At 48.1% G+C, this 56663-nt stretch carries 55 protein-coding genes and 1 tRNA gene (1 of these 56 running past the window's edge); 33 read left to right on the plus strand and 23 right to left on the minus strand.

Features of this window, described 5'->3' with window-relative positions; genetic code table 11:
• A partial coding sequence (locus FVR03_RS01915; protein ID WP_255474023.1) for a pyruvate kinase occupies nucleotides 1–1119 on the minus strand: 1119 nt, incomplete at its 3' end.
• A gap of 487 nt (nucleotides 1120–1606) precedes the next feature.
• On the opposite strand from FVR03_RS01915, the gene FVR03_RS01920 reads away from it, so the two are divergent.
• The 8 genes from FVR03_RS01920 (at nucleotide 1607) to FVR03_RS01955 (ending at nucleotide 11481) form a co-directional block, all read left to right on the plus strand.
• A complete protein-coding gene (locus tag FVR03_RS01920) occupies nucleotides 1607–2230 on the plus strand; it encodes a DUF1684 domain-containing protein (RefSeq protein ID WP_147920075.1) in 624 nt (207 codons plus the stop codon).
• A 200-nt stretch (nucleotides 2231–2430) separates the two neighbouring features.
• Nucleotides 2431–4839 (plus strand): phenylalanine--tRNA ligase subunit beta, encoded by a 2409-nt coding sequence (gene pheT / locus FVR03_RS01925; protein WP_147920076.1) that lies wholly within the window; start codon nucleotides 2431–2433, stop codon nucleotides 4837–4839.
• A gap of 212 nt (nucleotides 4840–5051) precedes the next feature.
• A complete protein-coding gene (locus FVR03_RS01930; protein ID WP_147920077.1) occupies nucleotides 5052–5348 on the plus strand; it encodes a hypothetical protein in 297 nt (98 codons plus the stop codon).
• 103 nt (nucleotides 5349–5451) lie between these two features.
• The gene (locus FVR03_RS01935; protein WP_147920078.1) at nucleotides 5452–5736 is read left to right on the plus strand and encodes a cell division protein ZapA; all 285 of its coding nucleotides are present in this window, start codon (nucleotides 5452–5454) and stop codon (nucleotides 5734–5736) included.
• A gap of 179 nt (nucleotides 5737–5915) precedes the next feature.
• On the plus strand, nucleotides 5916–7514 hold the full coding sequence (rny, locus tag FVR03_RS01940; RefSeq protein ID WP_147920079.1) for a ribonuclease Y: 1599 nt from the start codon (nucleotides 5916–5918) through the stop codon (nucleotides 7512–7514).
• A gap of 255 nt (nucleotides 7515–7769) precedes the next feature.
• Nucleotides 7770–8516 carry a DUF72 domain-containing protein gene (locus tag FVR03_RS01945; RefSeq protein WP_147920080.1) on the plus strand — a complete coding sequence of 249 codons (747 nt, stop codon included), beginning with the start codon at nucleotides 7770–7772 and terminating at the stop codon, nucleotides 8514–8516.
• Nucleotides 8517–8997: 481 nt separating this feature from the next.
• Nucleotides 8998–10086: a glutamate 5-kinase gene (gene proB / locus FVR03_RS01950; protein WP_147920081.1), complete on the plus strand. Its 1089-nt coding sequence runs from the start codon at nucleotides 8998–9000 to the stop codon at nucleotides 10084–10086.
• Nucleotides 10087–10230: 144 nt separating this feature from the next.
• Complete coding sequence (locus FVR03_RS01955) at nucleotides 10231–11481, plus strand: glutamate-5-semialdehyde dehydrogenase (RefSeq protein WP_147920082.1); 1251 nt, start codon at nucleotides 10231–10233, stop codon at nucleotides 11479–11481.
• A gap of 124 nt (nucleotides 11482–11605) precedes the next feature.
• Here the strand turns inward: FVR03_RS01955 and FVR03_RS01960 are convergent, their stop codons facing one another.
• From FVR03_RS01960 to FVR03_RS01970, 3 genes are all read right to left on the minus strand, one after another.
• Nucleotides 11606–12199: a carboxymuconolactone decarboxylase family protein gene (locus FVR03_RS01960; RefSeq protein ID WP_147920083.1), complete on the minus strand. Its 594-nt coding sequence runs from the start codon at nucleotides 12197–12199 to the stop codon at nucleotides 11606–11608.
• A 106-nt stretch (nucleotides 12200–12305) separates the two neighbouring features.
• Nucleotides 12306–12863 carry a peroxiredoxin gene (locus FVR03_RS01965; RefSeq protein WP_147920084.1) on the minus strand — a complete coding sequence of 186 codons (558 nt, stop codon included), beginning with the start codon at nucleotides 12861–12863 and terminating at the stop codon, nucleotides 12306–12308.
• 134 nt (nucleotides 12864–12997) lie between these two features.
• Nucleotides 12998–13471 (minus strand): Dps family protein, encoded by a 474-nt coding sequence (locus FVR03_RS01970; protein WP_147920085.1) that lies wholly within the window; start codon nucleotides 13469–13471, stop codon nucleotides 12998–13000.
• Nucleotides 13472–13762: 291 nt separating this feature from the next.
• Here FVR03_RS01970 and FVR03_RS01975 point away from each other — a divergent pair, with 291 nt between their 5' ends.
• Both FVR03_RS01975 and FVR03_RS01980 read left to right on the plus strand, forming a co-directional pair.
• The gene (locus FVR03_RS01975) at nucleotides 13763–14707 is read left to right on the plus strand and encodes a hydrogen peroxide-inducible genes activator (protein ID WP_147920086.1); all 945 of its coding nucleotides are present in this window, start codon (nucleotides 13763–13765) and stop codon (nucleotides 14705–14707) included.
• A 256-nt stretch (nucleotides 14708–14963) separates the two neighbouring features.
• Nucleotides 14964–15230 carry a hypothetical protein gene (locus FVR03_RS01980; protein WP_255474024.1) on the plus strand — a complete coding sequence of 89 codons (267 nt, stop codon included), beginning with the start codon at nucleotides 14964–14966 and terminating at the stop codon, nucleotides 15228–15230.
• A gap of 39 nt (nucleotides 15231–15269) precedes the next feature.
• Here the strand turns inward: FVR03_RS01980 and FVR03_RS01985 are convergent, their stop codons facing one another.
• The 4 genes from FVR03_RS01985 to FVR03_RS02000 all read right to left on the minus strand — a co-directional run bounded on the left by FVR03_RS01985 (nucleotide 15270) and on the right by FVR03_RS02000 (nucleotide 18071).
• Nucleotides 15270–15863 carry a hypothetical protein gene (locus tag FVR03_RS01985; RefSeq protein ID WP_147920087.1) on the minus strand — a complete coding sequence of 198 codons (594 nt, stop codon included), beginning with the start codon at nucleotides 15861–15863 and terminating at the stop codon, nucleotides 15270–15272.
• A 108-nt stretch (nucleotides 15864–15971) separates the two neighbouring features.
• Nucleotides 15972–16487, minus strand: a complete 516-nt coding sequence (locus FVR03_RS01990; protein WP_147920088.1) for a hypothetical protein — start codon at nucleotides 16485–16487, stop codon at nucleotides 15972–15974.
• Between the two features lie 194 nt (nucleotides 16488–16681).
• Nucleotides 16682–16981, minus strand: coding sequence for a hypothetical protein (locus FVR03_RS01995; RefSeq protein WP_147920089.1), 300 nt, complete (start codon nucleotides 16979–16981; stop codon nucleotides 16682–16684).
• A gap of 79 nt (nucleotides 16982–17060) precedes the next feature.
• The gene (locus tag FVR03_RS02000; RefSeq protein ID WP_147920090.1) at nucleotides 17061–18071 is read right to left on the minus strand and encodes an acyl-CoA reductase; all 1011 of its coding nucleotides are present in this window, start codon (nucleotides 18069–18071) and stop codon (nucleotides 17061–17063) included.
• A 112-nt stretch (nucleotides 18072–18183) separates the two neighbouring features.
• Between FVR03_RS02000 and FVR03_RS02005 the strand changes: the two genes are divergently transcribed.
• Nucleotides 18184–18537: a 4Fe-4S binding protein gene (locus tag FVR03_RS02005; protein ID WP_147920091.1), complete on the plus strand. Its 354-nt coding sequence runs from the start codon at nucleotides 18184–18186 to the stop codon at nucleotides 18535–18537.
• Nucleotides 18538–19027: 490 nt separating this feature from the next.
• Nucleotides 19028–21652, plus strand: a complete 2625-nt coding sequence (locus FVR03_RS02010) for a valine--tRNA ligase (protein WP_147920092.1) — start codon at nucleotides 19028–19030, stop codon at nucleotides 21650–21652.
• A 328-nt stretch (nucleotides 21653–21980) separates the two neighbouring features.
• Here the strand turns inward: FVR03_RS02010 and FVR03_RS02015 are convergent, their stop codons facing one another.
• The 8 genes from FVR03_RS02015 to thpR all read right to left on the minus strand — a co-directional run bounded on the left by FVR03_RS02015 (nucleotide 21981) and on the right by thpR (nucleotide 29161).
• The gene (locus FVR03_RS02015; protein ID WP_255474025.1) at nucleotides 21981–22334 is read right to left on the minus strand and encodes an MmcQ/YjbR family DNA-binding protein; all 354 of its coding nucleotides are present in this window, start codon (nucleotides 22332–22334) and stop codon (nucleotides 21981–21983) included.
• A gap of 6 nt (nucleotides 22335–22340) precedes the next feature.
• Nucleotides 22341–23336, minus strand: coding sequence for a 2-hydroxyacid dehydrogenase (locus FVR03_RS02020; protein ID WP_147920093.1), 996 nt, complete (start codon nucleotides 23334–23336; stop codon nucleotides 22341–22343).
• Between the two features lie 115 nt (nucleotides 23337–23451).
• On the minus strand, nucleotides 23452–24933 hold the full coding sequence (locus tag FVR03_RS02025) for a sodium:solute symporter (RefSeq protein WP_147920094.1): 1482 nt from the start codon (nucleotides 24931–24933) through the stop codon (nucleotides 23452–23454).
• Nucleotides 24934–25006: 73 nt separating this feature from the next.
• A complete protein-coding gene (locus tag FVR03_RS02030; protein WP_147920095.1) occupies nucleotides 25007–26026 on the minus strand; it encodes an MBL fold metallo-hydrolase in 1020 nt (339 codons plus the stop codon).
• 149 nt (nucleotides 26027–26175) lie between these two features.
• A complete protein-coding gene (locus FVR03_RS02035; protein ID WP_187270007.1) occupies nucleotides 26176–26832 on the minus strand; it encodes a hypothetical protein in 657 nt (218 codons plus the stop codon).
• 367 nt (nucleotides 26833–27199) lie between these two features.
• Nucleotides 27200–27907 (minus strand): class I SAM-dependent methyltransferase, encoded by a 708-nt coding sequence (locus FVR03_RS02040; RefSeq protein WP_255474026.1) that lies wholly within the window; start codon nucleotides 27905–27907, stop codon nucleotides 27200–27202.
• A gap of 145 nt (nucleotides 27908–28052) precedes the next feature.
• Nucleotides 28053–28544 (minus strand): CinA family protein, encoded by a 492-nt coding sequence (locus FVR03_RS02045; RefSeq protein ID WP_147920097.1) that lies wholly within the window; start codon nucleotides 28542–28544, stop codon nucleotides 28053–28055.
• 71 nt (nucleotides 28545–28615) lie between these two features.
• A complete protein-coding gene (gene thpR, locus FVR03_RS02050) occupies nucleotides 28616–29161 on the minus strand; it encodes an RNA 2',3'-cyclic phosphodiesterase (RefSeq protein ID WP_147920098.1) in 546 nt (181 codons plus the stop codon).
• A 111-nt stretch (nucleotides 29162–29272) separates the two neighbouring features.
• On the opposite strand from thpR, the gene FVR03_RS02055 reads away from it, so the two are divergent.
• The 3 genes from FVR03_RS02055 to FVR03_RS02065 all read left to right on the plus strand — a co-directional run bounded on the left by FVR03_RS02055 (nucleotide 29273) and on the right by FVR03_RS02065 (nucleotide 31181).
• A complete protein-coding gene (locus tag FVR03_RS02055) occupies nucleotides 29273–29977 on the plus strand; it encodes a phosphatase PAP2 family protein (protein WP_147920099.1) in 705 nt (234 codons plus the stop codon).
• A gap of 112 nt (nucleotides 29978–30089) precedes the next feature.
• A tRNA-Leu gene (locus FVR03_RS02060) sits at nucleotides 30090–30171 on the plus strand.
• Nucleotides 30172–30605: 434 nt separating this feature from the next.
• A complete protein-coding gene (locus FVR03_RS02065; protein ID WP_147920100.1) occupies nucleotides 30606–31181 on the plus strand; it encodes a histidine phosphatase family protein in 576 nt (191 codons plus the stop codon).
• A gap of 420 nt (nucleotides 31182–31601) precedes the next feature.
• Here FVR03_RS02065 and tilS read toward each other — a convergent pair whose 3' ends face one another.
• Nucleotides 31602–32927 carry a tRNA lysidine(34) synthetase TilS gene (gene tilS / locus FVR03_RS02070; RefSeq protein ID WP_147920101.1) on the minus strand — a complete coding sequence of 442 codons (1326 nt, stop codon included), beginning with the start codon at nucleotides 32925–32927 and terminating at the stop codon, nucleotides 31602–31604.
• 206 nt (nucleotides 32928–33133) lie between these two features.
• Between tilS and FVR03_RS02075 the strand changes: the two genes are divergently transcribed.
• The 9 genes from FVR03_RS02075 to FVR03_RS02110 all read left to right on the plus strand — a co-directional run bounded on the left by FVR03_RS02075 (nucleotide 33134) and on the right by FVR03_RS02110 (nucleotide 41307).
• A complete protein-coding gene (locus FVR03_RS02075; RefSeq protein WP_147920102.1) occupies nucleotides 33134–34852 on the plus strand; it encodes an OstA-like protein in 1719 nt (572 codons plus the stop codon).
• Between the two features lie 236 nt (nucleotides 34853–35088).
• A complete protein-coding gene (locus FVR03_RS02080) occupies nucleotides 35089–35919 on the plus strand; it encodes an outer membrane protein assembly factor BamD (protein ID WP_147920103.1) in 831 nt (276 codons plus the stop codon).
• A gap of 12 nt (nucleotides 35920–35931) precedes the next feature.
• Nucleotides 35932–36258: a DNA-directed RNA polymerase subunit omega gene (locus tag FVR03_RS02085; protein ID WP_147920104.1), complete on the plus strand. Its 327-nt coding sequence runs from the start codon at nucleotides 35932–35934 to the stop codon at nucleotides 36256–36258.
• 10 nt (nucleotides 36259–36268) lie between these two features.
• Complete coding sequence (locus FVR03_RS25140; RefSeq protein WP_369410440.1) at nucleotides 36269–36829, plus strand: flavoprotein; 561 nt, start codon at nucleotides 36269–36271, stop codon at nucleotides 36827–36829.
• Nucleotides 36813–37472, plus strand: coding sequence for a bifunctional phosphopantothenoylcysteine decarboxylase/phosphopantothenate--cysteine ligase CoaBC (coaBC, locus tag FVR03_RS25145; protein WP_369410441.1), 660 nt, complete (start codon nucleotides 36813–36815; stop codon nucleotides 37470–37472). Before FVR03_RS25140 ends, coaBC begins: the two co-directional genes overlap by 17 nt.
• Complete coding sequence (porD, locus tag FVR03_RS02095) at nucleotides 37465–38370, plus strand: type IX secretion system protein PorD (protein ID WP_147920105.1); 906 nt, start codon at nucleotides 37465–37467, stop codon at nucleotides 38368–38370. The genes coaBC and porD overlap by 8 nt, the downstream gene beginning before the upstream one ends.
• Before the next feature lie 71 nt (nucleotides 38371–38441).
• Complete coding sequence (locus tag FVR03_RS02100; protein ID WP_147920106.1) at nucleotides 38442–38672, plus strand: hypothetical protein; 231 nt, start codon at nucleotides 38442–38444, stop codon at nucleotides 38670–38672.
• Between the two features lie 3 nt (nucleotides 38673–38675).
• Nucleotides 38676–40355: a DNA repair protein RecN gene (recN, locus tag FVR03_RS02105; RefSeq protein ID WP_147920107.1), complete on the plus strand. Its 1680-nt coding sequence runs from the start codon at nucleotides 38676–38678 to the stop codon at nucleotides 40353–40355.
• A gap of 139 nt (nucleotides 40356–40494) precedes the next feature.
• Nucleotides 40495–41307 (plus strand): enoyl-ACP reductase FabI, encoded by an 813-nt coding sequence (locus FVR03_RS02110; protein WP_147920108.1) that lies wholly within the window; start codon nucleotides 40495–40497, stop codon nucleotides 41305–41307.
• A 441-nt stretch (nucleotides 41308–41748) separates the two neighbouring features.
• On the opposite strand, the gene FVR03_RS02115 is transcribed toward FVR03_RS02110, so the two are convergent.
• Nucleotides 41749–41973 (minus strand): Kazal-type serine protease inhibitor family protein, encoded by a 225-nt coding sequence (locus tag FVR03_RS02115; RefSeq protein WP_147920109.1) that lies wholly within the window; start codon nucleotides 41971–41973, stop codon nucleotides 41749–41751.
• 243 nt (nucleotides 41974–42216) lie between these two features.
• Between FVR03_RS02115 and FVR03_RS25150 the strand changes: the two genes are divergently transcribed.
• The 3 genes from FVR03_RS25150 to FVR03_RS02130 all read left to right on the plus strand — a co-directional run bounded on the left by FVR03_RS25150 (nucleotide 42217) and on the right by FVR03_RS02130 (nucleotide 43904).
• A complete protein-coding gene (locus tag FVR03_RS25150; RefSeq protein ID WP_147920110.1) occupies nucleotides 42217–42606 on the plus strand; it encodes a CsbD family protein in 390 nt (129 codons plus the stop codon).
• Nucleotides 42607–42771: 165 nt separating this feature from the next.
• Nucleotides 42772–43155, plus strand: a complete 384-nt coding sequence (locus FVR03_RS02125; protein ID WP_147920111.1) for a YtxH domain-containing protein — start codon at nucleotides 42772–42774, stop codon at nucleotides 43153–43155.
• 293 nt (nucleotides 43156–43448) lie between these two features.
• Nucleotides 43449–43904, plus strand: a complete 456-nt coding sequence (locus FVR03_RS02130; protein WP_222707161.1) for a YtxH domain-containing protein — start codon at nucleotides 43449–43451, stop codon at nucleotides 43902–43904.
• 74 nt (nucleotides 43905–43978) lie between these two features.
• Here FVR03_RS02130 and lysS read toward each other — a convergent pair whose 3' ends face one another.
• Together lysS and FVR03_RS02140 are read right to left on the minus strand one after the other, a co-directional pair.
• Nucleotides 43979–45505, minus strand: coding sequence for a lysine--tRNA ligase (gene lysS / locus FVR03_RS02135; RefSeq protein WP_147920112.1), 1527 nt, complete (start codon nucleotides 45503–45505; stop codon nucleotides 43979–43981).
• 327 nt (nucleotides 45506–45832) lie between these two features.
• The gene (locus FVR03_RS02140) at nucleotides 45833–46219 is read right to left on the minus strand and encodes a DUF6334 family protein (RefSeq protein WP_147920113.1); all 387 of its coding nucleotides are present in this window, start codon (nucleotides 46217–46219) and stop codon (nucleotides 45833–45835) included.
• Nucleotides 46220–46540: 321 nt separating this feature from the next.
• Between FVR03_RS02140 and FVR03_RS02145 the strand changes: the two genes are divergently transcribed.
• Nucleotides 46541–47563: an AraC family transcriptional regulator gene (locus tag FVR03_RS02145; RefSeq protein ID WP_147920114.1), complete on the plus strand. Its 1023-nt coding sequence runs from the start codon at nucleotides 46541–46543 to the stop codon at nucleotides 47561–47563.
• 298 nt (nucleotides 47564–47861) lie between these two features.
• On the plus strand, nucleotides 47862–48326 hold the full coding sequence (locus FVR03_RS02150) for a COG2426 family protein (protein ID WP_147920115.1): 465 nt from the start codon (nucleotides 47862–47864) through the stop codon (nucleotides 48324–48326).
• 79 nt (nucleotides 48327–48405) lie between these two features.
• Here FVR03_RS02150 and FVR03_RS02155 read toward each other — a convergent pair whose 3' ends face one another.
• Both FVR03_RS02155 and FVR03_RS02160 read right to left on the minus strand, forming a co-directional pair.
• Nucleotides 48406–49371 (minus strand): NAD(P)H-binding protein, encoded by a 966-nt coding sequence (locus tag FVR03_RS02155; protein WP_147920116.1) that lies wholly within the window; start codon nucleotides 49369–49371, stop codon nucleotides 48406–48408.
• A gap of 408 nt (nucleotides 49372–49779) precedes the next feature.
• Nucleotides 49780–51729, minus strand: a complete 1950-nt coding sequence (locus FVR03_RS02160; protein ID WP_147920117.1) for a peptidylprolyl isomerase — start codon at nucleotides 51727–51729, stop codon at nucleotides 49780–49782.
• A 278-nt stretch (nucleotides 51730–52007) separates the two neighbouring features.
• Here FVR03_RS02160 and FVR03_RS02165 point away from each other — a divergent pair, with 278 nt between their 5' ends.
• Entirely contained in the window at nucleotides 52008–52484 is a 477-nt protein-coding gene (locus FVR03_RS02165) for a hypothetical protein (protein WP_147920118.1), read from the plus strand.
• A gap of 24 nt (nucleotides 52485–52508) precedes the next feature.
• On the plus strand, nucleotides 52509–53009 hold the full coding sequence (locus FVR03_RS02170; RefSeq protein ID WP_147920119.1) for a hypothetical protein: 501 nt from the start codon (nucleotides 52509–52511) through the stop codon (nucleotides 53007–53009).
• Between the two features lie 377 nt (nucleotides 53010–53386).
• Here the strand turns inward: FVR03_RS02170 and FVR03_RS02175 are convergent, their stop codons facing one another.
• Nucleotides 53387–54412 carry a hypothetical protein gene (locus FVR03_RS02175; RefSeq protein WP_147920120.1) on the minus strand — a complete coding sequence of 342 codons (1026 nt, stop codon included), beginning with the start codon at nucleotides 54410–54412 and terminating at the stop codon, nucleotides 53387–53389.
• Between the two features lie 243 nt (nucleotides 54413–54655).
• Here FVR03_RS02175 and FVR03_RS02180 point away from each other — a divergent pair, with 243 nt between their 5' ends.
• Both FVR03_RS02180 and FVR03_RS02185 read left to right on the plus strand, forming a co-directional pair.
• Complete coding sequence (locus FVR03_RS02180; RefSeq protein WP_147920121.1) at nucleotides 54656–55813, plus strand: trans-sulfuration enzyme family protein; 1158 nt, start codon at nucleotides 54656–54658, stop codon at nucleotides 55811–55813.
• A gap of 150 nt (nucleotides 55814–55963) precedes the next feature.
• On the plus strand, nucleotides 55964–56663 hold the 5' portion of the coding sequence (locus FVR03_RS02185) for a T9SS type A sorting domain-containing protein (RefSeq protein ID WP_147920122.1). The gene runs 380 nt beyond the window's last position; 700 of the gene's 1080 nt are visible here — the first part of the coding sequence; its start codon is at nucleotides 55964–55966; the stop codon falls past the right edge of the window.

Genomic DNA, 56663 nt, shown 5'->3' on the forward strand with positions numbered 1-56663 from the left:
TGGCTTCGCTTGTGTAAATACCTCGGGCAAGGTACAGGGTATATGGGCCGGTTTTACAACTCGCCCGCTGGCATCGAACTGCGCCGGTTCGCCCGGGAGCTGGTCTTTCGTAAGTTCCAGAAAATCATCTTTCAATAATACAATGGGCAACTCAATAACCGGTAGGTCTCCTACGGTAGTTTCCTTTTCTGTTACGGCCTCGTTATTTAAACTGAGTTTAGTGCCTGCAGCTACATAAGAGGTTTTAAAAAGATGCGCCAGCACACCGTTTTTCTCTTTTTTGGTAACCGTGAGGGTGCGTTTACGACTTCGGGTGTCTTTGAACCTGATCTCGTCGCCTTCCTGCAGTTGCTCCAGCCATGCCATAGCTACGGTCAGTTTGGCATCTGCAGTAGGCGGAGGCGGTGCATCGGCTGGTGCCAGCCATACGGTGGCAGGCGAACTGATCTTGCCCTGCAGGTCCTGTACAGGCTGTATAACAACCAGCTTAGGCCCAGGCTGCAGCGGGCCGGTGCGCAGCTTAGGACCCATCAGGTCCATCAGTATTTTGCAAGAGGTGCCTTGCTCTTTTTCTGCTTTCCGGATGTTGGCAATCATGCTGGCCCAAGTTGAGGCATCGTCGTGGGCACAGTTAATGCGGGCGCAATTCATGCCGGCTTTCAGGAGCCGGCTTACCAACTGGTCATTTTCAGCAAACTCGCTTGAGAACGTCACCATAATGCGGGTATGCCGCTGCGCAGGTTTTGGGCCAAGCAGGTTGTGTGTGTGCTGCTCCGAGAGCACCCGGTTTTCCTGAAAAGCTACCGGAGTGTGCCATTCCGTTTTTTCACGATCCAGCAGGTAAGAGAGCTGGTTGTGTACTGCCTGCAGACTGGCCAGCACATGCCCCTCGGCTCGCCCCAGCGACGAAAGCCCGATTTCAGCCAGGTTTTCCTGCAACTCCCGGATATCGTGCTGGCGCAGGGCCAGGTAGTGCAGCAGGTTACGCGCACTCTTCCGGAAAGCCTCATGTGTTTGCTCGGTGGTAGAAGTAAACTTATGCTCCAGTTGCATCGCATCTGTCTGCAGCGCCTCGAGCTGGTGCAACATGTCTAAAAATTTTTCCTTATCTGGGTGCATGGAACTCAGGTTGAGTTTCTGGATAAAAAGTAATGCAGACAGCAGCCGACTTTAAAAAAATAGGCTGAAGATGCATACGTGATTTTACGTATAGTCTGCAAAACCAATCAACCCTGTCTTTTATTTTATAATGTCTCAGCTGGCAGCGCTTTTGTCAGTATTTATAGAACCAACCTCATGTGCCTCCTCCCCACATTACCGCTTACCCTTGACACTAAATAGCCCAATAATGCTTTGGAAGGCTGTTTCTATTAGAATAATTAATTTAATAAGCTGATGTACCAAATATTATAGTTGAAGATTTAGAGATTTAAGAATAGTAGAAAGTATGACTGAGAAGATATGTGGATGATAGAATAGAATTACCCTTACCAGAGAGTGCTGTCCCTGACCTATCAAAACTCACCCGGAAGTTTGTGTTTTCATTGCCAAAGCATTCACACTCGCCAAAAATTTCCGAACTTTGCGATTGTAACAATTTCAAGGCATGCAACGACCATTCAGGCTGGTAATACTGGCAGGCATCTTACTGGTGCTGTTTTACTTTGTAAAAGAATCGTTCTTCAACGAAGATAATTACCTAAAGCCCCTGCTGAAGGAGCGCGAAGACAAGGACCTGACCTTCAGGAGCCGCGACAACAGCCCCTTCGAAAGCGAAGACCGCCAGAAGTTCCGGAACCTGGTGTATTACGAGCCCAACACCGACTACCGCGTAAAAGCCGATGTGGAGCAGCTCGAAAAGAAAGATACCCTGCACATGCCCCTGACCAACGGCAACACCGAGGCTTACCTGCGTTACGCCATCGCCCGGTTTGAGCTGGAAGGACAGCCACAGCAGCTCACGCTCTATAAGAAAGTAGCAAAAGGAGATGCCGAAGAAACGTTCTTCGTTCCCTTCACCGACAAAACCAACGGCTTCGACACTTACGGCGGCGGCCGCTACCTGGATATACCTTTTAAGGAAGACGCCAAAACCGTGATGCTCGACTTTAACCGCGCCTACAGCCCCTTCTGCGCCTACAACCCCGAATACGTATGCCCCGTGCCTCCAAGCGACAATCACCTCCCCATAGCCATTCCGGCTGGGGAGAAGGCGTATGAGCATAAATAGATGTTAGAAGCAAGATTTTAGATGATAGACAAGAGAAATATACCTATTGATTATGGAGTCTCTTTGGTTCTTCTACTGATCAAAACTTAGTGTCCGGAAAAATCTATAATCTAACATCTAGAATCTAGCATCTAAAAAAGTGTTAATTTTGAAAAACAGTGGCTGCTGAGGCTGCGCATCCAACATCAATAGAGAACAACATGCTGATTTCATTAGACTGGCTAAAACAACTTATACAAATAAATAAACCGGCAGCCGAAGTGGGTGAACTACTTACAGGCGCAGGGCTGGAAGTGGAAAGCATTCATACGTTTGAGGCAGTACAGGGCGGGCTGGCAGGCATTGTGATAGGAGAAGTGCTCACCTGCGAGCGCCACCCCGATGCCGACCGCCTGAGCATTACCACCGTAGATATTGGCGCAGAAGCTCCTGCCAATATTGTGTGCGGCGCGCCTAACGTGGCAGCTGGTCAGAAAGTAGTGGTGGCTACCGTAAACAGCATGCTTTACCCTTCTGGTGGGGAGCCATTTAAAATAAAGAAATCGAAGATACGGGGAGCAGCTTCAGAAGGCATGATCTGTGCCGAAGACGAAATCGGGCTGGGGACTTCACATGCCGGTATTATGGTGCTCGATACCGATTTGCCAAACGGCACACCGGCCGCCGGGTACTTCGGGTTGAGTTCTGATGAAGTGTTTGAAATTGGCTTAACGCCAAACCGTGCTGATGCTGCCTCGCATTACGGTGTGGCCCGCGACCTGCAGGCGCTGCTAAAAGTGCCGGCCCAATTGCCTGATGTTAGTGCTTTTGCTGTTGCCAATACTTCACGTTCTATTGCCGTGGAAGTTGAGAACGTAGAAGCCTGTCCGCGGTATGCCGGGGTAACAGTAAGCGGCCTGAAAGTAGGTCCATCGCCGGAGTGGCTGCAGAAGCGGCTGCGCGCCATTGGCTTATCGCCGATAAACAACGTGGTGGACGTAACTAACTTTGTACTGCATGAGCTGGGTCAGCCACTGCACGCCTTCGATGCCGACAAAATTACGGGTGATAAGATTGTGGTAAAGAACCTGGCAGAAGGCAGCACCTTTGTGACGCTGGACGGCGTGGAACGAAAGCTGAAAGCTGCAGACCTGATGATCTGCAACGCAGCGGAGCCAATGGCTATTGGTGGTGTGTTCGGTGGAAAAGAATCAGGTGTATCAGAAGAAACAACCTCCATCTTCATTGAAAGTGCCTACTTCTCGCCAGACACTGTGCGTCGCACCGGCCAGACCCACAGCCTGAAAACGGATGCTTCTTTCCGGTTCGAGCGTGGCACTGATCCGAACATGGTGCTCTACGCCCTGAAGCGGGCGGCCCTGCTGGTGCAGGAAGTAGCAGGAGGAGAGGTGGCATCAGAGATAGTAGACGTGTACCCGAACCCGATCGACAACACTAATCTCAGCCTGAGCATAGACCGCACGCATCGTTTAATTGGTAAAGAAATAGGCGCGGAGCGAATCAGGGAGATCATCACGGATTTAGGAATAGAAGTTACAGCCGAAACCGAAACACACCTGGAGCTGTCGGTGCCGCCGTTTAAGGTGGACGTGAAACGGGAGGCCGATGTGGTGGAGGAAGTGCTGCGCATCTACGGTTTCAATAACATCGAGGTAAGCGAACATATGTCAGCTTCTTTCCTGGCCAGTTTCCCGAAGCCTAACCCAGAAGAGATCACACAGACTATTCTGAATTACATTGCCGATAATGGTTTCCGTGAGATCATTACTAACTCCATTACGAACTCCCGCTACTACAACGAGGCGGAGCAGGAGAGCCTGGTGCTGGTGCTGAACTACAACAGTGAGGACCTGGATGCGCTGCGCCAGACGCTGGTGTACTCTGGCCTGGAGGTGCTGCGCCGCAACATCAACCGCCGCCAGAAAGACCTGAAAATGTTTGAGCTTGGTAAAACCTACGAGCTGGCAGAGGGCAAGCACAAGGAGAGCACCAAACTGGTTCTGTTCATGACCGGCAACAGCAGCGCCGAAAGCTGGAAGCAACCAACTGCGAAAGTAGCGTTCCACGACCTGGCGGGGCTGGTGCAGAACGTGCTCACCAAGTTGAATGCAGGTAACTTTACAGTACAGCCGCTGCCGGAGAACAGGCTTATGCGCCAGGGCATTGCCTACACCAAAAACGACACGGTTATAGCCCAGATCGGACTATTGGAAACCAGCGTAACGAAGCAGGTAGAAGTAAAAGAGCAGGTGTGGTATGCAGAGCTGAACTGGGATTACCTCCTGAAGAAGTACCGCAGCAACCTGGTAGCCGAAGAGCTGCCGAAGTTCCCGGAAGTGCGCCGCGACCTGTCGCTGGTGCTCGACAAGCAGGTAACCTTTGACCAGGTGAAGCAGATTGCCTTGCGTACTGAGCGAAAGCTGCTTCAGGACGTAAACGTGTTCGACGTGTACGAGGGAGACAAAATTGAGGCAGGCAAAAAAGCCTACGCCATCAGCTTCACCCTCCTCGACAAGCAGCAAACGCTCACCGACAAAGTAATAGACAGCACCATGAACCGCCTGATGCAGCAACTGGAGAAACAGCTGGGAGCATTTATCAGAAAATAAGAAGTTACAGAAGTACGAGCTGGTGCGAGCTTGCAGCTCGTACCGCTACTTTTGCTTAGAAATACTTTTGTGTGCTAAAAAGATTTAAATAACTGTAGTGCAAGCTCCAAGTTGGCACCAGCAAATTAAAAATATACGCAGCAAAAGCCGTTCTACCTGCAGCAGACAAAACTATTGCAAGAATTAAGAGAAATAACATTACCTTTTGAGCTATGGCAAAGGATAAACAACTGCAACAACTCCAGTCTATTGAAGACAAATTACGCAAGCTTTTAGCAAAGCATGCGGATGCGCAGCAGCGCCTGGCTAAGGCGCAGGAAGAGGTGAAGTTCCTGGAAGCATTGGTGGAAGAAAGGGATCAGGAAATAAAAAATTTTAAAAATCAGGAGAATATTGTTAAAATTGTAGAAACAATGGCAGGTAACACTGCAAACACGACAGAGTTAAAGCTGAAGTTAAACGAGTATATCAGAGAAATAGATAAGTGTATCGCTTACTTACAGGATTAGCCCAGTGAACGTGCAGGAGCAAAATAACCCTAATTAGTGCAAGCAACTCTACGAACAACAGGCAAACTTAATAAACCAGAACCATTAACATAAAACGCACCGGATGGCAGAATTAGCAATTAAGATTCGCATCGCTGAACGCGAGTATCCGATGCGGGTAAAAGAAGAAGAAGAGGAAAGGCTTCGGGTGGTTGGTAAGCTTTTAAACGAGCGCTTACGCTTTTTTAAAGAACAATTTGGCATACAAGACAAGCAGGACTTGCTGGCCATGGTGGCTTTCGAAACCATGGTAGACAAGCTGAAGCTGGAAGAGGAGAAAGACAGTCATCTCTCCGAAGTGGGCCAAAAATTAAATACTCTGGATGATCTTTTATCATCAGCTAAATAATACAGTTCTTACCCTTTTACGCATTTAAATTTTGTGCTTGAGCCACCCATTTACTAAAAGGTGGAGATACTTTTTATAAAAGCAGGCAGATTTTTAGGGGCAAAACTAGATAAAGGGCTGTAACGATGTCCTGTGGCAGGTACTGCTATATGTTTTTATCACCATAAAAGCTTATAGATATGCCCGATATTATTTACATTTTACTAACAGCCCTTGTAGCGCTCCCGGTGGGCATCTACATAGGCAGAAACCTGCTTCAGAAAGTCTATAAAGACCAGGAAGAAGCTGCCCGCTTGAAGGCTCAGAACATTGTTCGCGAGGCAGAAATTAATGCCGAAAGTGTTAAGAAAGACCGTATTCTGGAGGCTAAAGAGAAATTCCTGCGCCTGAAGTCTGAGTTCGAGGAAGAATCGAACAAGAAGAAAAACATCATTATCCAGAACGAGAACAAGGTAAAGCAACGTGAGCAGCTTGTAACCAAGCAGCTGGAGCAGATTAAACGCCGCGAAACCGAACTCGACAAAGAGAAAGAGGGACTGGCAGCACAGCAGGAAAAAGACAAAGAAACCCTTCAGGCACAGCTGGAGCAGCTTCGTAAGCGCAAAGAAGAAGTAGAGCAGCAGCACGAAGAGATTGTAGGCCAACTGGAGCGTATTGCTGGTCTTACTGCCTCTGAGGCACGTGAGCAGCTGGTAGAAGCCCTGAAAAGCGAAGCCCAGACCAAAGCCTCTTCTTACGTGAAAGACATTGTAGCCCAGGCCAAACTCACCGCTACAAAAGAAGCCAAGAAAATCGTTATCGAAACCATTCAGCGTACTGCTGCGGAACATGCCATCGAAAACTGCGTGTCGGTGTTCAACATCGAGAGCGACGACATCAAAGGCAAGATTATTGGTCGTGAAGGCCGTAACATCCGCGCCCTCGAAGCTGCCACTGGTGTAGAGATCATTGTAGACGATACCCCTGAAGCCATTATCATTTCCGGTTTCGACCCGGTTCGCCGTGAGGTGGCCCGCTTGTCGCTGCACCGTTTAGTAGCCGACGGACGTATACACCCGGCCCGTATAGAGGAGGTGGTAACCAAAACCCGCAAGAACATCGACGAAGAGATTATCGAGATTGGTGAGCGTACTGCCATCGATCTGGGTATTCATGGGCTTCATCCTGAGCTGATTAAGATGGTGGGCCGTATGCGCTTCCGTTCGTCTTACGGTCAGAACCTGCTGCAGCACTCGCGTGAGGTGGCAAACCTTTGCGCTACTATGGCCGCAGAACTTGGCCTGAACGTGAAACACGCCAAACGCGCCGGTCTGCTACACGATATTGGCAAGGTAACCCCAGATGAGCCGGAGTTGCCACACGCTATCATCGGTATGGAGCTGGCGAAGAAATACAAAGAACATCCTGATGTTTGCAATGCCATAGGTGCTCACCACGATGAAGTAGAAATGACGGCCATGGTGTCGCCACTGGTACAGGCCTGCGATGCTATTTCAGGCTCCAGACCAGGTGCCCGTCGTGAGATCATGGAATCGTACATCAAGCGTCTGAAAGAGTTGGAGGAAGCCGCTGTGTCTTTTGATGGTGTGAACCAGTGCTACGCCATCCAAGCCGGCCGTGAGCTACGCGTGATGGTTGATTCTGACAATGTATCGGATGAGAAGGCAGCACAGATTTCGTATGACATCTCGCAGAAAATAGAGAAAGAAATGCAGTACCCGGGTCAGATAAAGATTACAGTAATCAGAGAGATGCGGGCAATCAGTTATGCAAAATAAGTAATTGGTTTAATTAAGGTTAAAGCGCCTGCTGCAGCATTGTAGCAGGCGCTTTTGTTTTACAGGTACTGCGTGTATGACCTCGCAGCGTGCGCAGCTCCTGCGAGTGTCTTTTTTAGTCACTGCCGCGAGCTTTCAGCTCGTACTGCATTAGCAAGAGAGGAAATTAGAACACACGAGCTACAAGCTCACGCGAGCGTGAAAAGAACAGGAGTAAAACAACCTGAAGCTGGCTACAAAGTATATGCTTGAACTATGACAGACATACCTAACTTACATATTGGCACCTCCGGCTGGAGTTACCGCTGGCAGGAAGTGCTGTACCCGCCGGAGCTGAAGTCGGCAGAGTACCTGCGGCATTATGCCACGCGTTTTAATGCCACAGAAATCAACAGCAGTTTCTACCACTTCACCATGGCCAGAACCATTGAGAAGTGGCTATCGGAAACGCCGGCGAACTTTAAGTTTGCGCCAAAGCTGAACCAGGAGATAACGCACAAAAGAAAATTTCAGGAAGTAGAGGAGCCGCTTCAGAAGTTCATGGCACGGTACCAGGCCATGGGGGAGCGGCTCGGGCCGGTGCTGGTACAGATTGCGGGCAGCTTTCGCTACGACAGGCTGGTGGCAGAAACCTTTTACCGAACGCTGCGGGAGCTTTACCCTACCCAAACCTTTGCGCTGGAGGCGCGGCATGTGTCTTGGTTTACCGAAGAGTCGGTGGAGCTGCTGCGCGAGTATAACATCACCACGGTTATAGCCAGTGCCGGCAAACGGTTTCCGGGTACGGAGATCACGACAACAGAAACGGCTTACCTGCGCCTGCACGGCGACGAAAAGCTCTACGCCTCCGCTTACTCCGACGAGAAACTGGAACGTTACGCTTATATGGTGAAGGACTGGCTGGAGGATGGCAAAGAAGTGTGGGTATTTTTCAACAACACCATTACCGGAAACGCTGTAACAGACGCTGATAAATTACGAGACCTCGTTCTGGATTTGTAGACTATCAAAACTATAACGCGAGCGTCCTCGCTCCTGACTGCTATTCCGTGGCCTCTGGCCGCTTTGAGCTATAATTTGGCCAGAGGCCTCAAAATAAAATCATGAGGCAGGACGCTCGCGTTATAGATTGATTGTTAAATTATTCAAATGAAAATACCCTCCAAAGGGCTTTTTGCCATTTTTCAGTCAAGGGTCGTTTCTTGATGTAAGAGCTTATAGTTTTTATAGTCAGTCTTTGGATAAATATTCACCTTCTTCTCCAGAAGTCTAGACATCATCAAACTTTCAAACAATCTAACCATTTAACCAACCAGCAATTATTCAAATGAAAATGCCCTTTCAAAGGGTTTGCGCAAAAAAAGCGTCCAGGGTAATATACTCTGATAGTTGGGTCCTTTTTTACATAGATAAATTTTAATTTTATACTTTTGGGTCTTACTCCAGAGAGCAGTGGCTCAGGAGGTAAGCAGCAAACACAGCAATGGCATTAGCATACAACAGGATCGTTATAAAAATTGGCTCGAACGTGCTCACGCAGGCAGATGGCATGCCCGATGTGGCACGCATGGAGCACCTGGTCGATCAGATAACGGAGATTAAGAAACAAGGCAAGGAAGTAATTTTAGTTTCGTCGGGGGCAGTGGCCTCTGGCAGGAGCCTGGTGAAAATTTCGGAGAAAACAGATGCTGTGGGGAGCCGGCAGCTGCTGGCGGCCGTGGGGCAGGTAAAGCTCATCAACACCTACTCCCAACTCTTCGGCAGGCACGACCTGATTTGCGCGCAGGTGCTAGTGACCAAAGAGGATTTCCGGGACCGGCTGCATTACCTGAACATGAAAAACTGTTTCCAGATGCAGCTGCAGCACAACATTATTCCGGTGGTGAACGAGAACGACGTAATCTCGGTGACAGAGCTAATGTTCACCGACAACGATGAACTGGCTGGTCTGATCGCCTCCATGCTCAATGCGGATGCGCTGATTATTCTCTCGAACGTAGATGGCATTTTCAATGGCGACCCCAAAGACAGCAATTCCGAAGTAATCCAGGAAATTGGCCATACCACCACCGGCTTCTCCGCTTTTGTAACGACTCAAAAATCGCAATTTGGGCGTGGCGGCATGATTACCAAGTGCCATATGGCGCACAAGGTGGCGCAGCTGGGCATAGCCGTGCACATTGCCAATGGCAAAACAACCAACATTCTGCAGCGGGTGCTAGAGGAAGATGTGGTAAACACCCGGTTCATTCCGAAAAAAACAGCTTCCGGAAAAAAGAAATGGCTGGCTCATTCCGGCAGCTACGCCAACGGCGTGGTGCAGGTAAACGAAGGAGCCTGTGCAGCACTAACTTCAGCTAAAGCTACGAGCTTGCTGCCTGTTGGTGTTACCGCTATTTCCGGCACTTTTCAGAAGGGCGATATTATCAAGATCATCAGCGAGTCTGAAAAGCACATCGGCCTTGGCATAGCCGAATACAGTTCCGACAAAGCTCAGGAACTGGTGGGGCAGAAGAACCAGAAAGAACTGGTGCATTACGATTACCTGTATTTAAACCCGGACATCAATTAAGAAACATACTTGGAAAGATGTGCTAAGGGATCAGCAACTTCTTCATGAAAAATTATTAGAAATGTTTTTATAATAGCCTTTAAGCTTATTTTTCAACATTTCTAATTTTGAATTTCTAATTTCTAATTTGACGCAGTCCTACCCATGGATATAACATACCTATTTGAGCAGACCCGGAAAGCCAGCAGACAGCTCGTGTCGTTGCAGGCCGAAGAGGTAAACGCCATTTTAAGAGCAGTAGCCGAAGCAGCTGTGGCAAAAACGCCTATGTTGATTTCGGAAAACGAGAAAGACCTGGCTCGCATGAGCCATGACGATCCGAAATACGACCGCCTGAAGCTGACAGAGAAGCGGATACAGGATATCGCTAACGACATGCTGAACGTAGCTAAGCTGACTTCGCCACTGGGGGAGGTATTGCTGCAGAAAGAGCTGCCAAACGGTCTGCAGATTTCTAAGCTTCGGGTGCCGCTGGGAGTGATTGGTGTTATTTACGAAGCCCGGCCGAATGTAACCTTCGACGTGTTTTCGCTTTGCCTCAAAACCGGGAACGCCTGCATTCTGAAGGGCGGCAGCGATGCGTCTTTCTCGAACCAGGCTATTATCTCCATCATTCAGGAGGTGCTGCAAGAGCATGAAGTAGATCCGAATGTAGCCACGCTTTTACCACCAGACAGAGCTGCCACAGAAGCGCTGCTGCAAGCGGTTGGGTTTGTAGATGTGCTGATTCCACGTGGAAGCCAGGCGTTGATTGAATATGTGCGCCAAAACGCGAAGGTGCCTGTAATAGAAACAGGGGCAGGTATTGTACACACCTACTTCGACGAAACCGCTGACCTGGAGAAAGGCAAAGCCATTGTAAGCAACGCCAAAACCCGCCGCGTAAGTGTCTGCAACGCCCTCGACTGCCTGGTGCTGCACCAGGACCGCCTGCAGGACTTGCCGGAACTCGCAGCGCCTTTGGCAGCTGCAGGCGTAGAGGTTTTTGCGGATGAAGCAGCCTTTGCCGCCCTTAAAGGACATTACCCACAGCAGCTGTTGCAATCTGCTGCTGCCGAACATTTCGGTACGGAGTTTCTGGCCATGCGCCTATCCATTAAAACAGTGCAGAACCTGGAGCAGGCGCTGGAGCATATTGCCACCTACAGCTCCCGCCACTCCGAAGCCATTATCTCAGAAAGTGCCGAACACATAGAGCAGTTTCTGAACACCGTAGATGCGGCTGCCGTGTATGCCAACGCCTCTACTGCCTTTACCGACGGCGCTCAATTTGGCCTCGGCGCTGAAATCGGTATCAGTACCCAGAAGCTGCACGCCCGCGGCCCTATGGGGCTGGAGGAGCTGACAAGCTATAAATGGGTAGTGCGCGGAACCGGGCAGACTAGGCCTGCTTAGACTGAATAACCTCTCATGCTTGACCTCGCAGGTCTTGAAGACGCTGCGAGGTCTGAAGCGGAACCTTAAAATAAAAAAGGCCAGCAGAAACTGCTGGCCTTTTCCCAATCATCATATATCTACTTTAGTTTACTACTTTACTTAAGCCTGTTACTACGGCCGCTACACGAATCGCATCGAAGATGCGGGCTTCGGTGGCTCCGAGTTTAAGTACTGAGGCTTCGTGAGCAGCAACGCAGCGCTCACAGCCGTTGATGGCCGAAATGGCCAGGCTTACCAGTTCAAAGAACTCTTTGCCCAGCACAGGATTCCTCATAATATTCATCTTCACGCGGGCAGGCAGTTGCTCGTACACGTCTTTATGCGCGAAGTGGCGGAAACGGTACAGGATGTTGTTTGTTGCCAGCAAGGAGGCGCAGGCAATAGCCTCTGCTGTCTCGGCCTGTGTCGCTTCGTTTTCCAAAGCTTTTGCTTCAAAAGAGGCGACTAAGGTGTCGTTTTCTTCGTTGGCAGCTGCTGCTAAGGCCAGTAAATAAGCTTCTTTTTTAGAAAGCGTTTCGCCGGCAAGGGCAGTTTTCAGGTTCACGCGCAGGTCGCGCAGGTACCTCGACTCGGCGTTGGTCAGTTTGTTCAGGCTCTGAGACGCATAATTTTCATCGAGACCCAAATCTTTCAATAAATCTATTTTAGTTTCCTCTGTTACAGTTAACACGGACATGTGATTTCAGTTTTTTGGTGGAAAAAACTCAGACAGCAGGAGCAGCTGTATTAAAATGGCTGCTCCCAAAACTGCCTAAGGTACTGTATATATAGAAAGTGGGGTGTTAACCTACCAACGTTTCTTCGCCTTTTTGCCAGTTGCAAGGGCAAAGCTCATCGGTCTGAAGCGCATCGAGTACACGAAGTACTTCGGCCACGTTGCGGCCTACGTTCAGGTCGTTAACACTAACCCAACGGATGATTCCTTGTGGGTCTACAATGTAGGTTACACGGTATGCTACTTTTTCTTCGGCTTCTAAAATACCCAGTTCTTCGGCCAACGATTTAGAAGTATCGGCCAGCATCGGGAAGCGGAGGCCACGTAGGTCTTCGTGGTCGCGGCGCCAGGCAGCGTGCACAAACTCAGAGTCGGTAGAGGCTCCCACCAAAACGGCATCTCTATCGCGGAACTCGTCGTAGTTTTTATTGAACTCAGCTATTTCGGTAGGGCATACAAACGTAAAGTCTTTTGGCCACCAGAACATCACCATCCACTGCTCACGCTTAATGTGGTCTTCGTTCGTGATGTCGGCAAACTCCTTGCCTTTTTCGATCGATACAACGGCTTGTTTCTTGAAAGTTGGGAAAGTGGCTCCTACGGATAATATTCTGTTTTGAGACATGTTTTATATTGTTGATTGTTAGTTGTTTATTGTTAAATGGTTTGATTGCTTAATTGTTGAATGGTTAATCGCGGAATATCTTTCCTAGTAGATAATTCACTCAGTTACTCATTCAAAATTCATAATTTGAAGCCTTAGCTCAGGAAAGCCTTCAGCATCCAGAGTGTTTTCTCGTTTTCGTTAATGTCTTCGCTGATCAGGCTTACAGTACCTTCATCGCCGGTTTCAGCGGCCAGACTGAGGACTTCGCGCTCCAGGCCTAAAAGCACCGTTAGGTTTTCGTGGGTGGCTGTTACAGCGGCCATACCATCGCTGATATGGCTGGTTTCCTGAATACTCGAAATGCGGATGTAGTCCGACAACGTATGCAGTGGCTGCTGGCCAATGGTTAGAATTCGTTCAGCGATAGCATCTATCTTGGTTAAGGCGTTGTTGTAAAGCTCCTCGAACTTATCGTGCAGCTGAAAGAAATAAACTCCTTTAATGTTCCAATGAAAGCCGCGCAGGTTCTGGTAATACAGGTGGTAATTTGCCAAAAGTACATTTAGCTGCTCAGCTATCTGCTTGCTGTCTTCTTTCTGTAAACCTATCTGATTGAGTTTGTTCATAATTTATTTTAGGTGGATGTTAGGGTTTGTTGTTGATACAAATGTCGTGGTAATATCATGATCAGTCAAATTGATTGTTTTTATGTTGTTATAGTTTAAATTTATAATGTATCTTTAGGTGCTGCTAAAGACCTTTGTAACCAAAAGGAGTCGCTAAACGACTTTGTTTTTTATTTTGATACTTCTGCCTCACTTGGAACCCTGGAGGCAAAATCATGGAAAAGGCTTTGGAAGGCCATTTTCATTACAATAATTGGTTATTCACCTACAACCCAAAAACAGAAACAGCACATGACCATTGTACAACTCGAATACTTACTGGCTGTTGATACTTTCCGGCACTTTTCTACAGCTGCCGAAAACTGCTTTGTAACGCAGCCTACGCTGAGCATGCAGCTCCAGAAGCTGGAAGAGGAGCTGGGGGTGTTGCTCTTCGACAGGAGCCGGGTGCCGGTGCGGCCAACCGAAATAGGTAAAGAGATAATTGCGCAGGCGCGCGTGGTGGTGGCTGAGTCTAAAAAGATTCAGGAGATTGTGCAGAACCAGAAACAGGAGCTAAGCGGTGTGCTGCGTGTAGGCGTAATCCCGACGCTGGCGCCTTACCTGATCCCGCTGTTCATCACGAACTTTATGGAGAAATACCCGCAGGTGCAGATGGTGGTGCAGGAGCTGCTTACGAACGAAATTATTGAGAAGCTGAACCACGAGCACCTGGATGTAGGGCTGCTGGTAACGCCTCTCGAAGACAAAACTATACGGGAACTGCCGCTCTTTTACGAGGCTTTTGTGGCCTATGTAAACAAAAAACACTTGTTTGCAGATCAGCAAACCATAGACCCGGCGGAGCTGGACCTGGAGGATTTGTGGGTGCTGAACGAAGGCCACTGTTTCCGGAGCCAGGTGCTCAACATTTGTAACCGAGGCGGCAAAGCCATTGGCTCCAACGCCGGCCACTTAGACTATAAAAGCGGCTCCCTCGAAACGCTGAAACGCATTGTGGAGTCGCAGCACGGACTCACACTTTTGCCGGAGCTATCGGTGCTGGATATGCCGGAGGAGAAGCGGAAGTTGGTTCGGCTGTTCCAGGAGCCGCAGCCGCTACGGGAGGTGAGCCTGGTGGTGCACCGCAGTTTCCTGAAGAAGCGGTTGGTGGAGGCGCTGAAAGCAGAAATTATGGCGGCAGTACCGCCAGAGATCCGCAACCGTAAAAAGCAGCAGGTGGTAGGGGTAAAATAATGTTCGAATGTTGAATGAGTGGGTGAGTGAATTTTAAATTATTCTAATGATTTTGGCCTTCAAAAGAATTTTAAGCCTAAAAGGTTTAAGGGTCGCCGCAGGAGGACTGTAGCAATCATTCATCTCCAAATCTCTACATTCCTATATCTTCAAATCTTCAAATTCCCAAACCAACAAGTATACCATTTAGCAACCAACCATCAACCATTCCACTGGAGCTGCCGTATCTTCTAACCTATAACCTAAACATAAAGCTATGGGAATTACATCAGAGGCAGAAAATATAGAGAATACCGCCAACTGCATAATGGATGCTTTTAATACAATGGGTGTTGAGGCAGGTGATGTTTTGGCTTACCCAGACCTTTATCCGTATCTGCAGGAGCACTACCCTAGGTACAAAGACGTTCAGAAAGAGGCAGAGCAGCACCTGGCAAAAGAAGGGTTCGTAAACCCGGCGCCGGAGGGCTTAATGCTGACTCAAGTTGGGTATAAAGCCATTCAAGCAAAAAATGGAGAGTAAGTACTCTCCATTTTTTGTTTTCTGACGAAGCCATGGCATTTACTCTGGTAGTTGGGTCACCAACTGGTCTATTTCTGCTATAAAGGCTGGTAAGGCAGCACTTAGTCCTTCTTTCTGTTTGCTGTACACCATCTCTACCTGTCGGATGTCCATGCGGTACAAAATAAGTCCCTGGTCTGCTTCTGTTATGTACAAGAGCCTGTCGGGTGCCGAGGTTGTGGCTACCACATAGGTTCTGAAGCGGAATGTGTTTTTCAGGTGTTGCTGTGTAGGCGGTTTATTATCGAGGTAGCGTACGGCAACAGTAGTGTCGAGTGCTAGGGTACTTTCGATCTGGTAAAGTGCTTTTAAATCTCCTTCCTGAAAATTCCATTTCTTTATTTGGTGCCTGCCGCTGGAGTTGGTGCTGTATTGAGCTGAACCTAGGTCTACGCTGGCTACTACCTGGAACAGTTGCAGGTCGCTCTCGATGGTGCGTAGCGAAGGAGAACTGGAGGTGTTGTCGCTGATAAAGTATTGACCACCCTGCAGCAGCTGGTAATCTTTTGCAATGTCTTGTTGCAGCAGGAGAGTAGCTGGTTCAGGCGTAAAAAACGAAATTAGCAGCGGTAACAGGATATGGAGCACTGGCATACAATTCTTTTTTGTGTCTGCTTTATCTACTCAAAACCTGTGCCTTAGTTTTATTTTTAACTTAAATAACCCCAGAACCAGCCTCAGCAACCTTAAAAATCAACAAGCTTACAGCCTGCTGTTGTCTACAACGCGCCAGCTAATGTTGCCATCGGTTACCTCGTAGCGCAGCACCATGTAGCCGCCATCATGACCATCTTCGTAATAGGCCAGGGCATAACGGTCGTTTAAGATCCGGCTGTCGCGTATTTTCATCGTGCCTCCCATAGTACCATCTGCCGGAATGAGCTGCCGTTGTTTACGGTTCAGGTCGTTCATCAGGTCGCTTTCTGGTGCGCGAAGGCCTTTTCCTTTCAGGCGCTTCACATCACTTTCGCTGAGTGCACCTAACTGATCTACAAAATTTACGCCGCCGGGAGGCACTATTCCCATGGTATCGGGCGGTAGCGAAAGTGACTCCAGCGAGTCTGCAGCTTCCTGCGTTTGGTCAAGTTCCTGATGGGTCTCGGCTAATTTATTGTCTGCAATGGCCAGGCGGCTCTCGGCATCATTTTTTTTCCAATAGAAATAAAGTGCCAGAAATAAGAATATGGCAGCTAAAATCCAGGCGATGGTGGTTTTCATAAAGTAGTTTTCGGGGTTGGGTTGAGTTTTTAACGGTGGGCAGCAAAAAGAGATGGTGTTAATTTTTTGTTAAATAGGTTTTAATTTCAACTAATAAGCAGCAGGCAAGTGCAATAGCAGCAGAAATGCATTTGCCAGGCATTTTTGCCCAATTACCCAGATTGGCTACCTGCTACTAAAACACAGCAGCCTGACTAAAAGAATTCGATACCTAAAATTGCAGAAGTCGGAATGGCACAGCCTGCTTTAAAAGAGATAAATTTGTCGTCTACGGCCCAAACGGTTGTGTCTACTCTTTTAACTTCGCCATCTGCGGTTTTAAATGTTATCTCCACTTTGCCATGGTAAGCGTTCCCTAGCGAAGAGGCACGGTTCAGGTCCCACATTCTTCTTTTTTTGGCTTCCTTGTCTGTGAGCACATCCTGCTGGCCGAAACGGTAAGTTGGTATCTGTTCCTTCTCGACCAGCGGTATTAAGTTGACCAGTGTTTGCATATAATTTTAAGTTTAGTAACATAAGATTATACGCAGATATGTGTGAATAAATAATACTAATATGCACTAATTTAGCCTTTTACAGTTTTTGTAGAAAGTCCAGCGTGTCTATGCCATCAGCATAATCCCAGGGCATGGGGCACTGCGCCTCGCCAAACGGAATGCTGCCTTCCAGCCAGCCGTGGGCTGCCACAATACATTGCGTTTTGTCTTTTACGGCCGCCAGCTTCTGCCGCAGGTCTGCCAGGGAGGTAAAGGTTTCGTAGAACAGCACCGAAATAGGAGATACCAGCTGATCGCTCTCCCTTACCAGCATAAAACCGTTATCGAAATGGGGTACCCGGTTCACCAGCAGAATTGATTTGTTGTAGTCGTAGTTGTTCTGGTATTTGTGGTGATTCAGCAGCTTTTCACGGTCGGTGTTTGCCTCGAAAAACTTGTCGAAGGTGTAGCCTTCGGGCACAAATACTTTGGATACGTTGCGGCAGCCCAGTCCATAGTAACGCGAAATGTCTTCTCCGAGCGCATGTAAATCGTCTTTCTCTTCGTGGCCGGTTAATATACCGATGCTGGTGCGGTTCTTCCGGATAATGTGCGGTCGGCTGGCAAAATAATACTCAAAGTAGCGGGAGGTGTTGTCGGAGCCGGTGGCAATAATGGCATCTGAGTCGTTTAACCTTTCTACAAACTGAATATAGGGTGCAAAAGCAGGCTCGATCCGGATCAGCATCTGGGCCAGCCGGGTTAGCAGCACCTCATCGTCGGAGCTTCGCTTTGCCAACAGGTAGTGGCCGCTTATCAAAACCGACAGGAAATCGTGGAAGCCAACCATCGGAATATTACCGGCCATTACAACGCCAACTTTTTTTGGTTCCAGGTGGTTAAGCTTGTAGGGGTAGAGCCACTCCCGCAGATATTGCTCATCTAAAAAGGCGGTTATCCCGTTTAAAGCACAGGATACGTTTTCTTCATCGAACCAGGAGTTTATAGATGAGGCAGCAAACGCCAGCGCCTGACGTTCTTCAGGGGGCATGTTTCGCAGTTTATTTCCTAGTTGGATGAAGGCCGCAATCCTGTTTTCTAATATCATACTTATAGGTAATTTGAAATTTTATTTGAAAGGATACTTAATGTTGTTAATTTTGTTGTTGAATTAACAGTAAGAAGTACAAAAGTATAAAAAATATACAGGAGATACGATTATGGCTATAATGATCACTGACGAATGCATCAACTGTGGTGCCTGCGAACCAGAATGCCCGAATACCGCTATTTACGAAGGCGGTATGGAGTGGACCTGGGGCGGTGGTACTTCGCTGACGGAAGTGGAAATAGACGGAGGTGAGGTTATTGCAGGAGATGCCCCTCAGGCCCCAATTTCAGACGAATTTTACTACATTGTTTCAGATAAGTGTACAGAGTGTATGGGTTTCCATGAGGAGCCACAGTGCGCTGCTGTGTGTCCGGTAGATTGCTGCGTCGATGACCCAGACTACCGTGAGACAGAGGAAGAACTTTTAGGCAAGAAAGAGTGGCTGCACCAGGAGGCCAGCTAATCTGAACTGCTTTTGCTACAAAGCCTGCCTCTTTCGGGGTGGGCTTTTTTTATGTTTGAGGCCGCCTAAATTAGTCGCTGTTTGTAAATTATTCTAATGAAAACAGCCTTCCGAAGCTTTTTGCTCCTTTTTTGATCAAGGGTAGCTGCGTATTCTGCTGCAGATTTCCAACGCTGTTCGGAGGTACTGTCATAAAAAGCAGTATCGGAAAGGTAGTCATTCCCAACCCAACCATTTAACAATTAAGCCATTTAACAATTCAACAACCAGTAATTAGCAACCATTCAACAATCAGCGACCAAATTATTCTAATGAAAATGGCCTTCCGAAACTTTTTGCTCGTTTTTATGCCAAGGGTAGCCGCTTTTCCTGCTGCAGGTTTCCGACATAGAAAGTCTTGCATTCCGTCTCCTGATACTTGTTTTCTTTTCCTTACTCATTAAACAATTAAAATTCCTAATTTTGCAAACCCATTTTAGGAGAGAATAAGATGTCTGTTTCAACGAAATATAACCCCAGAGAGGTAGAGCAGAAGTGGTTCGATAGCTGGATGCAGCGCGGCTTCTTCAGTTCAAAGCCCAACCCGAAAAAAGAGCCTTATACCATTGTTATTCCGCCGCCAAACGTAACCGGCGTACTGCACATGGGCCACATGCTCAACAACACCATACAAGATGTACTCATCAGGCGTGCCCGCATGCAGGGCAAAGAGGCTTGTTGGGTGCCCGGCACCGACCATGCCTCCATTGCCACAGAGGCAAAGGTAGTGGCCATGCTCAAGGAGAAGGGAATTGAGAAAAGCGACCTCACCCGCGAGGAGTTCCTGAAGCACGCCTGGGAGTGGAAAGAAAAGTACGGTGGCATTATTCTGGAGCAGCTCAAAAAACTGGGCGCCTCCTGCGACTGGGACCGCACCCGCTTTACGATGGAAGAAGACATGAGCGCCGCCGTAATTGAGGTGTTCGTAGACCTGTACCGTAAAGGCAAAATTTACCGCGGCGTACGCATGGTTAACTGGGACCCGAAAGGCGGCACTGCCCTTTCTGACGAAGAAGTAATTCCGAAAGATACCATGGCCAAAATGTACCACCTGCAGTACGAGGTGGTAGGCCAGGAGGGGCAATTTATAACTATTGCTACTTCCCGCCCCGAAACCATTATGGCCGACGTAGCCGTGGCTGTTAACCCCAACGACGAACGCTACAAGCAGCTGCACGGTCAGAAGGTGCGCATTCCGCTGCTTGGCCGCGAAATTCCAATTATTCTGGATGAGTACGTGAGCATCGACTTTGGTACCGGTGCTCTCAAAGTAACACCAGCCCACGACCTGAATGACTACGAACTTGGCCAGAAGCACAAGCTGCCAACTATTGATATTCTGGACGATGCCGGTTTCCTGAACGAAAAGGCGCAGCTATATGTGGGGCAGGACCGCTTTGCCGCCCGCCGCAACATCGTAAAGGATCTGGAAGAAGCAGGCTTGCTTGTTAAAGTGGAAGAGTACGCCAGCGTGCTGCAAACATCAGAGCGAACCGGCGCTGTAATTGAGCCGCGTTTGTCGATGCAGTGGTTCTGTAAAATGGACGATATGGCAAAACCAGCCAAGGAAGCCGTGATGGAAGATGAAATTCGACTGCACCCGCCTAAGTTCAAGAACATGTACCGCTCCTGGATGGAGAACATCCGCGACTGGTGTATTTCGCGACAGCTGTGGTGGGGACAGCAAATACCTGCTTACTACCTGCCCGATGGCTCGTATGTAGTAGCAACCACAGCCGAAGAAGCGTTGCGCCTGGCCCGCCAGCAAGCTGGTAATGAAGGGTTGCAGGCATCGGATCTGCGGCAGGACGAAGATGTGCTCGATACCTGGTTTTCTTCGTGGTTGTGGCCAATCTCTGTTTTCAATGGCTTCAAAGACCCGGATAACAAAGATATTCTGTACTACTACCCGACCAACGACCTGGTAACGGCTCCTGAAATCCTGTTTTTCTGGGTGGCACGTATGATTATGGCTGGTTACGAGTTCCGTAACGAGCCGCCGTTCAAAAACGTGTACCTGACAGGCATTGTGCGCGATGCGCAGGGCCGTAAAATGTCGAAGCAACTGGGCAACTCCCCGGACCCGCTCGACCTGATAGACCAGTATGGTGCCGACGGTGTGCGTACCGGTATGCTTTTCAGCTCGCAGGCCGGTAACGACCTGATGTTCGATGAGAAACTGATAGAGCAGGGCCGTAACTTCAGCAACAAGATCTGGAATGCTTTCAGGTTGATAAAAGGTTGGGAAGTAGACGAAAACCTGCCTTGTCCGAACGAAACGGCCATGAAATGGTACGAGTCGCGGTTCAACGAGGCGTTTGTGCAGATCGAGGATCATTTCAGTAAATTCCGTATTTCGGATGCGCTACTGGCGGTGTACAAGCTGGTATGGGACGATTTCTGCTCCAACTACCTCGAGATGATTAAGCCAGCGTACCAGCAGCCAATTGATGCGCGAACCCTGGTTACTACCATCGATTTTCTGGAGAAGAACCTGAAGGTGCTGCACCCGTTCATGCCATTTATTACCGAAGAGCTGTGGCATGAGCTAAAGGAGCGCAAAGAGAAAGAATACCTGATTGTAGCTGCCTGGCCGAAGAAAGATAAATTTGACAAAAATATTATCGACCAGATGGAAGTAGTGCTGAAAGTGGTAGCTGCTATCCGGAACGTACGTAATTCCAAAAATATTCCGAATAACAAGCAGTTGGCGCTGTCGGTGAAGGTGATGGGGCAACATGATTATGAACCGTTCCTGCCGATCATCAGTAAGCTAGGCAACATGAGCGAGATCAGCTTTGTACAGGAAAATCTGGAAGGTGCCATTAGCTTTGTAGAGGCCGGAGACGAGTTCTTTATTCCGATGGATGGTAACATTGATGTGGAAGCAGAGCGCGAGCGGCTGGTAAAGGAGCTGGAGTATACCCAAGGCTTCCTGAACTCAGTGGCGAAAAAGCTCAGCAACGAGCGTTTCGTAAATGGAGCACCAGAAGCAGTTATCAGCAACGAACGCAAAAAGCAAGCCGACGCAGAAGCCAAGATAAAAGCCCTGGAGCAAAGCCTGGCCTCGCTGTAGACTACTTTAATTTTGATAGAACGGCAGCGGCCGCTTTCGAAAGGGAGCGGCCGCTGCCGTTAAAAAGTTTTTATGACCTCGCAGTGTGCGCAGCTCCTGCGAGTGTCTTGTCTGCAATAAAACTTAGGTTGAGCTAACTCCAATTATTTAAATGGAAACATCCTTCCAACTCTATTTTCAGTTGCTGCTCCTCAGACACTCGCAGGAGCTGCGCACACTGCGAGGTCTCTGTTGCTGATGCGCTTAATTATTCTAATGAAATGTGCCTTCCGAAGACTAAAAGAGCCTGTTGATGCCAAGGGTTTACATGTTGAACTCCCGAAGGGCTTCAGGATATCCTTTCCAGTTCCTGCTGTTTTTTCTTAGGCAGTTTTGCCCGCACCAGGTTGTATGACTTGTTAATACACTGCTGCCATTCCTGTTGCTGCAGGCGGTTCAGGTTATCGAAGGCTACCCACTTATAGCGGGCCAGGTAAGGAGCCGGGGCAAAACCTTCGCGTTCGCAAAAGGCATCGAATTCCTCGTCCGGAACTTTAAAAGAGCCGGTTATCGGGTTCTCTTCAAAGCCAAGCACCAGGAACATTTTTTCCGCTACACAGAAGCAAAGGTCTTTTTCCCATTTAATATCCTGCGTTACACCCGGCAGTTGCTGGCAAAGGTGTTCTACTTGTTCAAGTGTCATGGTAGCTTAGTTACTGATGCTTTTGTCTTTTTTGTAAACTTCGGGGTTGATGCAGTGTGGCAGTCGTTTGCCGTGTAAGCCAGCGATGATATTCATGGCGGCCAGCCGGGCCATGTCGTTGCGGGCCTGCACGGTGGCAGAACCAATATGCGGCAAAACGGCAGCATTTGGCATCGAGAGCAACGGGTTGTCCGGCTTCATCGGTTCTGGGTTAGTTACGTCCAGGCCGGCTCCCCAGATCCAGCCTTCGTTCAGTGCCTGTATCAGGTCCTGTTCCTGGTGTATTTTGCCACGTGCCGTGTTTATAAAAATGGAAGAAGGTTTCATTTTGCGAAAAACATCGGCATTGAATTTACCTTCGGTTTCGGGGCTTAGCGCCACATGCACCGACAGCACATCGCTCTGTGCCAGCAGTTCCTCGAAACTAACTCTCTGCGCCTGCAGCTCCTGCTCGGCCTGCACGTTGTGGGAGCGGTTGTGGTAAATGACCTTCATGTTATAGGCTCCACGGCAGCGCCGGGCAAGCTCCATCCCAATACGGCCGAGTCCAAAAATGCCAAGCGTTTTATTTTTCAGTTCCACGCCCAGGTTAAGTGTAGGGCGGTACGTCCCCCAGTCGCCACTTATAATGCGCTTGTGCATGTAAAAAGCTTTGCGCGACACAGCCAGCATTAGCAGAAAAGCCACATCGGCGGTAGCATCGCTGAGTACATCGGGTGTGTTGCCAAACGGAATGCCAAGGCGGGTTGATGCAGCTACATCTACGTTGTCGTAGCCTACTGAGAACTGCGCTATCACCTTCAGGTGCTGGCACTGCGTCAGGAAATGAGCATCCATTTTGTCGGAGCCCATGCACAGCAGCGCGTCGTGCTGTTTGGCCTGCTCTATAAGCTCCTGCTGCGTTATCTGCCTGTCTTCGGTCCAGACTGTTGTCTGCAGACCCGCCTGCTGTAGCAGTTGAAGCCCGGTGTCAGGAATAAGCCTCGAAACAAATACCTTCATTTTTTAATGTTGAATGAGAGATTGAGTGTATGAGTGAATTACACTTGCATTGAATCAATGATTCAGCAAGCTAAGAAGCTAAACAAACAGCAAGAACTATCAACAATTTACAAGCTTACTGCTGTGCCAGTTCCGGTAAAGCTGCTTTTCTGGAGATGGCGAGCAAGCCCATAAAAGTTAGAAATCCGTTCAGAATCAGCACTTCAAAGCCAAAAACATAGCCATAGAACCACTCTACTGAATTATCGCTGATGATGTAGGTGAGGAGGGGAGCCATAATGCAAATGGCTGGAACAAATTTGTCTCGCACCACACGTTTGGTGTAAAGGCCAAAGGTGTAGAGCCCCAACAGCGGCCCATACGTATAACCTGCTACCTTAAACACCGCATTAATAACGCTCTGGTCGTTGAGTATCTGAAACGCGATAATTACCAGTACCATCACCACTGAAACCCCAAAGTGCACGACATAGCGGGTGCGTACCTTTTCTTTTTCTTCTTTGTTTTTGAAGTCCAGAAAATCGACGCAAAAGGAGGTGGTGAGGGCGGTGAGGGCAGAGTCGGCGGAGGCGTACGTAATGGCAATGATTCCCAGAATAAACACCACGCCCAGGAAGTAGGAAAAGTGGTTTAGCGCCAGGAATGGGAATACATCATCGCCAACAATTTGTCCTTTGTCGTTTATCGGCAATGAGATTCCCATTTTCTCTGCATAAATGTACAGCAGCGCGCCCAGCGATAGGAACAGCATGTTGACGAACACCAGAATGATGCTGAACCAGAACATGTTTTTCTGCGCCTCGCCAATGTTTTTGCAGCTCAGGTTCTTCTGCATCATGTCCTGGTCCAGGCCCGTCATTACAATGGCAATAAAGGCTCCGGAGAAGAATTGCTTCAGAAAATATTTGCTGTCTCTGAAATCCCAGAAAAATACCTGGGAGTATTTACTTTCGGTTACTGTGGTTACCAGCCCCTGAAACGAAAGATTCAGATCATCAGAAATCATGATAATACTGGTGACCACAGCCACGAGCATGGCAGTGGTCTGGAAGGTATCGGTCCAGATAATGGTTTTCATGCCGCCCCGGAAGGTGTAGACCCAGATCAGCAGAATGGTAATGATAACAGACACGGAAAATGGAATGCCCAGGTCATCGAACACAGCCAGCTGCAGTACCCCCGCCACCAGAAACAGCCGGATAGAGGCACCCAGCGTGCGCGAGAGCAGGAAAAAGGCCGCTCCTGTTTTATACGACCAGTAACCGAAACGCTGCTCCAGGTAGGTATAAATAGACACCAGATTAAGCTTGTAGTAGAGCGGCATGAGCACCGTAGCAATAACCAGGTAGCCCAACAGGTAGCCCAGCACCAGCTGCAGGTACGAGAACTGCGCATTGGCCACCATGCCCGGAATGGAGATAAATGTAACCCCCGACAGCGACGTGCCGATCATGCCAAAGGCCACCACATACCAGGGCGACTGGCGGTTAGCCAGAAAGAAAGTTTCGGAGTCGGAGTTCCTGCTGGTAATGAAGGAAATAACGATCAGGATGAAGAAGTAGGCTATTATTAAGCCTATAGTGAACATGGAAGACATAGATGCAGGAGAATCTTTGTACAGGCTGAAAAGGCCATTATACAAATATAGCAAAATATCGGTCTGTAAGAGCTTAGTTCACCAGCTCGCTTAAGAGCACAGGCTGGCCTATCGACGGAATTTGCAGCCCCTGCAGCATACCAGCCGATGCAATTTGCTCCAGCAGCCGGACCGGCTCCCCGGCAGGCTCATCCGATAGGTCGAAGGTGCCATAGTGCATGGGTATAAATGCGCCTCCACGGAGCAGGTTATAGGCTTTTACTGCTTCGTGTGGGTTCAGGTGGCTACGCTGCATCAGGAACGTAGGTTTGTAGGCGCCCACCGGCATAATGCAAATATCCATAGCCCCGAACAGCTCCTGTATTTCATCGAAATGGCTGCCATAGCCTGTGTCGCCGGCAAAGTAAAGGAGCGTGCTGGCAGTTTTTATCACAAAGCTTCCCCAGAGCATTTTGTTCATGTCGAAGGCGGAGCGGCGGTGCCAGTGGGAGGCTGGCATAAAGTAAACTTCAATGCCAGCGGGTGCCAGGTCGTATTGCTGAAACCAGCCTGCCTCCTGGTAGGGCAGGCGGCGCTCTATGCCACGCAGCACATCGCCGGAGCCAAGTGGTGTTAAAGCCTTGATAGAAGGATTCTGGTTGAAGATGGCACGAATAGACTTTGTGTCCATGTGGTCGCGGTGCCCATGCGAGAGCAGTAGAAAATCGATGCCACACAAGTGTTCCGGCGGACAAGGCAGCCCCACCCTGCGTTTCAGCAAAGGCAGGTCGTACAGAACCGGGTCAGTCAGAAATGTTACGCCATTTAGCCGGATCAGAAAAGAAGCATGCCCGAGCCACACCACCATGTCGTCGGTGGAACTCAGGAAATCGGAGCCAAGGTGTACCTCTGGCACAAACATGTCGGCTTTTTTCTCGTCGCGTTGCGGGTTAGGAGAGAGTTTCCATTTCAACACATTGCTGAAGGCAGGCAAATACAGCTCATCGCCGTTGGCAAAGAGTCCGTCTATGATTTTGTTTCCTCTGTAACCAGGCTTTATCGTCTGTAATTTCTCATTTCTGACATGCCTGATTTTTCTGTTCTGCTGCTGCAAGGTTGTCGTCAGTTAAGTCTGTAATTATAAGCTAAACGAGAGAATTGGTTAAACAGGTACATATGGGAGTTTAAGTTTGGCAGAAGGGGACAAAAAGAAGGCGCTTTCCTGTTACCAGAAAAGCGCCTTTTGCACGGAGATGATTGCGGCTAGTAAAACCCAAACGGACCGCGCTGGTAGCCGCCAAAGCCTGGGCCATACATGTTGTTGTAGGGCGAACCGCCTTCGGAGTAGCGAATGCCGCCGGTTACAGAAATATTGGGCGTAATTTTATAAGTTGCTCTAAAGTCCATGCCTTGGCGGCCGGGGCTCATAAAGTTGTTGTACATAAAGTTGTTGCCCGACTGGTTCGAGAGGTCTTTCCAGAAGCTGCCGCTCACCAGCAGGCGCTCACTCACCAGGTACTCACCGCCAACATTTACCAGGTAGTGGTTGCTGCCTGTGCTGCGCCGCATCATGGTGCCGCCCTCCGGGGTTGTGGTGCTGTATTGCTGTGGCATCATGTGCATGTAAGTAAAGCTGGCAAACCCTCTGAAACGGTCGGTTATCTGGTAACGGGCCGATGGCTCCAGGTATGTAGCGCCTCCCCAGTTGCTGATGCTGGTGCCTGCCGAAAGGCCGTAGCTCATGCGCGGACCTGAAAACGAAGGCTTCTCCTTTACAACCGAACTAAGCTCCCGGACAGGCGCTTCTACGCCTTCCGGCTCCGGCAGCTGTTCCAGGCTGGCTTTACCGGCTGTTTGGGCCATTGCCTGGCTGGCAAAGAGCAGGCTGGTTGCCAATATCGTGAATACTATATTTCTCATTTAAAGGAATTACTGTTCTGAAGAAGTAATTTACGAATTTATTGTAAGAAGCCAAAATGATGCCTGCTTTGGAGAACGTGCTGACATGTTACTTGTTTTTGAGTCAGTGAAAGAAATGGAGCAGGTCCTGAGGACGCAGTTGAATTAGGATTATTCAAATGAAAATACCCTTCAGAAGGTTTTAACACCATTTTATGTCAAGGGTAAAGCTCAGAAGTTGTACGTTTATTGCCGGATTTTGATCTCAGCCATGGTTTGCCTATACTGCCCAGACGCTCGCAGGAGCTGCGCACGCTGCGAGGTCTTCCGACTATCTTTAGTCAACCATTTAACCATAAAGCCATTTAACAATCAAGAACCAATTATTCTAATCAAAATGCCCTTCCGGAGCTGTTCGGCTGTTTTTAGCGCCAAGGGTTACCTGGTGTTGAGGTGGTGTCTTTCGGAAGACTTTTGTCTGGACCAGGCCTTTTAAGAATGGTTTAGTGTACACTTCCTGTAGCTGAAGTTGCTCAAAATGATTCTTGAAATCTGGAAGTGACCGGGCTTCTACCTGGCTTACGATACCGAAAAAAATGTACATGCTTTTCAGAAGTACCTGCTGCCACCAGGGAGCGGGAGTGGCAACCGGCCAGAAATCTGTAAAAAGCCACTGACCGTTCTGATCTAATGACCTTGCCAACCGGCTCATTAACCCCTGTAGACGGTGAGGTGGGAACAGGTCGAGCAGGAAAGGAGTAATAATGGTGTCGAACAGTTCTGTTTCCTGTAAGGCAGCTTCGGTGCCAAGTCTGAATTCTACTGTAGCACCGGCTGCCTCTAGCTTCGCAAATCGCTGCTGCGCCAGCCGGAGCATAACCGGCGATGCCTCCAGATAAAGCACCTGCAGCGGCTGACATGTCCGCAGCATTTGCTCCAGGAGCTTGCCACTTCCGCCACCTATAATTAAAACGCGCTGCTTCGCCTGCACAAACGGAAGCAGCGCGTTTTGTGCCTGTTGCAGTTCGTTGCCAAACACCAGCCCCGCCAGCACATCGTAAAACGGTGCAATACGGTCGAAGCCTCTATCAGGCAAGTTGGGTTTGAGTTTCGTAATAATGCGGCTGGTTTAGATGCTAGATACTAGCTATTAGACTTTTAAGTTAAAAGAACTTGATTAGTTATGAGTTAAAGTTAAGAGGTAATCAATTCACTTATTCACTTATTCAAAATTAAAAAAGCTACCGGTTAAAATGGTCATCCAGAATTCCTTGCAGTTTTTGAAAAATGTAGTCGGTCAGGTCTTTGCGTATTTGCTGCGTATTGCCTTTAAATACTTCTCTGAACTCTTCAGCTTTTCCGTCATATAAAATAGAAACGAACATAGTGCCTACCGGTTTTTCAGAAGTTTCGGAGCCGCCAGGGCCGGCAAGGCCCGTTGTGGCGATAGAGATATCGGCATTCAGGGCTTTTTTCAGGCCCATCACCATTTCGTTTGTTACCTGCTGCGATTCGGCGGTGTAGAGGTCAAGTGTATCTTGTTTTACGCCTAAAAGTTTTTTCTTGGCTTCGGGTTGGTATACAACCAGGCTTCCCAATAACACATTGCTGCTGCCGGTGCCTTTAGTAAACTCCGAAGCCAGCATGCCCGCTGTGCAACTTTCGGCAAAAGCTACGGTCAGGCCTTTGTCTTTTAAACTCGTTAAGAGTTCCGTCAGCTCAGATTGATTCATATATAAGTTTGTTTAGATAGTTGAACACGGTAAAACAGGTGATTCTCTTACTGCTTATGCGCCCCGAAAGTTTAAGATAAAGGGTAGCTTTCTAAAATGCTGTACCTGGGGTGGGGCGATGCCAGCTCCGACTGCCACAGCGCCACCGCATTAACTGGTAGCTGCACTGGCGTTTCAGGCAGAAGGGTAGGTAAGGCTGTGGGTAGTGGCTTATCTTTACGGAACCGCGCCAGCGTTACGTGCGGAACAGGGTTTTGCTGTTTTGGCGGCTGCAGGGCCAACTGCTGCGTTAGGTGGCGGTTAAGTTCTTCGAAATTGGAGTTTTGTGCAAAGCGAGCCCAGAGCAGGCGCGGCGAGCGTGGGTTTGGGCCCGGCTCCAGGCAGTGGAGCGCTAACTCAAAAGCTGTGTGGCTTGCGGCAGCTATACGTATTTTCTCTTTTACATCGGGCAGCGCACCGGCAGGCACGTTGCCAATAAAGAACAGTGTCAGATGCAGGTTCTGCTCGGGCACAAATCGTAAGGCCTCCTGCTGGTAGGGCTGCAATTGTGTGGCTAAGTAGGCCTTTAGGGCGGCAGGCAAAGCGGCTGCCACAAATAAACGAACGGTTTCCTGCATAATTTCTGATGAGATAAGTGGTGCTGCCGTATTTATTGTTCCGAATTTTAAAGAATACGTATGTAAGTGGCAGCCGTATGCAACGGCCTGTTGCGCTTCACAAATTTATTTATGATCAGATCCTTTTATAAAAAAATAGTTGCCGCACTTGCGCTTTTCACGCTGGAGCTTTTTTTTGCCTGGGGCTTGTTCCTGGTGTGCATCATCTTGTTTTTGTATGTAAGCAAACAAGTGGTAGAAGGTGGTAACCTTAATTTCGATACGGCAGCTTTTAACTTTGCAGACAGTATTGCCAATACCGGTTTAACAGACTTTATCGAGGTTATCACTTTTTTCGGTTCGCGGCAATTTCTGACTCCTGCTGCGCTTTTGTTGATAGCTTATTTCCTGTTCATCAGGAAGCACCGCTGGTATTCGCTAAAAGTGCCGGTCGTGGCGCTGGGTAGCATAACGCTAAACCTGGTGCTGAAATACTTGTTCGACCGGCCACGCCCTGCTTTGCCGCACCTGGTGCACGCATCAGGGCTTAGTTTCCCGAGTGGCCACTCTATGGTGGCGGCTTCTTTTTACGGGCTACTCATATACCTGGCCTGGAAGCATATCGAAACCCCGATCTGGCGCTATACCGTGGTTGGGCTGCTAACACTCCTGATCATGCTAATTGGTTTTAGCCGTATATACCTGCATGTGCACTATGCTACCGATGTGCTGGCAGGCTTTGCTGCTGGTTTTATGTGGGTTATAATTGGTTTGTGGAGCCTGCGCAAAATAGAACGTTTTTCTAAAAAAGAGTTAACGCCGGTTATAGAAGAATAGCGTGCTGTTGCACCAACAGAAAAATTTTCAGGAATGTATTGCAAGTAGAAAAAACTTTGTAGATTTGCACTCCCAAACACGATAAATGGATGGGAATTCTGAACTACAATTTGCGCACGTGGCGGAATTGGTAGACGCGCAGGTCTCAGAAGCCTGTGCCTTCGGGTGTGGGAGTTCGACTCTCCCCGTGCGCACTACCATTGCAAAGGGCCAGCTTTTCAGCTGGCCCTTTGCTTTTTACACTACTTATGCTTATCGCAAAAACACTCTCCTTTTGTGCCTCCTGCATTGTGCTATCCTCCTGTCGCTCCAGGGTAAAGGTGCCTTAGCCCAAAACCTGCCCTTTAGAAGAACACCAAAGCTTGCTCCATACTTTAAAGCAGGTCTTAAAAGTTAACCTCAAAGTTTTATCTGAGATATTGTTTTCTGTTACCTGTAGCCTTATATTTATCTGAATAAAAGCTACTTTTCTTCATTGCTGGAGTTCAGGTCACGGCTTGCAGTTATTTGCCATTCCGGTAAAAATTGTTTCCTTCTAATTTGTACTTAATTTTTTTTGTAAAAGATGGAATAGACTCCATCTTTGTTAAAGGCACCTAGCCAATATCTACCTAACAGAACCTTACGCATGAGAAAAAATCTACAAGTATTTATTTTCACTTTTCTGATCTGGACCACCGTCACCTCCTGCAACAGAGCTGTATCAGATGTAGAGAATGAGAGAGCAGGCATGAGTAATTACACCGCACCTGTTGCCACCACTCAGACTACAGTTTATTTTGTGCGACATGCCGAAAAAGAATCGAGTAACCCCAATGACCAGAATCCTGATCTTACGCCCGAAGGAAAAGCCAGAGCGGAGGCGCTGCGCGCACTGATGCAGGAAGTAGAACTTGGTGCGCTGTATGCTACCAAGTTCATCCGAACCAAAAATACGCTCATGCCACTCTCCAATGAGCGAAACCTGCCTATAGCCGAATACAAAGCCAACGACTTTACGGGGCTGCGGCAGCGGGTGCTGGAAGAAAACAGCGGCAAAACAGTTTTAGTAGCGGCCCACTCTAACACACTTTTGCCGCTGTTGAACGCTTTCGGGGCCAAAACCACTATAAACTTCATCCCTGAGACTGAATATAGTTACTTATTTAAAGTAACACTGCTCCCGGATAACACGACAAAGCTGGAGGTAAATAACTATAACTGATACTGCTGTAACAAAACTGGTTTACAACAGAAAAATCTACTTCTCGACAGGGGGAGTAGCTTTTTATTTGCCACCTGCGGTTCTTAGGCACGTAAGCCACTTTAAACCACAGTCACTATGCGGTAACTAACAGTTAAAGTGCTAGCCGGAAGAGGAACCGAAGTTATAGCGAGTGCCAGGCACCTGGACGGGAAGAAATTGACAACAGTACAGGCGAAGTGCTGAAACAGCGGCTGGTACGCATAATACGCGACAGCATCAGGAGCCATAACTATAAGGCAGATCCCAAATTTAATATCGTTTTCCTGAAGTAGAAATTAACCCTTGACTGTTTTTAGCCAGAAAACCTTCTGAAGGCCATTTTTATTTAAATAATTTGCCCTTCTCCTATTCACTCAATCACTCATTCAAAATTCAAAATTACTTCACCATCCTGAACTCCAGTACATGTTGCGTCTTTTCTGTTACTTTATACCGGTTATCGACACGCTGGCCTGCCACCCATACAATAGTTTGCTCAGAGGTGAGCACGAGCACCTGTTGCTTCAGGTTAGCCGGTACTTTACGGTCTACCAGAAAATCGCTGATCTTCTTTTTGCCGTTCATGCCGAGCGGCACAAACCAGTCGCCTTCCTGCCAGGGGCGCAGCTTGAGCGGGAACTTGAGCAAATCGGCATCTAGTGCGGCCACATGCGGTTTGGTATTCAGTTTGTAGCTGCCAGCTTCGTAGGCTGTAATAGCAAGACGGACATGTGGCTCCTGCACCTCCTGCTGGCTTTCATTAATCTGGATGCTGCCAAAGCTGCTCAGGTTTCGGAAGGTAATAACTAGTTGCTCCCGGTCTTTTACCAGCGTGTGCGTAGGCGATTCGAACTGTTTGCCTGAAAGCCCGTCGAGTGCCTGTACCAGCTCCAGCACCACCGTGTAGCTGAAGTTATAAGGCTTTAGCAGCTCGTGCAGCACCACCGGTAAGCCTTTTGCTTCGCGCAACGGAGCTAAATCAATATATACCACGTTTTCTTCCTGCCTTACACTTTGCTGCTCCAGGCTCTCAATATAAGCCGCCACTATGGCCTCGGCGTGGCTCACGCGCTCGGCAGTCTGCTGCAGCGTTTCCTCCAGGTTCGGATTAATCTCCTTCAGCGCCGGAATTACATCGTGCCTTATTTTGTTGCGCTGGTACTTGGTGCTCAGGTTAGAGCTGTCTTCGCGCCATATAATGTGGTTGGTCGTTACGAAATCGTAGATATCGTCTTTGGTGAGCGAGAGCATCGGGCGGATGATGTGGCCGTTTTTAGGAGGAATGCCATGCAGCCCGGCAATGCCGGTGCCTTTGGCCAGGTGGAGCAATATGGTCTCGGATGTGTCGTTGCTATGGTGGGCGGTGGCAATATAGTCGTAGCCTTCCTGCTGGCGCACCTGCTCAAACCAGGCATAGCGCAGGGTACGGGCCGCCATTTGTGTCGAAATGCTTTCTTGCTCGGCAAATGCGGTGGTGCTGAAGTTTTCGGTAAAAAAGGGCACTTCGTACTTTTTGGCTAGCTTTTTGACGAATACCTGGTCAGCCTCCGACTCTTCGGCACGAAGGCCGAAGTTGCAGTGCGCAATGGCAAAATCGAACTTGAGCTGGTGCAGCACTTCGCAAAGCACCACCGAATCGATGCCTCCACTAACAGTAGCCAGAATACGGCTATCGGTTTGGCAAAGGTTATGCAACTGTATAAAACCTAAAACTTTTTGGAGCATATGGAGCAGGTGGTAAATTTTTTCTAATTTTGAATTTTTATGAGATATTAGATTTTAGACATGAGATGAAATATTCCTGATTCTCTCTTCTTAGTCAGTTCATCAAGCGTTGCGATAAACAATTAATAGATCTTCCGGAAAAGAAGAGTTTAATCTCAACCCAGAAATCTAACATCTATAATCTAATATCTAACTTCTAAAAAACGATGTTCACAAAAATACTGTTTTCTCTTGTCTTTATGCTGATGTCTTTTGCTGTTTTAGGGCAGCAGGCACGGCAGGATAGGGTAGAACTGCAGGGAGCCGACAGCTTGAAAGGCGGCATCTTTAACGGGCAGCGCATAACAAAACTCCTCGGGAACGTAAAGTTTAAGCAACAGGATACCTTTCTGTTTGCTGACTCGGTGTACAAATATGCTGATACCGAGATTCTGGAAGCTTTTGGAAATGTGCGCATTAACCAGGCCGACACTGTAACCATAACCGGTAACCGCGCCACTTACGATGGCGACAAGCGCACGGCCCGCATGATCGGTAACGTGGTAATGAAAGACCCGCGTATGACCCTGACCACCCCCAGCCTCGACTACGACCTGACCACCCGCACCGCGGTATACACAGAAGGTGGCACCATAGTAGACCCCGAAAACCGCCTGCAAAGCCGCAGGGGCACCTACGATACCAACTCCAAGATGTTTACCTTCCGGCAAGATGTAAAAGTATTCTCTAAAGACTACGACATCACGGCCGAAAATATGCGCTACAACAGCGAAAGCAAGATTGTGTACTTTCAGGGGCCAACTTTTATAAAAGGCAAGCAAGGCGATCTGTACGCCGAAGAAGGCACCTATGACACCATCATGAGGGTATCTGACTTTGGCAAAAATGCCTACATTTTAACACCGGAGTACAGACTCGGAGGCGAGAAGCTATTTTATAACGAGGGCACCGGCTATGGTTATGCCCAGCGCAACGTTACCATGCGCTCGCTTAAAGACGATGTAACCATAAGAGGGGAGGTAGGCCGTTACTGGCGCGAGACCGGTGTGGCAAAAGTGCACGGCAGCCCAAAAATGGAAACTCTTATGGATGGCGATACACTCTTTATGGCAGCCGATACGCTTATTTCCAGAGAGTCTAAAGCACCGGATATGCCTAGTATGCTGTATGCTTACCATGGCGTAAAAATCTACAAATCAGATCTGCAGGGCAAGTGCGACTCGTTGAGCTACAACCGCACCGACTCTATCATGTACATGAACAGGAACCCTGTGCTGTGGAGCGATAACAGTCAGATTGTGTCAGATACTATTCATATACACATGCGCAACAAGACAATAGACCGGATGTACATGTTTAGCAGCGCGTTTATTTCTTCTGAAGACTCCATTCAGAACTTTAACCAGGTAAAAGGTCGCGACATGGTGGCTTTTTTTAAGGAAGGAAAAATCAGGAGGGTGAATGTGGAGGGCAACGGCGAGAGCCTCTATTTTGTGCTGGAGGGCGATACGTTGCTCACCGGCCTTAACAAAGCCATCTGCAGCAATATGGTGCTCAAATTCTCTGAAGAAAATAAACTGAACACTATCTCGTTTCTGGTAAGTCCGGATGCCAGCTTTATTCCGCCGCATGAACTGAAAGAGCCGGACAAAACGTTGGAAGGGTTTGAGTGGCTGTCGGAATTACGGCCAGAGCGGAAAGATATATTTGTGCAACGTGTGCCGGTGGTGCAGCCACAGCCTGTGCAGCAGCAGCAGGCTCCAAAAGAGAGTGTTTCCGGTTTGGCAACGCCATCGGTCCGCGTAAAGCCTGTTGTGCAGTCTAAACCCGCAGCACCTGCCAAACCACCAGTTAATAGCCAAGTGCCAGCAAAGCCAGTAGCAGCTCCGGGAGGAACTAAGCTTAAGAAGGCTGGGAATAACTAGTATCAGGTTACCTCAGATGCTAATCAATTATTCAAATGAAATGGCCCTTCCAAAGCGTTTTTGCCTCCCGAAGGTCAAGGGGGCTTGGAGGAGGGGAGAACCTTCATTAAAAAAAGCTCTTTTTAAATGAAATGCTGCGATCATAAGCCTGAAGACAGAATGAAATTATACATTAAAATTCCTGCGTCCGCAACTAACTTGTAAATCACACAGATATTCCATAATTTTGCCCGTTCATGAAGAAAGGCTTTTCCCATATTATTGTGCTTATTGGCATATTGCTGCTAACCGCTGGTTGCAGTAACTACCAAAAGCTATTAAAAAGCACGAACGTAGACGAAAAATACGCGGCTGCCTTAAAATATTACGAAAAAGAAGACTATTACCGCGCCAACCAACTGCTCAACGATGTGTTGCCCTTGCTGGGTGGTCGGCCGGAAGGGGAGAGAGCCCGGTTTTTGTTTGCGCATACGCACTTTATGCAGCGCGAATTTTTATTGAGCGCCTACCAATTCCAGCTCTTCTACGAAACATACCCACGCAGCGAGTTTGCCGAAGAGGCTATATTCCTGTATGCCAAGTCGCAGTACATGAGTTCTCCGGGTTATGAGCAGGATCAGTCTACTACGGTAACGGCTCTTGAATCGCTGCTGGAGTTTCAGGCACGGTTCCCGACCAGCCAGTTTGCCGAAGAAACAAACAACATGATAAACGAGTTGAACGTAAAGCTCGACCGAAAGTCATTCGACAGCGCCCGGCTCTACTACCAATTGCGTTACTACAAGTCGGCGGTGGTGTCGCTTACAAACTTTATAAACGAACATGCCGGCTCGCCTTACAGCGAAGAAGCTGCTTTTCTGAGGTTAGATGCACAGTACAGGTTCGCCCTTGAAAGCGTGGTAAGTAAGCAACAGGAACGTTTTACGGAAGCAGCCGATTTCTACCTCGCTTTTATAGATCTACACCCGCAAGGCAAGTTCCTGCGCGATGCGGAAAAGATATACGAGAATACCTTATCTGAACTGGATAAGCTGAAACAACCAACCCAAGTATCACAAGGCAATTAACACATTCTATATATGGCAATAGTACCAGCATCTATCGTTACCAGAAACATGGCCGACTTTGCAAAGCAGACAGGTAATGTTTACAAATCAGTTTCTGTTATCTCTAAAAGAGCAAACCAGATATCAGTAAAGCTGAAAGAAGAATTAAACTCAAAGCTTGCTGAGTTTGCCACTACTGTCGATAACCTCGAAGAGGTATTTGAGAACAGAGAGCAAATCGAGATTTCGAAATATTACGAGCGTCTGCCAAAACCTACCAACCTGGCTGTTGAAGAGTTTCTGGAAGGCAAAGTGTACGTGCGTACACCAGACGACGAGACAGAGATAACATCTTTCTAAACTGTACCGGATGCTCCGGAACAAAAAGATTATAGTAGGAGTTTGCGGCAGTATAGCAGCTTATAAAGCCGCTGTGCTGGTTCGCTTACTTATAAAAGCAGAAGCAGAAGTGCAGGTAATCCTGACTACTTCTGCTTCTGCTTTTATAACCCCTCTCACGCTGGCCACTCTTTCTAAGCGGCCGGTTCTCACAGAGTTTGTGCAAGGCAGGCAAGGCATCTGGAACAACCACGTGGAACTTGGTCTCTGGGCCGATACCATGGTAATTGCTCCGGCCAGTGCCAACACAGTAGCCAAGTTCGCAAACGGGTACTGCGATAACCTGCTCAGCGCCACCTACCTTTCGGCCCGCTGCCCGGTTTTTGTAGCACCCGCCATGGACCTCGATATGTACCAGCACCCTTCGGTGCAGGATAACTTCCGGAAGTTGCAGGCCTACGGTAACAAGTTAATTGAGGCTGGCTATGGCGAACTGGCAAGTGGTTTGGTAGGGCAAGGGCGTATGGCAGAACCAGAGGAAATAGTGCAGGTACTTCAGGATTACTTTACAGGAGGTGGAAAAATCGTTTAACGGGAAACTGGTGCTGCTCACAGCCGGACCAACTTATGAGCCCATAGACCCGGTTCGCTTTATCGGCAACCACTCTACTGGTAAAATGGGCTATGCCCTGGCCGAGTGCTTTGCCCAACATGGGGCAAAGGTACGGCTGGTAGCAGGCCCCACGGCACTACAGGCAGTGCACAAGAGCATTGAAGTAACCCCTGTTACCACGGCCGACGAAATGTACCAGGTCGTGCAACAGTTCGCTGCTGCTGCCGATATTGTGGTTTTTGCCGCTGCCGTAGCCGATTACAAGCCCAAAGTAGTGGCCGATAAAAAAATAAAGAAAGACGGGAGCGAATTAACAATAGAACTTGTTAAGAACGTTGATATAGCAGCGGCCTTCGGTAAACAAAAACGTGAAGGGCAGTTCTCGGTAGGCTTTGCCCTCGAAACAAACGACGAAGACCTGAATGCCCGGCAAAAGCTCGAGAAGAAAAACCTCGATATGATTGTACTGAATTCACTTAACGACCCTGGGGCCGGATTTCGGCACGATACAAACAAAATCACGATTATAGAACGTGACACAACTACGGCTTTTGAACTAAAGCAGAAGCAGGAAGTGGCGCAGGATATTGTAAACCTAATTTTAGAGCGCTTACATGTTTAAGAAAATACTTGTTTTGCTGTGTGTATATGTGGTGGCGGTGGGTGCTAAAGCCCAGGAGCTGCAGTGCGATGTGGTGGTAAACAGCGAGCAGGTGCAATACACCGATAAGCAATTATTTACAGAGATGCAGACCCGCATCTTTGAATTTATGAACAACCGCCGCTGGACCGACCAGGCTTACCGGGCAGAAGAGCGCATAAAGTGCCGGATGCTCATAAACCTGGTGGAGATGCCTGAAATTGGCATATTTAAGGCCAATGTGCAGGTGGTATCGGTAAGGCCGGCCTATGGTACCGGTTACGAAAGCATTCTTTTTTCTGTTATCGACAAAGACTGGACTTTTCAGTTTACCGATGCGCAACCCCTCGACTTTGCCGAAAACAGCTATACCTCTAACCTCTCGTCGATGCTGGCATTTTATGCCTACTTAATAATAGGAGTAGATGGCGACAGCTTTAGTAAGATGGGCGGCTCCAATGCCTACGACAGGGCCCGGAATATTATGAACCTGGCCACTTCACAAGGCGGTTCTTACCCCGGCTGGAAACCTTTTGAAGGAAACCGAAACCGTTACTGGATATTAGATAACCTGCAGGACCCTCAGTTTGTAACATTCCGGGAAGGCTTGTATACCATGCACCGCCAGGGACTCGATGTGATGGCAGAAAGCCCGGAAAAAGCGCGTAAGTCGGTGCTGGTGGTGCTGCAGGATATACAGGCGCTCTCGAAGCTCAAGCCGGGTGCTGCCATTATCCGCTCTTTCTTTGATGCAAAGGCCGATGAACTGACCAACATGTTTAAAACAGCACCTCCCGCAGATAAGCAGGCAGCCTATACCATCCTGAACCAGGTAGATGCCCCTAATAGCACAAAATACCAGGTGCTGCTACAGCGCTAACTTTCCTTATTTCCGCTAAAGCGCGTATCTTCACGCAGACCACTGTGCGAGCTTGCCTACAAAATACTCTTATGGGAAAACGACAAACCCGCGTTTTTAATCAGGAAATTGCGTTGCAGGCGCAGGAGTTGCTTTTGCAGCCCCTTGTGCATGTTGTGCTGCAAACAAATGTAGTGCTGCAGGGCAAGTTGCGGACCATCGATCAGGTAAATGTAGAACTGTGGGACAGGTGCTTTGAGCGACGGGTGCTGCCTCTACAGCAAATTAAAGAAATCATCTACGATAAAGAAGCGGCTTTTTAGCTTATGCTGATAGATCTTAAAATTAAGAATTACGCCCTTATTGAGCAGCTGGAGATGACGCCATCGCCGGTACTCAATATTATAACCGGTGAGACAGGGGCCGGCAAATCGATTATGCTGGGCGCTATCGGTCTTTTAATGGGAAACAGGGCCGATAGTAAACTTCTTTTTAACCAGGCACAAAAGTGCGTGATAGAAGGCGTGTTCGATATTTCGTCTTATAACCTGCAGGAAGTTTTTGCAGCCGAAGACCTCGATTTCGATAACCAGTGTATTTTGCGGCGCGAGATCAGCCCTAGTGGCAAATCGCGGGCCTTTGTAAACGACACACCTGTAACCCTCGATGTGATCCGGACCATTGGCGATAACCTGATGGACATCCATTCGCAGCACGACACACTGCAGCTCGGCGACACCAGTTATCAACTCGATATTCTGGATGTGTATGCCGGCAATACTTCTCTGGACATCTATGCCGGAAATTCTTCTTTTCTGAAAGAGTACCATACCGCTTACCGTCACTACAAAAAGCTCGAATCGGACTTTAATAAGCTGGAGAACCAACTGGCGCAGGCGCAGAAGGAACTAGATTACCACACCTTCCTGCTAAACGAGCTGGACGAGGCGCGGCTTGAGGCAGAGGAGCAGGAGAGCCTGGAGGCAGAACTAAAGCAGCTCGAAAACGCCGAAGATATTAAACTGAAGCTCTCGCAGGCGGTGCAGTACCTCACCGAATCGGAGTTTAATATTACCTCGGCCCTGAAAGATACCGCTTACCTGATCGGGCAGTTGGCGCAGTTCTCCGGTACTTACGAGGAGTTGCGCAACCGCACCGAGAGCTGCATGATTGAGCTGCAAGACATTGCCGGCGAACTGGAAGATGCCGAACGTAAAACAGAGGCAGACCCTGGGAGAGCCGTAGAAGTGCAGGAGCGCCTAAATCTTATTTACACGCTGCAGCGCAAGCACCAGGCCAAAACCATTGCCGACTTACTGGCCATACAGGCTGAACTGGAAGAAAAAGTAAAAAGCGTTCTGAACCTGGATACTGTTATCCTGGAGACCAAAAAAGCTATGGCAGCTGCCGAAAAAGATGTTTTTGAGAAAGCAGAGGTTCTTTCTGAGCGACGCAAGGCTGTGTTTAAAAAATTTGAAGGGGAACTGTATGCGCTGTTAGCAGAGTTGGGAATGCCAAATGCCCGAATTGTTATTCAGCATAAGGTTACGCCGCCATCTGCCACAGGTACCGACGAAATAAGCATACTGTTCAGTGCCAATAAAGGAGCGGCTCCACAGAGTTTAGTCAAGGCGGCCTCTGGTGGTGAATTTTCTCGCCTGATGCTGAGCATTAAATACATGCTGGCCGATAAAACAGCGTTGCCTACCATTGTTTTCGATGAGATAGACACCGGTATATCTGGCGAGGTGGCTGTTAAAGTAGGTAAAATGATGCAGCAGATGGCGCAGAAGCACCAGATTATTGCCATCTCGCATTTGCCACAGATAGCTGCCCAAGGCGATTACCATTACTTTGTGTACAAGCACGACCGCGAAGACCGCACCGTGAGCCGAATTAAAAAGCTCAGCGATGAGGAGCGCGTAAACGAAATTGCTCACATGATTGCCGGTGCAAACCCAAGTTCTAATGCCTACCAGAGCGCTAAAGAATTGCTCTCATTATAGAGGTGGTATAGCGGTAAGAGACAAAATTCAGTTTCTACACCTTAATTTTGAACAGACTCTAAAGAGATATTACTAAATTGCTTCCCGGTTTCAGATTTACCCGGATTTTTTACAACAGCAAAAAAAATATAATAACGATATGTCGTATAATATACTTAAAGGGAAAAAAGGAATAATTTTTGGCGCACTAGACGAGAAGTCGATTGCCTGGAAGGTAGCCAAGCGTGCCCACGAGGAAGGCGCAGAGTTTGTGCTGACAAATGCACCACTTGCCATGCGTATGGGCGAAATCAAGAGATTGGCTGAAGAGTGTAACGCAGAAATTATTCCGGCTGATGCAACCTCTGTGGAAGATCTGGAAAACCTGTTTACAAAGGCACAGGAGATTCTGGGTGGCAAAATAGACTTTGTGCTGCACTCCATAGGTATGAGCCCGAACATCCGTAAAGGCAAAACATACGGCGACCTGAACTACGAGTGGTTCCTGAAGACCCTGGACATCTCGGCGCTTTCTTTCCACAAGGTGATGCACGTGGCCGAGAAGCAGGATGCCATGAACGAGTGGGGCTCCATTGTTGCGCTTTCTTACATAGCGGCTCAGCGTGTTTTCCCAGATTATACCGATATGTCGCAGGCAAAGGCGGTGCTGGAGTCTATTGCGCGCAACTATGGTTACCGCTTAGGCAAGCAGAAAAAGGTGCGTGTAAACACTATTTCGCAGTCGCCTACTAAAACAACTGCAGGCACAGGCGTAGGTGGTTTCGATGCATTTTATGAGTATGCCGATAAAATGTCGCCGCTAGGTAACGCATCGGCAGAGGCCTGCGCTGATTACTGCATCACCCTTTTCTCTGACCTTACCAAGCTGGTTACCATGCAAAACCTGATGCACGATGGCGGCTTCTCGAGTATGGGTATTTCAGAAGATATCGTAGACATGATCAGTAAATAGTTTTAATGTGCTAATTTATTAAAGTGCTGATGTGATAAATTAGTTGAAAATAAAAAAGGAAGAGCTTCTGGTGCAGATCAGAAGCTCTTCCTTTTTATGTAAGTTTTACTGGCAGAACATGGCCAATTATTCTAATGAAAACGGCCTTCCGAAGGTATTTTATAAGTTTTGGATGCCAGGCCTCCTTTAGTTGAGAGTTAAACGTTATACGACATTCATTCGCTCAATCACTCCTCATCTTCAGATTTCCAAATCTTCAAATTAACCATTCACCAATTCAGCAGTTCAACTAAATTATTCTAATGGAAATGGCCTTCCAAAGGTTTTTTAAGGGAACAAGCACAAAGGTTTAGGATTGATTTTCTACTCACTCCTTGCCTCAAAATTTCCAAATCTTTACATCTCCAAATTAAAAAATTAACACATAGAACCATTAACACATTAATCAGGGCACTCACCGGGCTTGTAAGAAGTTACACCAGTGCGGTCTGCTTCGCAGGCATTGCCATAGGTTTTGCCATCGCAGCCGCAAACCGGGTCGTATTGCATAGTGCAGGCCTGGTCTGGTTTGGCCTGGGCCGGATCGATACAGGGTGTTTCTGAATTTTTGCAGGACCACATGAAGCCGGTTATTATCAAAAAGCCAGCAAAACAAATTTTTCTCATAGTATTATAAATTAGGTTTTTTATATACAAAGTGGTTAATAATCAGGCTTTTTGCTGCTAAAGCGTTAAAAATAAAGCTTTTAATAAACAGTAATTATTTAACTAACTAAGGCTGCCACCGTATTGATTCTTAACGACGTGCAATTAGTGTGAGTGGCTTATACGCAAAAAGCTTTACAGGCTGCCTACTCTGTTTGCATGCTAAACGCCAAACAAACTAATATTAACTCAAATTTAAGTAATATGAACGACGACAAAGGAAAAATCTTACTGGCAACAGCTGCCGGCTTAGGACTTGGTATCGTAACTGGAATTTTACTGGCTCCTGATAACGGACTGGCAACACGAAACGGCCTTAAGAAATCGCTTACCAAGGCAGGCGACGATATTGAGCGTACTGTAAAACGTTGGATGGATAGCCTGGAGAAAAGTGACACGACCGGTGCTGGAAGCAGCCTGATTATGCGCGGCTCCTGGGATGATGTGAAAGGGCAGTTAAAGCAGAACTATGCTGATCTGACAGATGATGACCTGACGTATGTAGAAGGTAAAGAAGACGAACTTTTTGGTAGACTGCAGCGCAAACTCGGAAAAACCAAAGACGATATTGTAAGACTTATCTCTGATTTATAAGAACATTACAGCGTATTGTTCTCTTCTTTTGATTATATTCGGCCATTAATATATTAAATGGCTAATATTTTGTATATAGCTATAACATAATACTAATTTGATCGTTAGAGGAAACAGAGACTAAAAAAATAATAAACTCATAACCAACTTTAATCATTAATTACTATGAAAGACAATAGCGGAAAGATCTTATTGGCTTTGTTGGCAGGCGCCAGCGCAGGCGTTGTTGCAGGCTTACTGATGGCTCCTGACACAGGTGAGGCTACAAGAACGAGCGTTAAAAAATGGGCAAACAAACTAAGCACTGATCTTGAGAAAAACCTGCAGACTGGCCTTGATGAAATCAAGAACATGAGCAGCGGCGTTATAGATACGCTCAACAAAAAGGCTTCTGCTGTAAATGGTTCTGTAGGTGATGCCGTGAAAAGTGCTGCAGATAGTGTTACAGGAGCAGGTTCAACTGGTTCTTCTACCGGATCATCATCCACTGGATCATCATCAACTGGTTCTTCGACTGGTGCCGGATCTAAGCCAGGTGGCGCAGTTTAACAAATAAACTTCTGGCCGAATCTACTTTGGCTGTAACAAGTATACCTATAAATTAGAGTAGCGTGTGGTTTTGGCTATACGCTGCAGCTTTATTTTGTAAACTATAAGAAGGGGTTCCTGCTACTATTTAGCAGGAACCTTTTTTGTTTAAAGAGATATATTTTCAATCAACTTTAGTTTTTGGTTGCCGTTTACTAGTAGTTATACTGGTTTATTTGCCGCTTTTGCAATGCAGAGCAGGTTTAAAAACTAGAGTCTAATTTAAGATAACCATTTTTTTAACCTAACATCAGATGAAGACACAAATGGAATGTAGAACATTAGGAGAATCGAAAGGTAACTTTACAAATGCTTCAGTTCGCCAGATGAAGCAACGCGATACATCTGCCGAAGCAAGTGAGAGCAGCCATAGCAACAGCGGTACAAAACTGGCAGTAGGTTTATTAGCAGGCGCAGGCGTTGGTGTGCTGGCAGGTGTGCTTTTAGCTCCTGAAAAAGGAAAGGATGCCCGTAAGAAAATAGCAGAATCTGCCTCTAAACTTGGCTCACAGGTAAGCAATTCACTTAATTCTACAAAAGAAAAGCTGAATAGCTGGACAGCTGCCAAACCTGATAAAACAAGAGTTGTTACCAGCCCTTACAATGATGTGAGCAGTCGTGATCATTCAGCGCTCGACGCCATGGTGAAGGACCAGGTAATTAGGGACGGAGAAGGAGATAGTACTGGTTTGCCGGGTATGCTGAAGTAAAAGCTTCATGCGTGTAAAAAAGGAGGGCTTGCTGTATAACAGCAAGCCCTCCTTTTTATCTAAATTCAATGCTCTTACTCTTCTGATTTCTCCGGCTTCATTTGCGGGAAGAACAGCACATCCTGAATAGAGTGGGAGTTGGTCATGATCATAGACAGGCGGTCTATGCCGATGCCCAGACCAGCCGTTGGTGGCATGCCGTACTCCAGGGCACGCAGGAAATCTTCGTCCAGTACCATGGCCTCGGTGTCGCCGCGCTTGCCTAGCTCCAACTGCTCCTCAAAGCGGGCACGCTGGTCTATCGGGTCGTTTAGCTCAGAGAAGGCGTTGCAGATTTCCTTGCCGTTGCAAATAGCCTCGAATCGCTCCACCAGACCTGGCTTGCTACGGTGCTTCTTCGCCAGCGGGCTCATCTCTACCGGGTAGTCGGTAATAAAGGTTGGCTGAATCAGGTAAGGTTCGCAGGTTTCCCCGAAAATCTCATCAATGATTTTGCCTTTGCCCAGTTTCGGGTCTACTTTAATGCCCAGTTTTTCGGCAGTTGCCCGGAGCTGTGGCTCCTCCATTTCTGATATATCTATTTTGGTGAAGTGCTCTATGGCTTCGAACATGGTAAAGCGTTTCCAGGGGCGCTTAAAATCGATAGTGTTTTCGCCTACCTGCACCTGCGTTTTGCCATGCAGGGCCAGCGCTACTTTTTCTACCATCTCTTCTACCAGGTCCATCATCCAGTTATAGTCTTTGTAGGCTACATACAGCTCTACCTGCGTAAACTCAGGGTTATGGAAACGGCTCATGCCTTCGTTACGGAAGTCTTTGGCAAACTCGAACACACCATCGAAACCACCTACTATGAGGCGCTTCAGGTATAGCTCGTTGGCTATGCGCAGGTACAGCGTCATGTCCAGGGTATTGTGGTGCGTTTTAAACGGACGGGCAGCAGCACCGCCGTACAGCGGCTGCAGAATAGGCGTTTCTACTTCCAGGTAGCCTTGTTCGTTCAGGAAGTTGCGCATGGTGTTTACCAGCTGCGTCCGCTTCCGGAAGGTTTCGCGCACCTGCGGGTTCACGATCAGGTCTACGTAGCGCTGGCGGTAGCGCAGTTCCGGGTCTGTAAAGCCATCGTGCACAATCTCATTCCCGTTCTCGTCTATTTCGCGCTTTACAACAGGCAGCGGCTTCAGCGATTTAGTGAGCAGTTTCAGCTCGGTTACGTGCACCGATATTTCGCCAACCTGCGTTACAAAGGCGTATCCTTTTATGCCGATAAAATCGCCGATGTCGAGCATTTTCTTAAACACTGTGTTGTACAGGTCTTTGTTGTCGCCGGGGGCAATATCGTCGCGCGACACGTAGATCTGGATGCGGCCGGAGCTATCCATAAGTTCGGCAAACGAGGCCTTGCCCATAATACGACGGCTCATCAGGCGGCCAGCCAGGGTTACCTCCTGGAAGTTGTTCTGCTCCTTATCGAAATTTTCTTTTATCTCTTTGGCTGTGGCAGTAACTTCAAAAAGCTCAGACGGATAAGGGTTTATACCCATTTTCTCCAGCTCTTCGCGCTCATGGCGTCTGCGTAGTTCCTGTTCGCTCAGTTGCATGCTTTATCTGCTAATGGTGGTTTTTATAAACAAGCTGTAAAATTGATAAATATTCGGGAGCTTTTAAACTCTTAATTGCTTATTGTTTACCAGATATGAGCGCAGGTGCTAAAAAAACTCCGTGCTTTTATAGAATTATAGTCCGTTTCTTACCCTTTCGAAATTTGAAGAACTTAGGGAAACAGGACACAAGCCGCGTGGAGAGTTAAAAGTTAAAAGTTATCAAAGGCCAATTTAACCACTAAGCAATTCAACAATTTAACAACCAACAATCAGCAATTATTCAAATGAAAATGCCCTCCAGAAGGTTTTAGGCCTAAAAAAGCCTTAGGTTCTGTTAAAGACCGTGAGCAGCAGGCGCGAGCCCTCTGCCATTACCTGCACGTTCAGCCGGTGAAAATCGTCGAATTCAATTTGCACGCCATCCTGGTAGCCGCGCTGGTTTGTAAGTCGCCAGATGTAGGCGATGCTCTTTTTCTGGTTGGCGATTGGTTTTTGCAGCAGCTTGTCGTGGTTTATGGTGGTTGCTAAGGTAGCGGCAGTAAGCACATCAATTATCACTTCGTCGAGGTCTGGTTCTATGGTGATGACCAGGTAAAGCTCCTCTACCTGAAAAACGGTGTGCACGATCCAGTTCGTTTCGGGGTCGAGCAGCGCGTAGGCTTTGGTTACTTCTTTGCCGGTTAGTTCGTCGAGGTCTGCTTCTGATGCCATAAAAAGGTATGAAAGACTGAATAGTTTAGGATGCGTGAAAAAAGTACTTATTGGCCCTGAAGCAAATTATTCTAATGAAAACAGCCTTCCGGAGTAGTTTTTGGCCTTTGGGTGTTGAGGGTGCAGCACTCGCCCAACTTACCAGCCGAACCGAAGCACTTGTATAGCCTGCCCTGATTATATACCAGAAGCCCCAAAACTGCTGCAGATCACGACCAGTTGCTGGTTCCTGTGGCAAATTAAAAAGATATCGGCAGCTAAACTATTGCTGTGCCAGCCTCAGGCAATTTTATTATCTTAGCAGTAGTTACAGCCACGCATATGTCCGAAGAAATCCATACTCTTAGTGCTCCATCTGTGAGCCTGCTCCTGCACGTGTTTCGCCTGAAAGGTCTGGACACGGAGGCGCTTTGCCGGCAGGCGGGGCTGGAGCCGGTGCATTTGCAGGACGTAAACAACCGCGTGCCTGTACAGAACATGCAGGCTCTCTGGGCCGCTGCCATAGCAGCTTCCGGAGACCCTGACCTGGCGCTGCATGCAGGGGAGGCCGTTAACCCGACATCGGCTGGCGTAATTGCGTATGTTATGATGAACGCAGCCACGTTGCACGAGTCGCTGCAGAAGCTTTGCCGCTACCAGGATATTGTGTGTGAGGCCATCAGGACAAGCCTGGAACTGAAAGGAGAGGAGGCGCAGATAAAGCTTCAGGTAATTAGCCCTGTGCTGGCAAACCCACGGCACGCGCTAGATTGTGAACTGGTAGTCTATAAAAATGCATTTGAGGCGCTGGTGGGGCAGCTCGTGCCCCTGAAACAGGTGTTGTTTGTATATCCCAAACCCACCAGCATTGCCGAGCACGAACGATTATTTGCGCCTGCCACCCTGGTTTTTGACGCACCACATAGCGGCTTTGTGCTGCACGCCGATTGCCTGAAACTGCCCGTCGTAACAGCCAACCAGGAGCTGAACCTTGTATTTGAAAAATACGCCCAGGAGTATCTGCAAAAACTGAAGGAGCCAAAAACACTACGCGAGCGGGTGCAGCGCGAAATTACGCAGTTGCTGAAAGGGGAGGAACCAGCCATTAACACCGTGGCCCGCAACCTGGCCATGAGCGTGCGCAGCCTGCAGAGCAAACTCAAGGAAGAAGGTGTAACATACCAGGCCTTGCTTAACGATATCCGGAAAGAAATTGCCCTCAAGCACCTGCACGACAACCAGAACACTATTGCGGATATCGCCTACCTGTTAGGTTTTGCCGAGCCAAGCGTCTTTTCCCGGTCCTTTAAAAAATGGACGGGCCTGCCGCCTGCTCAATACCGGCAACAACTTGCTGTTGCTTAAATGCGAAGCCCAGCAAATCTTTTTTTAGCAAAAACACGCCTTTCCAGAGGCCAGCTCAACAGTATGCGCTAATGGCTGGTCAGAGCACCATTTAGTTACCAGATTAGCCGTATAAGTAATGAACCTTACCGGGTTCGGCGTATGTTCTGCCAGAGCTTAGTGCCAGGCAACCAGAATATTACTTCCTTCTCAGGTTATGAAATAAAAATCCTGAACCGAAGTGTTTTTTTATTGTGAACTTAGCACGAATTTTGTGAGCGGTGAAATAGTAAACCTTGCTTTTCTTTTTTTATAATTCATGTTTGAAGTACTCTTCTTTACCTTCTTGCTCAGCATATCGCCGCTTGGTGAAGCTCGTGCGGGTATTCCTTACGCTATTCTGAACGATGTTCATATTGGCTGGGCATTTTTAATCGGCTTAATTGCCAACCTGTTGATCTACCCGTTGTTTATGTGGCTGATCGACACGTTTAACAAAAAGTTATGGCCAAACCGTGTCTATCGGAAAAGCGTGGTAAAACTGTCGAAGCGTGCCAAGAACGGGGTAGGCGCCGATAACCAGAAATATGGTTTCTGGGGTTTAATGATTTTTGTAATGATTCCGTTGCCAGGAACCGGAGCCTATATGGGTACCATTGCCGCCAATGTGCTGAAAATTGAACGGAAGAAAGCTTTTCTGGCCATTAGTTTAGGTGTGGTGAGTTCTTGTGTTATTATGGCGGCTGCCATGTATTTAGGCGCCAAAGGCATACAGCTGCTGTAGCTTACTGCTGCTGCATGGGCCTCTGAAATTGCCTGTGGCTGTCCGGCTTAGCGCCGTGCAGCCACAGGCAATTTTTATGTTAACCCGCGCTGTGTTGCCGGAACCATGCCAGCGTGTGTTGTATGGCTTCTGGCATAGGCGTTACAGCAAAGTGTGGCAAGGTACGCCTCAGTTTGTCGTCGTGGAGCAGGAGGGTGTTATCCCATAAATAGGCCATCTCCTTTATTTCTCTCATCAGGGGCATAAACATGCTCAGGATATTGAGAAGCGTTTTGCTGTATACCTTATGCTTTGGCCTGGTACCTGCTACAGCGGCTATCTGCTCTTGCCAGGCTTTGATGGATGGAACTATCTCTCCTGCAAAATTATAAAGTGCATACGGCTCTTCCGGCGCTGCAACCGATAGCGCATAAAATGCCCTGGCTGCATCGGGCGTATACACCAACTGGTGCGGAATGTCGTTGCGGATGAGCCATGGCATGGCTTTGCCTGTAAGGGCTCCCCTGAAAATAGGTGCAATACCTTCGTTAACTACATTCGGGCCCCAGAAGTCGGGCAGGCGCAGGTTTATAACATGGCATCTACCGGCAGTGGCTGCTTGTTTCAGGAGCTGCTCCAGCTTAACCCGTAGCTGGCCTTTGCGGGAGCACGGAGTTTCGGGGCTGGTTTCCGTTATGTGAGTGGTGAGGCCGAAGTTGTAAATATTTCCCGGAAAAAGAATGGTGGCTTTAGCTGGTGTGGCAGCCTCTATTACAAGGTTCGTAATTCGCTCCATGTTGCCTTCCCACTGGGGGTAAGGGTAATTAATGCCATAGAAAATATGTGTGGCCGTGGCCGACAGACTTTTCAAAAGCTCTAAATTGGTTGCATCACCTTCCACCAGGGTTAGGTCAGGGTGATCGGGAAACAGCTTTTGTGCCTTTTGTTTGTTTCGAACCAGTAATGTGGTTTGCTCCTGGTGTGCTAATAGCTCTTTTGTAAAGGCATACCCTATGCTGCCTGTTCCGCCTAAAACTACGTACTGTCTTTTTACCTGTGTCGTCATGGTCTTTGCCTTTAGTGATAGTACAAAGATCTGGGAGTGAGGTGTAATCAGTTATGACACATGCCGTAATTCACTTGATGTATTGCGCATTTTTTGAGGTGCGAAACTTTTAGTAGTTGTGAATGAAGTGCTAAAAGACGGCGCTGCACTGTAAAGGCAGCAATTCAGGTAAAAGGACAGAAGACTTTTGTCCGAATCAGGTGTTACAGGATTTTAAGATGTTAAGGATGTTGCTCAGGTTTGCCTAGAAGAACATTTTAATTAATCGGTCAGGCCCTTAAAATTCAAATGAATTAACAATTCAGCAAATAACAATTCAACAATTAACAGCCAACAACCAAATTATTCAGATGAAAATGGCCTCCAAAAGGTTTTTTGCTTCGGAGGTGCCAAGGGTCATAATGGGAGTTATTGTGCCATTTCTACACCAAGTATAGCGTCGCCTACCAGCAATTGGTGCACCACCTCCATGCCATCTACTACTTTTGCGAAAATAGTGTAGCGGCCATTGAGGTGAGGTGTAGGGGAGTGAGTGATGAACCATTGGTTACTTTCGGTGTCTTTTCCTGCAGATGCCATACCTACATAGCCTTCCTGAAACTTTAAAGGCGCAAACTCCGATCGGATCGAGTAGTCGGAGCTGCCCCAACCATCGCCCCGCTTATCACCGCCCTGCACCACAAAGTTCGGCACTACCCTGTGAAAACTGAGCCCGTTAAAAAAGCCTTGTCTGGTTAATTCTACAAAGTTAGCCACTGTACCGGGTGCCTCCTCTACCAATAGCTGCATCCGAATATCGCCTTTGCCGGTTTTAATCTTTACCAATTGTTCTGTGGGTATAGTTTTGACCAGGGCCCAGTTAATAGGATGCGTAAAAGGGTTTTTGGGAGGTTCAGAAGCAGTTTTGCCACTCAGGAAATCGATGGTTTTCTGCAGCTCTATGTTTGTTTCCATGTCGCGAGGGAGTTGCAGCTTTTGCTGAGCCTGCTTCAGAAAGCCAGCGTCCTGGTAAGTTTCGCGGTAGTTCAGCTTCGGTTCTCTGATTACGCCTGCCGCTATGCCTGTTAGTGCCACATCGCCCGACAATATGGCTCGTTTCAACAGATCGGCAAAATCCTGCTCCAACGCTTCCGGAAAATCGGCCTGTTGACGCATGGCAGCCAGTGCTTCTATGCCGTAAGTAGCTATAACAGGTTGTTTGGCGGTAAATGTTTCGGCTTCTATAAACTTGTAGTTCGCATAATCGGCAGACAGGGCTTTAAGCAGATGCGCTTTAGCGTAAGGGTTTTGAGCGGTTGTATACAATTGCTTGTACTGGTTGCTGATGCGGCTCTTTACCACACTGTTGTGCAGGGTTACCCACATCAGGCCGGCTTTAACACGTTCGTCTTTTACCTGGCTTAGTGGCTGTTGCAGGCGGGCTGCATTTACAAACCGGGCATTGGCCTGCAGGAATTCTGCAGTGGCCACGGCTACCTGTATGTTCTTGTCGTGCAGAGCTGCCAGAATAGCTGCTTCTATCTCCTCAAAGTCTTCTATGCCAGCCATGGCGCGTATAGCATTTATGCGTACACGGTAATCGGGGTCGCTTTGCGCTATGCCCGACAGAAAACTGGCTTTGTCGCGGGTTCTTACTTTGGCCATGGCTTGCGCAAGGGCCATACGCATTTCAGGGTTAGGGTCGGAGGTGGCGGCACTTAAAATAGGTTGCCGGAACTGGGTAAGATCTATTCTGGGGGTGCGGGCCAGGTATTGAGCTGCTGCCAGTCTGGCTTCAGGTGCATCGGTTTGGGCCAGGAGCTGCAAGGCTTTATCGGTGGTTCTGATGCTGTGCCGTTGCCGCAGGCCCAGGTAATAGAGGCCCCATGCCTGCCCCGCCTGCGCCTGTGCTGATGTAGCTTTAAGAGTTGCCAGGTACTCTGCGCCCGCCCTGGTCGATACCTTGCCCAGCGCTTCAAGCAGGGTGGCCTGCACACTCGGCTGTTGCTCGTGTGGCAGGTGTAAGATAAGCGCAGATTCTGCTTTCTCGTGCCCGATCTGGCCAATAGCAAAGGCCGCCGCTTCGCGAACAGCAGTTGTTGTGTCGGAGAGCATGGAGAGGAGCGGGGGCAGCGCCAGCGTATCTTGTACAGAGGCAAACGCAAGTGCTGCCTCCTGCCTGTAAAGTGCTTTGGAGTGGTTCAGGTAAGCGAGCAGTTCGGCTGTTTTCCGCTCATCCTGCAGGGTTCTGATAGCTACCAGCGTCGCATCATGAAATTTGTTTGCCGGTGCTACAGGGGCAATGCTCTGTTGCGGTTGTTGCCAGCAAGCGGCCAGAAAAGAAATTCCGGCTAAGAAATATAATAATCTGATTTTCATGAAGATGATTGGTTGCGCAAGGTAATATATAATAAAAATAAGAATAATGTGTTAGAATAACAGATGTTGTTGTTGCCTGACAGGCTATTCCGCACAAAGTCTGCTCCTCTTAAAGGGTTTAATACAGCAATAAATCAACTATTTTGGTATTTTGTAGACGAGTTGAATACGTATTGTTAAAATTAACCAGCTAAAACAATAGTTGTAGCTTTTGTAGGTGAAAATTTTGAAAACTGTTTTTTTCTATGTATGTTTAATTTCATTTAATCCCTGAAGGTATGTCGAACTTTAGCTTAAAGTTGTTTGAAAATGCCTACCAGCTGGAGCCGAAAGCTGAGCAAAGGTTAACAGGTGCCATATATGCTGCTATTAGCATTAACCTGATTCTGCTGCTTTACCTTGCCTACTCAAACGGGTTTTTGGTAGGCTTGCTTATTTTTATGTCGAATTTATTTTTTGCTGCCTATTTCTGTAAATTTTTATGGTACCAATACAGGCCACAGTATCGGTTACATTTTACATTAACAACAGGTGGCGTGCGCTATCGTACTGTTTCTGCACAAAAAGAACAGGAGTTTGAATGGGAAGAAGTTGATGTTGTGCGCTTTGAGCAGGACAGGCTTCTTTTCGTTCTGAAAAATGATGAACAGCATGAAATAGGCATGGACAAAATTCAGAGTCCAACTATTCTGCAGCAAGCCAGAAGAAAGATAAAGAAAATAGCCAAGAAGAAAGACATTATGGTTGTGGTTTAAGGTTGTCGCCTCACTTAATTTTATATGTATATAAACCTTTACCCACACAAGCAGCTTGACAAAACGAAGTCGTTTTTTTCAAAATCAGGATTTTTTTTAATTGCCGGCGGGTCTTACTCTTTATTTAACGAAGTCTGGTTCCGCGACGAAACAAGGCTGCCTATGTCTGTTGCTGCCGCCTCGCTTGTAGTTGGTGGTGTTGTAGGTCTCTGCGTCGGGTTAGACAAGATCCGGCTGAAAGATGCTTTTTTCTCTATGAACCCCGAGCAGATTCGGTTCCGGCTAACGGTATATGGCCGCGAGCAAAGTTTACTATGGAACGAAGTAGCCAGCGTTAGCATTTCAACTTACCAGGTTGTGTTTCTGATGAAGAACGGCAAGCAGGTGAAAATGAGAACAGGGGCTATACAAGCCGAAGAGGTGGCGCACCACGTGCAAACCAGCATCAGATTAGCCGCCATGGAAAAACGTATTGCCGTTAATGGAGTCTCTATGGGCCAGCTAACTACCTCAGGAGCCTCTTAAATGGCTCCAGCGCAAATGCGCTATACACGTTCACCGCCAAACCCTTGAATCAAAAACGAATGAAAATGCTTTGGAAGGCTATTTTCATTCAAATAATTGCTGCGCGTTTTCGGAATTTTAGTGGTTAAGGTACAATATCGCCATTTTCAGCCTGGCACCGGCTCTCATTCCCGTTGTTTAACTGGCGCCTTTAAGTTAGAAATGCTTTTTCCGATTTACAGGCGATTAGGAGCAGGTGAGGCTGTAGTATCTGGGTTTTCAGCATAAACTGAAACGGAACCGATACATTCTTTAAAACTTAGCAAACCGGGGATTTAAAAAAAGCTCTTGCACGCCATAGCATGCAAGAGCTTGTAACAAGAGACGAAGGGAGCCAGTTAGGCAGCCATGCGCATATCGGAGGGGTTCTGCAGGAGCGGACGCACCCTGTTCTGAAGCCTGTCGGTTGCAAAAGACTGCTGCAGGTACAGGGGCAGTTCGGCTATAAAAGCCTCGTATTGCTCTAAACCCATTGCCTGCGCCACATAACACTCATGCACCCCGTTCAGGTAACTTACAATCTCCAGCAGCGACTCATGAAATAGCTTAAAGTCGATACCCGATTGTATAAAACGCTCGATCTCGCGGTGCGATGATGAAATGCGCAGACGCGACAGCAGATCGAAAATAGTGGTGTAGCCCATACGCCAGGTCAGCTGTTGCCAATGCTGCGGACCAAACTTCTGCAGCACTTCACCAGTGCGGCTGCTCCTGATGGCAGTTGCCTGGTTCGACTGCACCTGCTGCCTTACAACCTTCGCTTTTATGCGGCGGGTTGTGCGCAGAAATTGCCCGATCTGCGACTGTGCCTCAAGTTCTTTACCAGCCATTTGTAAGCCAGGTTTGTAATGAGCCAGCGGTAACCGCCTCACACTAAAGTCATCGTAACTTCCGGCTGCATAAAAACTGATGGCTCTTGGGTATGCGTTTTTTACAACCAAGCGGCCTGCTTCCCGCATAAGCATACCCTCGTGCGTAGTCTTCACCTGGCGGGTATACAGAAAAGCCTGCAAGCCGGCAAACACTGTATAGTACGCCTGCGGGAACGTCCAGTGCAACGCATTTTTAATGTAAGCCTCATCGCCAAGCTCTGCTGTGGCACGCATGGCATATTCGGTGCTCCAACTCTTAAGCAGTAGTTGCTTTACTGTTGCTACATCCTGGTCCGAAAGCGCCGCAGGAACTTCCTTAAAAAAAGCAAGCTGGTCCAGGCCTCCCGCATCAAAATATTTTATGTGGTAGTTTATGGCGAAGAAGTAGTTCAGAAACACCTGCGCCGGAATAGACTTTTGCCACTCCTTGTCCAGCTGTTTCTGCTCATCCGGAAATAAGGAAATGGTATTATTTTCTTCTCTCTCTTTCATGATAATAAAACAAAACCATAGTGCCTTTAGTTGCAAATAACTAAAAAAATTAGCTTAAATAATTGAAGTTATTGTGCTGTAAATCAATAGTATTTATACGAATGCTAAAAATATTAGTTATTTAATTGAGTGGTCTTTTTATATTCTCGTTTTTGATGCAGTGCATTAGAAATACCTTATTTATACAACCTGAGCGCTCTCCTGAAAGTATGTACTAAAATATAGTATTTTTCAAGACCAGGCATGGATATTTCATACATCATAAATGAGCTGGGGGAGGATCGGGAGCATTACTTTAATGCCGTTGCGCCTCCTATTATACAAACCAGTAATTTTGCCAGTAACACGGTAGAAGACCTCAGGCAAAAGATGCTGCATGAGCCGGAGGCAACCTTGTACACGCGCGGCAACAACCCTACCGTAACCATGCTCGAAAAGAAAATAGCAGCATTGGAGGGAGCAGAGCACGCTATTGCGTTTGGGAGCGGCATGGGAGCCGTATCGGCGGCAGTACTCTCGCAGGTGCGGGCCGGCGACCATGTGGTAAGTGTCAGAAAACCTTATTCCTGGACCAATGCCCTGATGCGTAAGCTGCTGCCACGGTTTGGTGTAGAGGTAACTATGGTAGACGGAACAAATGCTGAAAATTTCCGGAGCGCCCTTAAACCCACTACCAAACTGCTGTACCTAGAAAGTCCCAACTCCTATACCTTTGAGCTGCAGGATATTGAGGCAGTAGTAGCCATCGCCAGAGCACATAACCTGGTCACCATTATCGATAACAGCTTTGCCAGCCCTATAAACCAAAACCCGATTAGTATGGGCGTAGACCTGGTGGTGCACTCAGCTACCAAATACATTGGCGGCCACTCCGATACCATGGGCGGTGTGATCTGTGGCCGCAGAGAAACAATTAACCAGATTTTTGTTTCGGAGTTTATGACGCTGGGCGCGGTGCTCTCGCCGCACGATGCCTGGCTGCTTCTGCGGGGGCTGCGCACCATGCCAGTGCGAATGGCGCAGGTAGCCGAAACAACCAGAGAAGTGGTGGCCTGGCTCGAAAAACAGGCTAAAATAGAGCAGGTGCTGTTTCCGTTCCTGCCTTCGCACCCGCAATACGAACTTGCAAAAAAGCAACTGCGCAACAACACGGGCCAGTTTTCTGTGCTGCTCAAAACAGACGATATAGGTAAGGTAGAGCTATTCTGCAACAGCCTGCAGCACTTCCTGATGGCTGCCTCGTGGGGTGGGCACGAGTCGCTTATCTTCCCGATTGCAGCCTCGTATGCCCCGGGTAAGCTCAAGCCCACGATGCCGTTTAACCTGGTCCGTTTCTATATCGGGCTCGAAGACGCTGAGTATCTGATCCGAGACATCGAGCAGGCTCTCGATAAAGTCTGAAAGGCCTTCCGGAGATAAGAGACCTCTCCGGAAGGCCTTTTTCATGTACATAATTTAATCTGGTGCACTTGCTTTTTACTTGACTACCCGCAGCCTGAAGCAGCTGCAAATTTTATGAAAATAAACTGATAACCTGCAAACACAAAGCGTATGAATCGGTATGGACAAACGTTTACTTTTTTACTTATTGTAAGTTGTTTTTTGCTAGGAGCTGGTAAGGCAAATGGCCAGACCTTTTACGATCCTTTTGAAGGGACAGGAGATATTGGTGGTGCAACAGAAACTCAGGGTACCACCAATAACGGCTGGACAACCCACAGGAACTCAAAAGCAGGCATTATTCCGATTGTGGAAGGAAGCTTACGTTATGCAGGGCTGCAGGAGCCCATTGGCAACAAAGTGCTGCTCCCCGGCGACAATGCCAACGTGTCACGCGATGTAAGTGTGGCGCTGAATTTGGCGGCAGGTACAACAGTGGTGTATTATGCAGCGCTTGTAGAGGTCATAGACAGAACACAACTCAGCGCCACCACCTTCGATTATTTTATGCACCTGGGCAGCAGCAGCACCACCCACCAGGCCCGGCTGGGCATAAAGAGCGTTAATGCCAGAAACAATTTCAGGCTGAGTATCCAGAACAGCACAGGCGGAAGCCCCGACCAAACAGAATTTCCGATGGACCTGGCATTTGGCACTACCTATCTCGTGGTCGTGAAATACGATTTTGGAGCAGCCGGCAATTCGGTGGCTACGCTGTGGGTGAACCCAACAGACGTAGGTGGGGCAGAGCCAGCGGGCGGCGTGGCCAACAGTAGCGGCACGGCCAAACCAGCTTCTATAGCAATTGTCA

It is taken from the genome of Pontibacter qinzhouensis (assembly GCF_008017455.1).
GTDB classification, from domain to species: Bacteria; Bacteroidota; Bacteroidia; order Cytophagales; family Hymenobacteraceae; genus Pontibacter; species Pontibacter qinzhouensis.

What these genes read in the sequence shown, in the direction of transcription:
- tilS (WP_147920101.1), bottom strand. Translation starts at nt 32,927, where the DNA reads ATGCTCCAAAAAGTTTTAGGTTTTATACAGTTGCATAACCTTTGCCAA.
- FVR03_RS01980 (WP_255474024.1), top strand. Translation starts at nt 14,964, where the DNA reads ATGGGAATTACATCAGAGGCAGAAAATATAGAGAATACCGCCAACTGC.
- porD (WP_147920105.1), top strand. Translation starts at nt 37,465, where the DNA reads ATGTTTAAGAAAATACTTGTTTTGCTGTGTGTATATGTGGTGGCGGTG.
- FVR03_RS02130 (WP_222707161.1), top strand. Translation starts at nt 43,449, where the DNA reads ATGAAGACACAAATGGAATGTAGAACATTAGGAGAATCGAAAGGTAAC.
- FVR03_RS02125 (WP_147920111.1), top strand. Translation starts at nt 42,772, where the DNA reads ATGAAAGACAATAGCGGAAAGATCTTATTGGCTTTGTTGGCAGGCGCC.
- FVR03_RS01990 (WP_147920088.1), bottom strand. Translation starts at nt 16,487, where the DNA reads ATGAAAACCACCATCGCCTGGATTTTAGCTGCCATATTCTTATTTCTG.
- FVR03_RS02075 (WP_147920102.1), top strand. Translation starts at nt 33,134, where the DNA reads ATGTTCACAAAAATACTGTTTTCTCTTGTCTTTATGCTGATGTCTTTT.
- FVR03_RS02115 (WP_147920109.1), bottom strand. Translation starts at nt 41,973, where the DNA reads ATGAGAAAAATTTGTTTTGCTGGCTTTTTGATAATAACCGGCTTCATG.
- FVR03_RS01965 (WP_147920084.1), bottom strand. Translation starts at nt 12,863, where the DNA reads ATGTCTCAAAACAGAATATTATCCGTAGGAGCCACTTTCCCAACTTTC.
- pheT (WP_147920076.1), top strand. Translation starts at nt 2,431, where the DNA reads ATGCTGATTTCATTAGACTGGCTAAAACAACTTATACAAATAAATAAA.
- FVR03_RS25140 (WP_369410440.1), top strand. Translation starts at nt 36,269, where the DNA reads ATGCTCCGGAACAAAAAGATTATAGTAGGAGTTTGCGGCAGTATAGCA.
- FVR03_RS02000 (WP_147920090.1), bottom strand. Translation starts at nt 18,071, where the DNA reads ATGATATTAGAAAACAGGATTGCGGCCTTCATCCAACTAGGAAATAAA.
- FVR03_RS01960 (WP_147920083.1), bottom strand. Translation starts at nt 12,199, where the DNA reads ATGTCCGTGTTAACTGTAACAGAGGAAACTAAAATAGATTTATTGAAA.
- FVR03_RS02045 (WP_147920097.1), bottom strand. Translation starts at nt 28,544, where the DNA reads ATGAATCAATCTGAGCTGACGGAACTCTTAACGAGTTTAAAAGACAAA.
- proB (WP_147920081.1), top strand. Translation starts at nt 8,998, where the DNA reads ATGGCATTAGCATACAACAGGATCGTTATAAAAATTGGCTCGAACGTG.
- FVR03_RS01970 (WP_147920085.1), bottom strand. Translation starts at nt 13,471, where the DNA reads ATGAACAAACTCAATCAGATAGGTTTACAGAAAGAAGACAGCAAGCAG.
- FVR03_RS02160 (WP_147920117.1), bottom strand. Translation starts at nt 51,729, where the DNA reads ATGAAAATCAGATTATTATATTTCTTAGCCGGAATTTCTTTTCTGGCC.
- FVR03_RS01920 (WP_147920075.1), top strand. Translation starts at nt 1,607, where the DNA reads ATGCAACGACCATTCAGGCTGGTAATACTGGCAGGCATCTTACTGGTG.
- rny (WP_147920079.1), top strand. Translation starts at nt 5,916, where the DNA reads ATGCCCGATATTATTTACATTTTACTAACAGCCCTTGTAGCGCTCCCG.
- FVR03_RS02100 (WP_147920106.1), top strand. Translation starts at nt 38,442, where the DNA reads ATGGGAAAACGACAAACCCGCGTTTTTAATCAGGAAATTGCGTTGCAG.
- FVR03_RS02110 (WP_147920108.1), top strand. Translation starts at nt 40,495, where the DNA reads ATGTCGTATAATATACTTAAAGGGAAAAAAGGAATAATTTTTGGCGCA.
- FVR03_RS01975 (WP_147920086.1), top strand. Translation starts at nt 13,763, where the DNA reads ATGACCATTGTACAACTCGAATACTTACTGGCTGTTGATACTTTCCGG.
- FVR03_RS02010 (WP_147920092.1), top strand. Translation starts at nt 19,028, where the DNA reads ATGTCTGTTTCAACGAAATATAACCCCAGAGAGGTAGAGCAGAAGTGG.
- FVR03_RS01935 (WP_147920078.1), top strand. Translation starts at nt 5,452, where the DNA reads ATGGCAGAATTAGCAATTAAGATTCGCATCGCTGAACGCGAGTATCCG.
- lysS (WP_147920112.1), bottom strand. Translation starts at nt 45,505, where the DNA reads ATGCAACTGAGCGAACAGGAACTACGCAGACGCCATGAGCGCGAAGAG.
- FVR03_RS02025 (WP_147920094.1), bottom strand. Translation starts at nt 24,933, where the DNA reads ATGTCTTCCATGTTCACTATAGGCTTAATAATAGCCTACTTCTTCATC.
- FVR03_RS02155 (WP_147920116.1), bottom strand. Translation starts at nt 49,371, where the DNA reads ATGACGACACAGGTAAAAAGACAGTACGTAGTTTTAGGCGGAACAGGC.
- FVR03_RS02015 (WP_255474025.1), bottom strand. Translation starts at nt 22,334, where the DNA reads ATGACACTTGAACAAGTAGAACACCTTTGCCAGCAACTGCCGGGTGTA.
- FVR03_RS02140 (WP_147920113.1), bottom strand. Translation starts at nt 46,219, where the DNA reads ATGGCATCAGAAGCAGACCTCGACGAACTAACCGGCAAAGAAGTAACC.
- recN (WP_147920107.1), top strand. Translation starts at nt 38,676, where the DNA reads ATGCTGATAGATCTTAAAATTAAGAATTACGCCCTTATTGAGCAGCTG.
- FVR03_RS02175 (WP_147920120.1), bottom strand. Translation starts at nt 54,412, where the DNA reads ATGAAAGAGAGAGAAGAAAATAATACCATTTCCTTATTTCCGGATGAG.
- FVR03_RS02080 (WP_147920103.1), top strand. Translation starts at nt 35,089, where the DNA reads ATGAAGAAAGGCTTTTCCCATATTATTGTGCTTATTGGCATATTGCTG.
- FVR03_RS02085 (WP_147920104.1), top strand. Translation starts at nt 35,932, where the DNA reads ATGGCAATAGTACCAGCATCTATCGTTACCAGAAACATGGCCGACTTT.
- FVR03_RS02180 (WP_147920121.1), top strand. Translation starts at nt 54,656, where the DNA reads ATGGATATTTCATACATCATAAATGAGCTGGGGGAGGATCGGGAGCAT.
- FVR03_RS02055 (WP_147920099.1), top strand. Translation starts at nt 29,273, where the DNA reads ATGATCAGATCCTTTTATAAAAAAATAGTTGCCGCACTTGCGCTTTTC.
- FVR03_RS02145 (WP_147920114.1), top strand. Translation starts at nt 46,541, where the DNA reads ATGTCCGAAGAAATCCATACTCTTAGTGCTCCATCTGTGAGCCTGCTC.
- FVR03_RS01945 (WP_147920080.1), top strand. Translation starts at nt 7,770, where the DNA reads ATGACAGACATACCTAACTTACATATTGGCACCTCCGGCTGGAGTTAC.
- thpR (WP_147920098.1), bottom strand. Translation starts at nt 29,161, where the DNA reads ATGCAGGAAACCGTTCGTTTATTTGTGGCAGCCGCTTTGCCTGCCGCC.
- FVR03_RS02165 (WP_147920118.1), top strand. Translation starts at nt 52,008, where the DNA reads ATGTCGAACTTTAGCTTAAAGTTGTTTGAAAATGCCTACCAGCTGGAG.
- FVR03_RS01985 (WP_147920087.1), bottom strand. Translation starts at nt 15,863, where the DNA reads ATGCCAGTGCTCCATATCCTGTTACCGCTGCTAATTTCGTTTTTTACG.
- FVR03_RS02005 (WP_147920091.1), top strand. Translation starts at nt 18,184, where the DNA reads ATGGCTATAATGATCACTGACGAATGCATCAACTGTGGTGCCTGCGAA.
- FVR03_RS02020 (WP_147920093.1), bottom strand. Translation starts at nt 23,336, where the DNA reads ATGAAGGTATTTGTTTCGAGGCTTATTCCTGACACCGGGCTTCAACTG.
- FVR03_RS01995 (WP_147920089.1), bottom strand. Translation starts at nt 16,981, where the DNA reads ATGCAAACACTGGTCAACTTAATACCGCTGGTCGAGAAGGAACAGATA.
- FVR03_RS01930 (WP_147920077.1), top strand. Translation starts at nt 5,052, where the DNA reads ATGGCAAAGGATAAACAACTGCAACAACTCCAGTCTATTGAAGACAAA.
- FVR03_RS01955 (WP_147920082.1), top strand. Translation starts at nt 10,231, where the DNA reads ATGGATATAACATACCTATTTGAGCAGACCCGGAAAGCCAGCAGACAG.
- FVR03_RS02150 (WP_147920115.1), top strand. Translation starts at nt 47,862, where the DNA reads ATGTTTGAAGTACTCTTCTTTACCTTCTTGCTCAGCATATCGCCGCTT.
- FVR03_RS25150 (WP_147920110.1), top strand. Translation starts at nt 42,217, where the DNA reads ATGAACGACGACAAAGGAAAAATCTTACTGGCAACAGCTGCCGGCTTA.
- FVR03_RS02035 (WP_187270007.1), bottom strand. Translation starts at nt 26,832, where the DNA reads ATGAGAAATATAGTATTCACGATATTGGCAACCAGCCTGCTCTTTGCC.
- FVR03_RS02065 (WP_147920100.1), top strand. Translation starts at nt 30,606, where the DNA reads ATGAGAAAAAATCTACAAGTATTTATTTTCACTTTTCTGATCTGGACC.
- FVR03_RS02170 (WP_147920119.1), top strand. Translation starts at nt 52,509, where the DNA reads ATGTATATAAACCTTTACCCACACAAGCAGCTTGACAAAACGAAGTCG.